This window comes from Streptomyces hilarionis (assembly GCF_024539675.1).
Classification (GTDB): domain Bacteria; phylum Actinomycetota; class Actinomycetes; order Streptomycetales; family Streptomycetaceae; genus Streptomyces; species Streptomyces hilarionis.
Genome location: NZ_JAHHIT010000009.1, coordinates 1 through 42,203, shown reverse-complemented (window position 1 = coordinate 42,203; position 42,203 = coordinate 1). Strand labels below are relative to the sequence as shown.

The following is a 42,203-nucleotide window of genomic DNA, read 5'->3' as shown; positions in this document are numbered from 1 at the left end:
GGGGAAGATCAGCCTGTTATCCCCGGGGTACCTTTTATCCGTTGAGCGACGGCGCTTCCACAAGCCACCGCCGGATCACTAGTCCCGACTTTCGTCCCTGCTCGACCCGTCGGTCTCACAGTCAAGCTCCCTTGTGCACTTACACTCAACACCTGATTGCCAACCAGGCTGAGGGAACCTTTGGGCGCCTCCGTTACTCTTTAGGAGGCAACCGCCCCAGTTAAACTACCCATCAGACACTGTCCCTGATCCGGATCACGGACCCAGGTTAGACATCCAGCACGACCAGAGTGGTATTTCAACGACGACTCCACAACCACTGGCGTGGCCGCTTCAAAGTCTCCCACCTATCCTACACAAGCCGAACCGAACACCAATATCAAACTGTAGTAAAGGTCCCGGGGTCTTTCCGTCCTGCTGCGCGAAACGAGCATCTTTACTCGTAGTGCAATTTCACCGGGCCTATGGTTGAGACAGTCGAGAAGTCGTTACGCCATTCGTGCAGGTCGGAACTTACCCGACAAGGAATTTCGCTACCTTAGGATGGTTATAGTTACCACCGCCGTTTACTGGCGCTTAAGTTCTCAGCTTCGCCACACCGAAATGTGACTAACCGGTCCCCTTAACGTTCCAGCACCGGGCAGGCGTCAGTCCGTATACATCGCCTTACGGCTTCGCACGGACCTGTGTTTTTAGTAAACAGTCGCTTCTCGCTGGTCTCTGCGGCCACACCCAGCTCGAGGAGCAAGTCCTCTCACCAAACGTGGCCCCCCTTCTCCCGAAGTTACGGGGGCATTTTGCCGAGTTCCTTAACCATAGTTCACCCGAACGCCTCGGTATTCTCTACCTGACCACCTGAGTCGGTTTAGGGTACGGGCCGCCATGAAACTCGCTAGAGGCTTTTCTCGACAGCATAGGATCATCCACTTCGCCACAATCGGCTCGGCATCAGGTCTCAGACTATGTGGTGTGCGGATTTGCCTACACACCGTCCTACACCCTTACCCCGGGACAACCACCGCCCGGGATGGACTACCTTCCTGCGTCACCCCATCACTCACCTACTACAAGTCTGGTCCGTCGGCTCCACCACTCCCCTTTGCCCGAAGGCTCCGGGACGGCTTCACGGACTTAGCATCGCCTGATTCAATGTTTGACGCTTCACAGCGGGTACCGGAATATCAACCGGTTATCCATCGACTACGCCTGTCGGCCTCGCCTTAGGTCCCGACTTACCCTGGGCAGATCAGCTTGACCCAGGAACCCTTAGTCAATCGGCGCACACGTTTCTCACGTGTGTATCGCTACTCATGCCTGCATTCTCACTCGTGAACCGTCCACAACTACCTTCCGGTGCTGCTTCACCCGGCACACGACGCTCCCCTACCCATCCACACAGGCGTTGGCCCTATTGTGTGAATGACACGACTTCGGCGGTACGCTTGAGCCCCGCTACATTGTCGGCGCGGAATCACTAGACCAGTGAGCTATTACGCACTCTTTCAAGGGTGGCTGCTTCTAAGCCAACCTCCTGGTTGTCTCTGCGACTCCACATCCTTTCCCACTTAGCGTACGCTTAGGGGCCTTAGTCGATGCTCTGGGCTGTTTCCCTCTCGACCATGGAGCTTATCCCCCACAGTCTCACTGCCGCGCTCTCACTTACCGGCATTCGGAGTTTGGCTAAGGTCAGTAACCCGGTAGGGCCCATCGCCTATCCAGTGCTCTACCTCCGGCAAGAAACACACGACGCTGCACCTAAATGCATTTCGGGGAGAACCAGCTATCACGGAGTTTGATTGGCCTTTCACCCCTAACCACAGGTCATCCCCCAGGTTTTCAACCCTGGTGGGTTCGGTCCTCCACGAAGTCTTACCTCCGCTTCAACCTGCCCATGGCTAGATCACTCCGCTTCGGGTCTTGAGCGTGCTACTGAAACGCCCTATTCGGACTCGCTTTCGCTACGGCTTCCCCACTCGGGTTAACCTCGCAACACACCGCAAACTCGCAGGCTCATTCTTCAAAAGGCACGCAGTCACGAGACACCAAGCAAGCTTGATGTCCGACGCTCCCACGGCTTGTAGGCACACGGTTTCAGGTACTATTTCACTCCGCTCCCGCGGTACTTTTCACCATTCCCTCACGGTACTATCCGCTATCGGTCACCAGGGAATATTTAGGCTTAGCGGGTGGTCCCGCCAGATTCACACGGGATTTCTCGGGCCCCGTGCTACTTGGGTGTCTCTCAAACGAGCCGTTGACGTTTCGACTACGGGGGTCTTACCCTCTACGCCGGACCTTTCGCATGTCCTTCGCCTACATCAACGGTTTCTGACTCGTCTCACGGCCGGCAGACCGTAAAAGAGAGATCCCACAACCCCGTATGCGCAACCCCTGCCGGGTCTCACACGCATACGGTTTGGCCTCATCCGGTTTCGCTCGCCACTACTCCCGGAATCACGGTTGTTTTCTCTTCCTGCGGGTACTGAGATGTTTCACTTCCCCGCGTTCCCTCCACACTGCCTATGTGTTCAGCAGCGGGTGACAGCCCATGACGACTGCCGGGTTTCCCCATTCGGAAACCCCCGGATCAAAGCCTGGTTGACGACTCCCCGGGGACTATCGTGGCCTCCCACGTCCTTCATCGGTTCCTGGTGCCAAGGCATCCACCGTGCGCCCTTAAAAACTTGGCCACAGATGCTCGCGTCCACTGTGCAGTTCTCAAACAACGACCAGCCACCCATCACCCCGGATCCTTACGATCCGAGTTCACTGGGGCCGGCATCAGAAGGACGACCTTGCGGCCGTGCCCTCAGACACCCAACAGCGTGCCCGACACCCTCGCCGCTTCCCTCATTCGTTCCACGCCCCGAAGGACAGTACTGGAAGGAGAAGACAGTCAAGAGTGCCGAATAATCAACGTTCCACCCATGAGCAACCAGCATCGGACGTTCGCCGATGAACTGGCCTCTGACCTCACCCCGAAGGGATCGGTAAGAAGTGCTCCTTAGAAAGGAGGTGATCCAGCCGCACCTTCCGGTACGGCTACCTTGTTACGACTTCGTCCCAATCGCCAGTCCCACCTTCGACAGCTCCCTCCCACAAGGGGTTGGGCCACCGGCTTCGGGTGTTACCGACTTTCGTGACGTGACGGGCGGTGTGTACAAGGCCCGGGAACGTATTCACCGCAGCAATGCTGATCTGCGATTACTAGCAACTCCGACTTCATGGGGTCGAGTTGCAGACCCCAATCCGAACTGAGACCGGCTTTTTGAGATTCGCTCCACCTCACGGTTTCGCAGCTCTTTGTACCGGCCATTGTAGCACGTGTGCAGCCCAAGACATAAGGGGCATGATGACTTGACGTCGTCCCCACCTTCCTCCGAGTTGACCCCGGCAGTCTCCTGTGAGTCCCCATCACCCCGAAGGGCATGCTGGCAACACAGAACAAGGGTTGCGCTCGTTGCGGGACTTAACCCAACATCTCACGACACGAGCTGACGACAGCCATGCACCACCTGTACACCGACCACAAGGGGGCGACCATCTCTGGCCGTTTCCGGTGTATGTCAAGCCTTGGTAAGGTTCTTCGCGTTGCGTCGAATTAAGCCACATGCTCCGCTGCTTGTGCGGGCCCCCGTCAATTCCTTTGAGTTTTAGCCTTGCGGCCGTACTCCCCAGGCGGGGAACTTAATGCGTTAGCTGCGGCACCGACGACGTGGAATGTCGCCAACACCTAGTTCCCACCGTTTACGGCGTGGACTACCAGGGTATCTAATCCTGTTCGCTCCCCACGCTTTCGCTCCTCAGCGTCAGTAATGGCCCAGAGATCCGCCTTCGCCACCGGTGTTCCTCCTGATATCTGCGCATTTCACCGCTACACCAGGAATTCCGATCTCCCCTACCACACTCTAGTCTGCCCGTATCGAATGCAGACCCGGGGTTAAGCCCCGGGCTTTCACATCCGACGTGACAGACCGCCTACGAGCTCTTTACGCCCAATAATTCCGGACAACGCTTGCGCCCTACGTATTACCGCGGCTGCTGGCACGTAGTTAGCCGGCGCTTCTTCTGCAGGTACCGTCACTTTCGCTTCTTCCCTGCTGAAAGAGGTTTACAACCCGAAGGCCGTCATCCCTCACGCGGCGTCGCTGCATCAGGCTTTCGCCCATTGTGCAATATTCCCCACTGCTGCCTCCCGTAGGAGTCTGGGCCGTGTCTCAGTCCCAGTGTGGCCGGTCGCCCTCTCAGGCCGGCTACCCGTCGTCGCCTTGGTGAGCCATTACCTCACCAACAAGCTGATAGGCCGCGGGCTCATCCTTCACCGCCGGAGCTTTCAACCCCCGCAGATGCCTGCGGAAGTGGTATCCGGTATTAGACCCCGTTTCCAGGGCTTGTCCCAGAGTGAAGGGCAGATTGCCCACGTGTTACTCACCCGTTCGCCACTAATCCCCACCGAAGTGGTTCATCGTTCGACTTGCATGTGTTAAGCACGCCGCCAGCGTTCGTCCTGAGCCAGGATCAAACTCTCCGTGAATGTTTACTCGGCCAGTAAATTAATACAGCCGGTGCACACATCACGAGAGCGGAACAGCCAGGCGGAATGAGCCCGGCCGTTCACAGCGTCCTCGCTGTGTTTATTTCAAAGGAACCTCATCCTCGGCTTTCACGGCCGGGGACGGGGTATCAACATATCTGGCGTTGATTTTTGGCACGCTGTTGAGTTCTCAAGGAACGGACGCTTCCTTTGTACTCACCCGAACTTCTCGGGCTTTCCTCCGGGCGCTTCCCTTCGGTCTTGCGTTTCAAACTCTATCAGGGTCTTTCCGGCCTCCTGACCACCGTTCCGCAGACATGCGAAAGATGATCCAGAGTTAGGATCTGACCAGTTTGGGTGCTGCTCGACGAGCGCGCTTGATCGCGTCGCTCCCCTTGAGCAGGAGTACGACTGTACACGCGGCCGCAGAGCCGCTGCAAATCGACTAGGGTAGTGGTCTAGACCACGGATCGGTTGTTCTCGTGCAGAACCGGTACTTCATGTGACATACCCTGCTGCACAGTGCGCCGTCCTGGACCAGCGGTAACGGCCCATATACATCTCCACCCCTGGGAGGCTTCCCATGACCACCGTGACGTCCCCGCTTGCCGGACGCGCCATCGGACTGGCAGCGGTGCCGGATCCCGTCTTCTCCGGAGCCATGGTCGGCCCGGGCACGGCGATCGACCCGGTGCGCGAACCCTCCGAAGCCATCGCGCCCGTGGACGGAGTCATCGTCTCCCTCCACCCCCACGCCTTCGTGGTCGTCGACTCCGAAGGTCACGGCGTGCTCACCCACCTCGGGATCGACACCGTCCAGCTCAACGGCGAGGGCTTCGAGCTTCTCGTGAACAAGGGGGACACCGTCACGCGCGGGCAGGGCATCGTGCGATGGGATCCGAGTGCGGTGGAAGCGGCCGGCAAGTCCCCGGTGTGCCCGATCGTCGCCCTGGAAGCCACGGCCGACGCGCTCGACGGTCTCCGTGAGGGCGGCGACGTGAAGGCCGGCGACGCTCTGTTCTCCTGGCAGTGAAGCCGACGCCGTCCCGGTCGACGGCACGCAGGACAACCACCGCGGCGGCAGGGGCCGCCGCACTATGGGAGACGGGTGAGATGGAGACAACGCTGCGAGGCGTCGGCGTGAGCCACGGTGTGGCGATCGGCGAGGTTCGGCACATGGGAACGGCGGTGCTCGAACCGCCTGCCAAGCAGAACCCGGCGCAGGACGCGGGGCGCGAACAGGGGCGCGCCCGCAAGGCCGTGGAGGCGGTGGCGGCCGACCTGACGGCGCGCGGCAACCTGGCGGGGGGCGAGGCGCAGGCGGTGCTCGAGGCGCAGGCCATGATGGCCCAGGACCCCGAGCTGATGGTCGACGTCGACCGGCGGATCGCCGTCGGCAGCACGGCCGAGCGGGCCGTGTACGACGCCTTCGCCGCCTACCGCGAACTGCTGGCCGGCGCCGGTGAGTACCTGGCGGGCCGGGTGGCCGACCTCGACGACGTGCGCAACCGTATCGTCGCCCGGCTGCTGGGCGTTCCGATGCCCGGTGTGCCCGACAGCGACGAGCCGTACGTGCTGGTGGCCCGGGACCTGGCCCCGGCCGACACGGCGCTGCTGGACCCGACGCTGGTCCTCGGCTTCGTGACCGAGGAGGGCGGGCCGACGAGTCACAGTGCGATCCTCGCCCGGGCGCTCGGGGTGCCGGCCGTCGTCGCTCTGCCGGGCGCGGGCGAGCTCGCGGAGGGCACGATGATCGCCGTCGACGGCAGCACGGGCGACGTCCACGTGAATCCGAGCGACGAGAAGAAGGCCCGGCTCGAGGCCGCTGCCGCCGAGCGCAAGGCGGCGCTGGCCGCCTCGACGGGGCCGGGGGCGACCGCCGACGGTCACAAGGTGCCGTTGCTGGCGAACGTCGGCGGACCGGCCGACGTGCCGGCCGCCCTCGACGCCGGGGCGGAGGGCGTCGGTCTGTTCCGCACCGAGTTCCTCTTCCTCGACGACAGCAAGAACGCGCCGTCCGAGGAGAAGCAGGTCGAGGCGTACCGGCAGGTGCTCGAGGCGTTCCCGGAGGGTCGGGTCGTCGTGCGGGTGCTGGACGCGGGGGCGGACAAGCCGCTGGACTTCCTGACTCCGGCCGACGAGCCCAACCCGGCGCTGGGTGTGCGGGGGCTGCGGACCCTGCTCGACCACCCCGACGTGCTGCGGACGCAGCTGACGGCGCTGGCGAAGGCTGCCGAGGGGCTGCCCGTCCACCTCGAGGTCATGGCGCCCATGGTGGCGGACCGCACCGACGCCAAGGCCTTCGCGGACGCCTGTCGCGACGCGGGGCTGCGGGCGAAGTTCGGCGCGATGGTCGAGATTCCGTCGGCTGCGCTGCGGGCTCGTTCGATCCTCCAGGAGGTGGAGTTCCTGTCCCTGGGGACGAACGACCTCGCGCAGTACACGTTCGCGGCGGACCGGCAGGTGGGGGCGGTGTCCCGGCTCCAGGATCCGTGGCAGCCCGCGCTGCTCGACCTCGTCGCCGCGTCCGCCGAGGCGGCCAGGGCCGAGGGCAAGAGCTGCGGGGTGTGCGGCGAGGCCGCGGCCGACCCGCTGCTCGCGTGTGTGCTGACGGGTCTGGGCGTCACCTCCCTTTCCATGGGGTCGGCGTCGATTCCGTACGTGCGCAGCGCTCTGGCGAAGTACACGCTGGCCCAGTGCGAGCGTGCCGCGGCCGCCGCGCGTGCGTGCGACAGCGCGCAGGAGGCACGCGACGCGGCACAGGCCGTGTTGTCCGGGGAGTAGCCGGAACGGGTCGGCTGTCCCGCGGTGAGCAGGGGCGCTCCGCCTTCGGGTGGAGCGCCCCTGTCGTGGGCGGGCGTCGCCGGTCGGTCAGTGGGTGTGGCCGGGGGGCCGCGCGCGGGGACCGAGGTCCGGTGGGAAGCAGTAGTCGACGCCGGACTCGGGTGAGATGAGTTCGCCGGACTCGGCGTCGGTGCAGTAGGCGTCGAAGACCTCGCCGGCGGTCAGGGGTTCGAGGCCTTCGCCGCGCAGGCGCCATCCGTAGACCTGGTCGCGCGCGCCCGGGGCGCTGGTGCGCATGACCAGTCCGCCGGGGCTCCGAGTGGCGAGCCCGAGGGCGAGGACGGTGGTGAACTCCAGGGCCTCGGCGTCGTCGAACGGTGGGCCGGTGTCGTCGCTCTCGTCGTCGGCCTGGAGGACGGCGAGGAGTGTTTCGGGTGTCCCGGTGACGCTGCAGACGAGATGCCGGTCGCCCGGCGGTGCGCTGTCGAGGATGCGGGCGAGGAGGTCGGAGGCGCGGGTGAAGGCGGCTCGGCCGATGTCCTCGCCGCAGGTGGCGCAGGGGCCGAGGCGGGCGAGCAGGGTGGCGGCGTATTCCCAGGTGGCCTGTCGGACGGCTTCGTCGACGAGGGCGGGCAGCAGGTCGGCGAGGGCTTGGCCGTCGTACGGGACGGTGGGGCCCGTGGTCGCGAGCTCGGCCGTGAAACGGGTGCGGTTGCCGGGGTCGTCGGCGTCGAGGCCCTTGGCCGCGCAGTACGCGGCGTAGTCCTGCGGGTCGAAGAGGGCCAGCGTGGTGTGGCTGCCCTGTAGGGCGCGTGTCCTCAGCAGGCCTTCGACCTGCTGGAGGTAGGTGGCGTGGTCGTCGAACGGGAAGGTGCGGTAGCGGCGCATGGCGCGGAAGTCGTGTTCGTCGGTGAGGACGCCGATGGTGCCGGCGATCTCCCGGCGCAGGACGCGCCGCATGGTCTGCTGGTCGGTGTCTGCCACGTTGTCCCCCTGGTGTGCACGTCGATCAATGCTCACTCACAGTAATCGACGGCACTGACAGTGAGGGTCGGGTGGATCGTCGGCTGCCCAGTGCGGCACGGAAAGTGCTGTTCACAGGCGTGAGTGCGGCCGGTCCGGGCCTCGCGGTCGTGCCGGCGAGGCCCGGACCGGCCGCGGTGTTCGGACGGCGGCCCGGCAGGGGTCAGGACCGCTTGCGGGCCAGGTCCTCGTAGAAGTGCAGCAGGTCGAGGTCGTCGATGGAGCCGGGGTTGACGGCCTTCTCCAGCGGGGTGCCCTGGAGGAGACGCTTGACCGGGACCTCGATGCGCTTGCCGGTCAGGGTGTGCGGCACGCCGGGCACTTCGATGACCTCGTCGGGGACGTGGCGTGGCGACAGCTGCTCGCGGATGGCCCGCTTGATGCGGTCCAGGAGCGCCTCGTCCAGGACCGCTCCCGGGGCGAGATGGACGAAGAGCGGCATCCAGTACCCGCCGTCGGCCTGCTCGATGCCGATGACCAGGGATTCCTTGATCTCGGGGATGCGCTCGACGACCTCGTAGATGTCCGCCGAGCCCATGCGCACGCCCTGGCGGTTGAGCGTGGAGTCGGAGCGGCCGTGGATGACGACGGAACCGCGTGAGGTGACGGTGATCCAGTCGCCGTGCCGCCACACGCCGGGATAGGTGTCGAAGTAGCTGTCGTGGTAGCGGCTGCCGTCCGGGTCGTTCCAGAAGCGGACCGGCATCGAGGGCATGGGGTTGGTGACGACCAGTTCGCCGACCTCGTCGGTCACGGGCCGGCCTTCGGGGTCCCAGGCCTGAAGGTCGGTGCCGAGGCCGGGGGCCTGGAGCTCGCCGGTGTAGACGGGGAGGGTGGGGACGGCTCCGGCGAAGCAGGAGCACACGTCCGTGCCCCCGCTGACGGAGGCGATCCACAGGTCGTCGCGGACCTCGTCGTGCAGCCAGCGGAATCCGTCGGGCGGGAGCGGAGACCCCGTGGTGGCCACGCAGCGGACCCTGGAGAGGTCGAAGTCGCGCGAGGGGTGCACCTCCGCCTTGCGACAGGCCATCACGTACGCCGCCGACGTGCCGTAGAGGGTGGCGCCGGTGCGTTCGGCCACGCGCCATTGCGCGCCGGTGTCGGGGTGGCCGGGGCTGCCGTCGTAGAGAACGATCGTGGTCCCGGTCAGCAGGCCGGAGACGAGGAAGTTCCACATCATCCAACCGGTCGAGGTGTACCAGAAGAAGCGGTCCGCGGGTCCGAGGTCGCAGTGCAGGCCGAGCTGCTTGAGGTGCTCGACGAGGATGCCCCCCTGGGACTGGACGATGGCCTTGGGCAGGCCGGTGGTGCCGGAGGAGTAGAGCACCCAGAGCGGGTGGTCGAAGGGGACCTGTTCGAAGACGGGTTCCTCGTCCGCGGCCGTCAGCGCCGACCAGTCCAGGGCGTCCTCGGGCGGCTCGGCGCCGAGGAGGGGGATGTGGACCACGGCGCGCAGGGTGGGGAGCTCGGCGCGGAGTTCGGCGACGACCGCGCGCCGGTCGTGTTCCTTGCCTCCGTAGCGGTAGCCGTCGACGGCGAACAGGACGACGGGTTCGACCTGCTGGAACCGGTCGAGGACGCTGCGGGCGCCGAAGTCGGGGGCGCAGGAGGTCCACACGCCGCCCACGGCGGCCGTGGCGAGGAGGGCGACGACCGCCTGGGGGATGTTCGGAAGGTATCCGCTGACCCGGTCGCCGGGGCGGACGCCGAGCGCGCGCAGTTCGCCGGCCAGCGCGCCGACCTGGCGGCGCAGCTCGGACCAGGTCACGGGGCTGGGTTCGTGGATCTCGTCGACGTACAGCAGGGCCGGTTCGTCCGGTCGGGTGGCGGCCGCTCGCAGCGCGTGCTCGGCGTAGTTCAGCGTCCCGCCGGGGAACCACTCGGCGCCGGGCATGGTGCGTGAGCCCAGCACGCGCGTGTACGGCGTCGAGAACCGTACGTCGAACCATTCCGTGACGGCCTTCCAGAACGTCTCCAGCTCGTCGACGGACCAGCGGTGCAGCGCCGGGTAGCCGCCTTCGGAGGGGGCTCCGTGGTGTTCGGCCGCCCAGGTCTGGAACTTGGTGACCTGGGCCTCGGCCGTTCGCTGCGGATCTGGCCGCCAGAGCGGCTCGGGGTTCGAGGTGGGCATGAGTCGGCTCCCGGACTGTGCGCGTCGTGTGCGTCGCCCGCGCACGAGCAGGGGTGGTGCGCGTGACGCGGCTGACACGGACGATGCCATGTGATCGACTTCTGCACCAGGGCGGGCGCACCACAGTCGGTGGGGTGACGATGTGCTCCCGCCACAGGTGAACGGCAGTTGAACGACCCGCGCGCGTGCCGCGGTCAGTGACAGGGTGAGCAGTATGAGCGGTCGTGACCTGGTGCGTTCGATGAAGGCGGTCGGTTCGGCGGGGGCTGCCAAAGGGTTGCGCACCGTGCGGGCGTCATGGCGCAGGAGGCGCGCCGACGCGGCGGGCCTGGCGGCGCGGGGGCCGGAGCGCGCGCGGGTGCCCGGTCCGCTCCAGGAGGCCCGGCCGGGGCCCGGTGGGGGGACGCTCCGGTTCAGCCGTTCGGAGCTGACGGTCCGCGTGACCGCGAGCGGGGCCGTGTTCTGGGGGTGGGACGGGGCGGAGCCGGAGCCGTCGTACGCGCTGGCCGGTCCCTGTCCCGGGCCGGACGCGCGCGTGGTGCTGGAGCCGGACAAGGACGGCGGCTGGCGGGTGGTGGCGGAGCGGGTGACGGTCGTGGTCTCCCGGCACGGGGCCGTCGAGGTGTGCACACCGGGAGGCGTCGTGCTGCGCCGTGATCTGCCGCCCCGGTGGTGGGAGCGGGAGGCGGGCGGCCCGGCGCGGTGGATGCAGCGCTCGGAGGTGGCGGCGGACGCGCGGTTCTTCGGCCTCGGCGGCCGTGCGTCGGGGCCGCGGCTGCGCGACGGCGCGTACCGGCTGTGGAACACCGATCCCGGGCGGGAGGTCGGCGCCGGACACGATCCGCTTCATCTGACGATGCCGGTGCAGCTGGTGGTGGCGGACGCGGGGTCGCACCTGGTGTTCCACGACACGTCGTGGGACGGCACGGTCGTGCTGCGGGAGGGCGAGGAGGGCGCGGGGTCCGGGCACGACCGGCCGGGGGCGTGCGAGGTGCGGATGGACGGCGGGCCGTTGCGGTGCTGGGTGATGGCGGGCACGCCCGCGCGTGTGCTTCTCACCTGGGCCTCGCTCACCGGGGGGCCGGCGGTGCCGCCTGCGTGGGCGTTCGGCCACCATCACCTGCGGCAGGGCTTCGCCGGTGAGCAGGAGGTCCGCCGGCTCGTCGAGGGTTACCGGGAGCACGGTCTGCCGTTGGACGCGGTCCACCTGGACGTCGACCACTACGACGAGCACCGGGTCTTCACTGTGGATCAGGACCGTTTCCCCAAGCTGTCGGTGCTGGCCGAGGAGCTGCGGCGGGAGGGGACGCAGCTGGTGTCGGTCATGGACCCGGCGGTCAAGGCCGTGCCGGGCACTGCCGTGTTCGACGGCGGGGTCGCGGAGGACGCCTTCGTGCGCGACGCGTCGGGGCGGCTCGTCGAGGGCGTGGGGCGGCCCGGGGAGACGGTGTTCCCGGATTTCACGCACGCGCGTGTGCGGCGGTGGTGGGGTGATCTGCACGCCGAGCGGATCGAGCAGGGCTTCACCGGCTTCTGGCACGACAGGGACGAGCCGACGACCTTCGCCGCCTTCGGGGAGTCGACCCTGCCCCGGTCATCCCGGCACTCCCTGGAGGGGCGGGGCGGGGATCACCGCGAGGCGCACAACGTGTACGGGCTGTGCATGGCCCGGGCGGCGTACGAGGGGCTGAGGAGGCTGGAACCGGAGCGGCGTCCGTTCGTGGTCTCCCGGTCCGGCTGGGCGGGGCTGCAACGGTACGGGGGCGCCTGGTGCGGAGACGTCGATTCCGGCTGGCCGGGGCTGCGGGCGTCGGTGTCCCTGGTGGTGGGCCTCGGTTTGTGCGGGGTGCCCTTCTCGGGGCCGGACGTGGCCGGGTTCGACGGCGGTCCCTCGCCCGAGCTGTATCTGCGCCGGCTTCAGCTGGGGGCCTATCTGCCGTTGTTGCGCACACGCGCGCGTGGACGCGGGGGCGCTCAGGAGCCGTGGGAGTTCGGCGCCGAGGTGCTGGAGCACGCGCGTGGGGCGCTCGTCGAGCGTCGCCGGCTGATGCCGTACTTCGTGACGCTGGCGCATCTGGCGAGCCGTACGGGCGCTCCGATGGTGCGTCCGGTGTGGTGGGGGTCGCCTCGCAACCGGACCCTGCGGGACTGTGAGGACGTCTTCCTGCTGGGCGAGCACCTGCTGGTGGCGCCCGTGCTGGAGCCGGGCGCCGACCGGCGTGCGGTGCGGCTTCCGCGGGGGCGCTGGTACGACACGGCTACGGGCCGGGCGTACGAGGGACCGGGCCGGGTGGTGGTGGAGGCCCCGTTGTCGCGTGTTCCGGTGCTCGCGCGGGCGGGCGCCGTCCTGCCGGTGCGGGGCGGCGGCGGGCTGGAACTGGAGGTATGGGCGCCGGTCCGGGGGCGGACGGGCGGGGGCCTGGTGGTGCGCGAGGCCGTCGACGGCGGGGAGGAGCCGGTGACCGAGCGGTACGTGTCCCGCTGGGAGGGCTCGCGGGTGGTCGTGGAGCGGGAGGGTGAGGACGGCCCGCGGACGCCGTCCCACCCGGTCCGCGTTCGCGGGCTCGGCGAGGGGTGACGTCAGATGTAGCGGCCCTCGAAGAACGCCCGCACCGCGACGGTGTGAAGCGGGAAGGCGAGTTCCTCCGGCCGGTGCAGCAGGAGCCAGCCCTCGGTCTCGTCGGTGGCGGCCGACGCCGGCAGCCGGTCGGCGGGGCGCTCGGGCAGGAGCCCGAACAGCAGGAGGTGGCCGTCGGGCGAGCTCATGGCGTCGGCGAGCCGCACGTCGCGGGACGCCGCTTCGATGCCGGTCTCCTCCATGAGTTCGCGGACGACGGCCTGCCGCCAGTCCTCGCGGTCGTCGATGAAGCCGCCGGGCAGGGCGATGCGCCCACGCGCGGGAGCGATGGTTCGGGTGATGACGACCAGGGCGGTGCCCTTGGAGTCGTACACGGGCTGGAGGGCGACGGCCACCGGCAGCGGGTTGCGGTAGACCACGGTGGAGCAGACCCGGCAGGTGCGGGGCCAGCCGGTGGCGCCCTCCCCGTAGGGCGCTCCGCAGCTCGAACAGTGGGAGCCGCACGCGGAGTTCGAAGTGGAGTGCAGAGTTTCGGACACGCGGCGGAGCGTATCCGATCTTGCGAAGGACGTCGTACGGCGGCGGCGCAGCGCGGTGCGGCGAAGGAGGGCGGTGAGGCGGCTTAGACGGTAGGCCGAAGGGGGCCGCCCCGCCCTTCGTCGCCCGACGGCGATCGACAGCAGGTCGGTCGAGCGCGGGAGTGACGCCGCGTGACGCCGCGGACGGTCGTGTCGTGTCCGCTCCCTGCCCATTCGCTCCGGGCCGTGCCACACTTCTGATGAGTCGTCAGATGACGAGTCCGGGGAGGGCCCTTGTCGCGTGCACGCATACCTGTCGTCGCCGGATGGTTCACCGGGGAGGGAGACGACTTCACGCTGCTCGGCACGCGTTGCTCGCACTGCCGCGCGGTCTTCTTCCCCCGCGAGGACGCCTACTGTCGCAATCCGGACTGCCAGAGCGGTGACCTCGAGGAGGTGCCGCTCTCCCGTCGCGGACGGGTGTGGTCGTACACGGACAGCCGGTACCGTCCTCCGTCACCCTATGTGACGGATCCGGAACTTCCGTGGGAGCCGTACGCGTTGATCGCTGTGGAGCTGGAGTCCGAGCGGATCGTGGTGCTGGGACAGGCGGTTCCCGGGATCACCGCCGCCGATCTGACGGTGGGCATGGAGATGGAGGTCGTCCCGGGCGTGCTCAACGAGGACGCGGAGACGACCTGGACCATCTGGCGATGGCGGCCGACAGGGGTGGCGGGATGACGACGGAGGTGGCGGTGCTCGGGGCGGGGATGCATCCGTGGGGCAAGTGGGGGCGCGGCTTCGTCGAGTACGGGGTGAAGGCCGCGCGCGCGGCTCTGGCGGACGCGCGCGTCGCCTGGCGGGACGTCGATGCGATCGTCGGCGCGGACACGGTGCGCGGCGGGTATCCGGGCCACGTGGCCGGGGCGACGTTCGCGAAGGCGCTGGGGTGGCAGGGTGCACGGGTGACGAGCGTGTACGCGGCGTGCGCCTCGGGGGCGCAGGCGATCGACGCGGCCCGGTCCCAGATCCTCGCGGGCCGGGCGGACGTGGTGCTGGTGGTGGGGGCCGACGCGGCGCCCAAGGGCTTCTTCCGGCCGGCGGGAGGCGACCGGCCGGACGATCCCGACTGGCTGCGGTTCCGCGCGCTCGGCGCGACCAACCCGGCGTACTTCGGGCTGTACGCGCGTCGGCGCATGGCGGTGCACGGGGACACCCTGGAGGACTTCGCGCAGGTCAAGGTGAAGAACGCGGCCATGGGCGCACTGAACCCGTACGCGCGTTACCGCAGGCGGGTGACCCCGGAGGAGGTCGCCGCCTCCGCCGTCGTGGCCGATCCGCTGCGGCTGCTGGACATCTGCGCCACCTCCGACGGCGGTGCGGCCCTGGTGCTGTCCAGCATGGAGTTCGCCCGTAGGCACGGTGCGGCGGATCCGGTGCGGATCAGGGCGGTGTCCACCGTGACCCCCCGCTACCCCTGCACCGTCCTCGACCTGCCGGACATCGCGACCGATTCCGCCTCGGGGGCCGAACCGGAGGCCGAGCCGTTCCGGGCGTCGATCGCCCGGGCGGCGTACGAGGAGGCGGGCCTCGGCCCCGAGGACCTGTCGCTCGCCGAGGTCTACGACCTGTCCACGGCTCTGGAACTGCAGTGGTACGAGGACCTGGGCCTGTGCGGCGAGGGCGAGGCCGTCAAACTGCTGCGGGAGGGCGTGACCGCGCCGGGCGGTCGCATACCGGTGAACACGAGCGGTGGCCTCGCCTCCTTCGGGGAGGCGGTTCCCGCCCAGGCCATCGCTCAGGTCTGCGAGGTCACCCGGCAGTTGCGGGGGCAGGCGGGCGATCGTCAGGTCCCGGACGCGCGCGTGGCCGTCACGGCCAACCAGGGCCTGTTCGGCCATGGTTCGGCGGTGGTGGCGGTGCGGTGAGACCTCGACCGCGGCCCGGGGCCCGTCCTGTCGTCGGCGGGCCCCGGGCCGCGTCGGCTCCGTCCGTCCGGGCGGGGCGGGCTCGTCGGGACGCGGCTAGGTGGTGACGGGCTCTCGGCGTTCGGTCCCGTAGTCCATCGCATGCTGGACGACGCCCACGAGGACGTCCCGGACCGATCTCCGGTCGCGGGCGTCGCACAGGACGACCGGTACGTCGTCGTCGAGGTCGAGCGCCCCGCGCACGTCCTCCTCGGGGTAGTGCACCGCCCCCTCGAAGCAGTTGACGGCGATGAGGAACGGTATGGAGCGCCGCTCGAAGTAGTCGACGGCGGCGAAGCAGTCTTCCAGTCGGCGGGTGTCGGCGAGCACGACGGCGCCGAGCGCACCCTCGGAGAGCTCGTCCCACATGAACCAGAACCGTTCCTGGCCGGGCGTCCCGAACAGGTACAGCACCAGGTCCTCACGCAGGGTGATGCGCCCGAAGTCCATGGCGACGGTGGTGGTGTGCTTGCCCTCGACGCCGGTGGTGTCGTCCACGGGACGACCGGCCTCGGTGAGGTACTCCTCGGTACGCAGCGGCTTGATCTCGCTGACGGCGCCGACGAGGGTCGTCTTGCCCACGCCGAAGCCGCCGGCCACCAGGATCTTGAGCGTGACGGGCTCGACCGGGGGCTTGCCGCGCTCAGAACGCCCGAAGATCATCGATCTCTCTCCTGCTCGATGGCTTGATGGCTTGATTGCTGAATGGTTCGGTGACTTGGTGGATCGGTGGCTGGGCGGCCGGCTCGGGCGTTTCGCGGAGACGGCGCCGCGGGGCCGGAGTCCCCGGCCGCCGCCCGTCGGGAGCCCCTCTCGGGTTCCCGCGGCGGGTGGCCCCGCGGCCTGCCGTCCCGAACGGCGGACGACGGCGAGGCCCCGGGAGCGGGCCCTCGCCTCGTCCGCGGTGCTCACAGGGCCCGGAGGCCGCTGATCACGTCACGCAGAATGCTCTCGTCCGGGAGTTCGGCCGGCGGGACCGGCCTGTTCACATGGACGAACTGCGCGTCCACGAGGTCGCCGACCAGGACCCGCACCACCCCGATGGGCAGGTTGAGTTCGGCGGCGAGCTCGGCGACGGACTGCGGCGCGTCCCGGCACAGTGCCGCGATGTCCACGTGCTCGGGCGACAGCGAGGAGTCGGCTTCCGCGTCGTCCGCGTGCGGCTCCGCGACGACGACCGCGATCAGGTCGAGACGATGCTGGACCGCACTGGTGGTACGGCCGCGCGTCATGGCGTACGGACGGACGACCGGCCCGGCCTCGTCGTCGAACCAGTGACTGCTTCCCTGACCGACTGTGCTCATGCCATCCCACTACCCGCCGGAGGGCAGATCGGTGCGCGGGGCGGTGCCCAGATGTACGCCGACCCGCTTGACCAGCAGCGTCATCTCGTACGCCACGAGACCCACGTCCGAGTCGGCGTCCGAGAGCACGGCGAGGCAGCTGCCGTCACCGGCGGCGGTGACGAACAGGAACGCGTCGTCGAGCTCGACGACGGTCTGGCGGACGCTGCCGGCCTCGAAGTGGCGGCCGACGCCCTTGGCGAGGCTGTGGAACCCCGACGCGACGGCGGCGAGATGCTCGCCGTCCTCGCGGGTCAGGTCCCTCGACACGCCTGTCGGCAGACCGTCGCCGGAGAGGACGACGGCCTTGCGGATGCTGGCGACGCGTTCGACGAGTTCGTCGAGGAGCCAGTTCAGCTCGCCGTTGATGCTGCTGTGGCCGGTCGTCTTCGGTGCGGTCATCGACCGTCCCCCTTTGTCGTTCCTTGTGGTGCTGTGCCGCTGTGGGCGTCGTCGCCCGCGGCGTTCTCGACGCGGCCGCGCTGCCAGCCTCGCTGGAGCGAGGCCATGCGGCTGCGTACCTCGTCGGCGTCCCGGTCCGGCGGGTCGGCGCGGTCCTCCGCGCGCGGGGCCGGGCCCTGCCGCAGCTGCGGGGCCAGGTTCGCCTGACGCACGCGCCGCGGCAGCGCTCCCGTGTCGGAGCCGGAATCCCGGCCCGCGTCCCCGCGCCGACCGGTCTCGCCGTCCGGGCCCTCGGACAGGGCGGCGGTCTGCCGTGCGCGTCGGGGAAGGGCGGTGCGCGCGGACGAATCCTGCGTGCCGCGGCCGGCGTGTTCCTGCCCGGGGAGGCCCTCGTCGGGGCCGCCGTGCGGAATCCGGGCGGCCGTTCCGCGCCGCCGGGACGGCAGAGGCGCGGGCTTGCCGTCGTCGACGCGGCGCGGGCCGGGCCTGCCCGGGAGCTCCGGATCCGTCTCCGCGCGCGCGGGCCGCTGGTCGGCGACCGGGCGCCCGTGCGAGCTGACCAGCTTGGGCGTACGGCGCCCGGGGAGCAGCGGCACGGGTGCGCCGGGGCCGTCGGCGACGGGCCCGGCGGGTTCGACCGGTCCGACGGGCGGCCTGCGGTGCGGGTCGACCGCGTCGCCGCCCGCCGCGTCGGGGTCGGTGAGGGAACGGCGGGGGCGGAACAGGACACCCTGGTCGTCGTCGTCCTCGGCGAGGGGAACCTGGAACTCGCCGAGGGCGCCCAGGCCGACGGGGGCCTCGAGTTCGACCGGTCCGTCGAGCAGCGAGGCGGTCACTCCCGGCAGCGGCGCGGAGGCCGAGGCCGGCGCGGACCTGCGGTTCTCCGCCGGCTCGGTCTCCTTCGGCGGCCGGGGGCGGTCGAGGCGGAAGCCGATGCCGTTGGTGTCGGGGACGTCGTCGGTCAGCAGGGCGTCGGGGATGAAGACGACGGCGGTCGTGCCGCCGTACGGCGAGGGCTGGAGGGAGACGCGGACGTTCTGCCGCTGGGCGAGCCGGCTCACCACGAACAGCCCGAGGCGGTCGGTGTCGGACAGCTCGAACTCCGGCGTCTCGGCGAGCCGGAGATTGGCCTCCAGGAGGGCTTCGGGCGCCATGCCGAGGCCGCGGTCGTGGATCTCGAGGGTGAAGCCGTTGGCCACACGGTCGCCGTACACCTGGACCGCGGTGTGCGGCGGGGAGAACACCGTTGCGTTCTCCAGGAGTTCGGCCACCAGGTGGGTGAGGTCGGCGACGGCCGGGCCGGTGGCGGCCAGGCGGGGCAGCCGACGGACCTCGATGCGTTCGTAGTCCTCGACCTCGGCGACGGCGGCGCGCACGATGTCCATGAGCTGCACGGGCTTGCGCCACTGCCGGGAGGGCGCGGCGCCCGACAGGATCACCAGCCCCTCGGCGTGGCGTCGCATGCGGGTCGTGAGGTGGTCGAGGCGGAAGAGGTCGGCGAGCTCTTCGGTGTCCTCGGTGCGGCGTTCCATGGTGTCGAGCAGGGTGAGCTGCTTGTGCAGCAGCACCTGGCTGCGCCGGGCGAGGTTGACGAAGACCTCGGAGACGCCGGAGCGCAGTTCGGCCTGTTTGACGGCCGCTTCGACGGCGGCGCGCTGAAGGGTGTTGAGGGCCTGGCCCACCTCGCCCATCTCGTTCTTGTCGTACTCCAGGCGCGGCACCTCGGTCTCGACGTCGACCTGTTCGCCCGCGGACAGCCTGCGCATCACGCTGGGCAGCCGCACCCCGGACGCCTCGTGGGCCTCCACCCTGAGCTGGCGCAGGTCGCGGATGAGACCCCGGCCGATGCGCACGGACAGCACGAGGGAGACGAGCAGGGCGACCAGCCCGAAGACGCCGGCGACGACGGCCTTGACGATGACCTCGGTCGCCACCGGGCGGACCCGGTCCTGGTAGCGGTCGTTGGCCTGCTCGTCCAGCGCGCCGAGCTCGTCCAGGACGCTGCCTGCCGCGGTGTCCCAGTTCTTGGCGCTGACTCCGCGGGGCGGGTCGCCGGGCGTGGCGCGGACCACGGCCTGTTCGACCGTGCGCAGCGGGGCGGTGGTCGCGTTCTTCCAGAAGCTCTCGTAGCGTTCGCGCTCCCCGGTGGGCAGCTGGACGAGGCTGATGTCGTAGACCACCTCCCGCTGGGCCTGGAGGTCGGAGACCTCGCGGATCTCCTGGCGGGTGAGCCGGCCCACGACCAGGGCGGAGCCGAGAAGGGCGTCCTCCTGGGAGAGGAGTTCCCGCGCGTGGGCGACGCTGACGAGCGCCCGGTACTGCTTGTCCATCTCGACGCTGTCGACCACGTCCAGCTTGACCAGCAGGGAGTAACAGGGGTCGATCAGCTGGGTGTAGAGGCCGAGGGCCTGGGCCCGGGTGACGGTGCGCTCCTCGACGCTGCGGCGCAGGTCGTCGATGCCGGCGAAGGCGTCGAGCACGGCGGTGAGGCCCTCGCTGTCGTCCTGGTCCAGGACCTCGCGCACGTCGGGGTCGCGGGCGTTGCCGCGGATCTCGGCCAGGGCGTCGTCGGTGGCGGTCCGGGTGCGGCGCAGGGCGGACAGCGCGTCGGCGGCGCGCGGGTCGGCGAGGAAGACGAGGGCCTGGCGTCGTTCCTGCTGAACGACGCGGACCGTGTCCTCGATGGGGTAGCCGACCTTTTCGACGAGGGACGACACGGTGAACAGGCGGCTCGCCTCACGCCCCGTGAGTACCGTGGCGAAACCCCAGATCGCCGTCAGGGAAACCAGCGGCACGAGAAGCAGCGCCACGATCTTCCGGCGGATCGACTTCCCGCGAAAGCGCATGGCCTCCCCCTGCTCGGACCCCCACCGGCAGGGGGTACACATGTGCGTCAACAAACGGCGCGAGCCTACTACCGACGCGCAGATATCTCGAAGAGCCGTCCGGAAGGCGAACTTCCCGACCGAGGGCGAGACATGGCGTGTTGTCCGGCCATTGTGGGAGATTGCCTCCTCGAATCCGGTCCACCGGGTTCGGCTGGATCCGACCGGCCGCGCCCACGAGTTGGCCAGAATTTTTCGCAACGCGGGAATCTTCAGGGCTGGTCACGCGTCCTACTGATCGGGAATCGGGGGCGGAACCGGCCACACGAGCCGCATGCCGCACCTGGGCGGCGTAAATCAGCGCAAGCCGGGCAGCCACTGGGGAGCGGGGTCTTCGACCCGGAGGCGAGCGGTCTGCTGGCGGTGGGGAGTGACACGGTGATGGGCACGGCGGAGCGGCGCGAGGCGCCCGAGAACGGCACAGTGGCGGGCGGCACGGCACTGCGAGAACCCGAGGCGCCGGATCGCGGCCGAGCCGCGGACGGGGCCATGACGGCGGCCGGGCAGGTCCGTGCCGCGCCGAGGCCCGCGCCCGCGGAACGCGGCCCCCGGCCGGCGCGTGCGGCCTACCGGCCGCTGTGGGTCGAGGAACCCGCGCGCCGTCGCCGGATGCCCGATCCGGTGCGCACGGCGGCCGTACGCGCGGTGCTGGTCATCGCCGTGACGCTGATTCAGGCCATGGTCGCCTTCCTGTGCACGATGGCCGGGTCCTGGCTGGCCTTCCCCATGGTGATCAGCAGTGTGGTGAGCACGGTGCTGGCCACCTGGGGCGCGTTGGACGTGTGGGTGACCCGGCAGGTGTGGAACCAGCGCAACGGTGTGGTGTCGACGCCGAGCAGCACGGCGCGTTCGCTGCGGCGCGAGCGGCGCCGGGTCCGTCGGCAGGCACGGATCGCCGCGCGCGGGCAGGAGCGGATACGCCGGCAGGCCGGCGCCGGGCGGCTCTCCCACTCCTGACGTCGACGCGGCTCGTCCCGGGCCGCGGTGTCCGGGACGGGCCGTGATCAGCCGGCGTTCGGCACGGGGCGCTTGTACATCCGCGTCGCCGTGATCTCGCTGTGCACCTGCGCCGCGTCGCCCTCCGCGGCCGGAGCCTGCTGCGGCAGGCCGGGGCGCAGGTGCTCCTCGACGCTGATGTACTTCAGGCCCGCCCTGAGGTCGGCGTCGTTGCGCAGGCGGATCACCAGCGGGAACTCCGCCAGTGCCGTCGTGTCGAACAGGCCGGTGGTGTAGAGCAGTTGGACGCCGAGGGCGTTCGACACGGCACGCTGGAGTTCCAGCAGGTACGTCGCGTTGGCGCGTCCGATGGGGTTGTCGAGGAACAGCGTGCCGGCGTGGCGGTGCTTGTCCCGGCCCCGGTCGTTGCTCCTCAGGGCTGCCATCGTGCAGTACAGGGCGATGGCGGCGGTGAGCAGCTGACCGCCGGAGAACACGTCGCCCATCTGACCGACGGGGACGCGCTCGGCGCGCAGCACGGCGTCCGGCTTGAGGATCTCGACGGCGACGCCCTTGGGCTGGAGCGCCGCGCCGACCCCGCGCAGCAGCAGCGACATTCCGTCACGTCGCAGGTCGGAGTTCTTCTTGACGGCCGCCCGGGTCGCCTCGTCGATGACCTCGCCGAGCCGTTCGATGAGGGTGGCCTGGTCGGGCTCCTCGAAGCGGATGCGCAGGAACTCCTGGCCGGACCACTCGCCGAGCCCCTCGGGCAGCCGGGAGAGCCGCTGGGCCGAGCGCAGGGTGGCGAGGGCGGACTCCACGAGCCCGCGCAGCCGGTCCACGATCGAGTCCCTGTTGCGCTCCAGTTGCTCCAACTCGTCCGTGAGGACGCGCAGCCGGGGCGCGAAGGCGTCCGCCCACCTCTTGGCGTGCTCGGGCAGCGCGGCGGCGGGCAGCTCACGGATCTGCTGGCGGGCGGGGGTGCGCACCTGCTCGTAGCGGGTGGAGTTGGCGTGCCGGACGAGGACGTCGCTCGCCTCGCGGACGGCGGAGTCGGCGGCGGACAGGTCGGCGGCGCAGCCGCGCAGGGAGCGACGGGCCTCGGCGGCCGCATGGCGCGCCTCCTCCAGGGAGCCGGGGTAGGGCTCGGTCTCCTCCTGCTCCTCGTCCGGGGTGTGTTCGCGCAGCAGGTCGCGCAGCATGGCGGCGATCTCGTCGAACCCGCCGCCCGCGTCCTCGGCGGCGCGGTGGGCGGCCAGGAGTTCGGCGTGCGCCGCGCGGGCGCTGTCCAGAGCCTCGGTGCGGGAGGCGAGTTCGGAGGTCGCGGTGCGCAGCAGCGCCTGTGCGTGCTCGGCGTCGCGCGGCTGGAGCTCCTCGGCGAGGTCGGTGTGCGCCGCGCCGTCCTCGGGCGCGTGCCGCTCCGCCTCGCCGCGCAGGCGACCGAGCTGCTCGCTCGCGGTGGACACGCGCGTCTCCAGGAGCTGCACCAGCTCCTCCGCGCGCGCGGAGGCGGCCTGGCGGGACGGCCCGTCGGAGCCGTCCGGCGACTGGAGCAGCTGCTCGGCGCGGGTGCGGACCTTGTTGCTGAGCCGGTCCAGTTCGGCGCGGGCCGCGCTCTCGTCGCTCTCCGCGCGGGCCTGCTCGGCCCGCAGGTCGGCGCCGACGCCCACCTTCTCGTACAGCTGGGAGGCGGCCCGGTAGGCCTCGCGCAGGGCCGGCAGGGAAGCGCCCGGGGCGTTCGCGTCGTCGGCGGGCACGTCGTCGGGGGCGCCGGCGATCTCGGCGCGCTCGGCGCGCAGCGCCCGCGCGGTGCGACGGGCGTCGTCGGCGGCCCGCTGGGCGCCGCGCCGGTCCTCGTCGGCGGCACGGGCGCGCTCCAGGCAGGCCTGGGCGCGGGCCTCCGACTCCGCCGCCTCGTCGGCGAGTTCGCGTACCTTGACCTGCCATCCGGCGCGCTCGCGCAGCCGGAAGGCGAGCCCGGCGAGCGCGTCGGCGGCGCGCCGGGCCCTCTGTGCGGCCTCCTGGCGTTCGTCGCGGGCCTGGGCCGCCTCGGCGGCGGTCTCGTCGGCCTCCGCGCGCACGGTCCGCGCCTCGGCCAGCTCGGCCTCGGACTCCTCGGCGAACGCGCGGGCCTCCCCCGCGGTCCGTGACAGCTCGGTGAGCCGCCCGGCCGGACAGCCGGTGCGCCAGGACGCGAGCCGTGCCGCCAGTTCCCGGTCCTTGCCGAGCCGGGCCGCGAGCCGGCGGATGTCCTCGTCGCGCTCGGTCGCCCGCGCCCGCAGCGTCCGGCGCTCCTCGTCGGCGGCGTGCTCGTCGTGCATGGCCGGGTTCGGGGGGACGAGGAAGACGTCGCCGCTGTCCGAGCCGGTCGGCGGCGTGGGCGCGAGCAGGGCGGCCGCGGTGCCGACGGCGACGGCCGAGCGCGGCAGCAGCGCGGCCTCGCCGAGTGCCTCCCGCGCGCGGGCGTGGGAGCCGGGGTCGGTGATGATCACGCCGTCGACCAGTTCGGGGCGGGCGGCGAGGACGCGCGCGTGGTCGGCCGGCGCGACGGCCTGGGCGAGGTAGCGCCAGCCGGGCAGCGCGGGGATGCCGTGCTCGCCGAGGAACTCGACGGTGGCCAGCACGTCCGGACCGGGCGGCAGCAGTCCCCCGTCGCCCAGCGCGCCGAGGATGCGGGCGTCGTCGGCCGCGGCCGTGCGCAGCTCGAACAGCTGCCGCTCGGCGGAGGAGACCGCGTCGTCGAGGAGTTCGCGCAGTTCGTCCGCGCAGCGGTCCAGGTCCTCGGGGCTCAGCAGGGAGCCGTCGGGGGACTCGCCGTCCTGCCGGGGCTGCGGGATCTGGCGGCGCACCCGGTTGCCCGTGAGCCCCAGCAGTTCGGCGAGCCGCTCCTCGCCGGCCAGGGAGTCGGCGAGCCGTCGCTCGGCGTCGTAGGAGCGCTGGGCGGCGGTGGCGGCGTCGGCGGCGCGGGCCGCGGTGAGTTCGGCGCGGGACTCGGCCGAGGCGGCCTCGCGCGCGTGCTCGCCAGCTCGGCGGGAGGCTTCCCTCGCGGTGTCCCAGGCGGCGACGGCCGTCTTCTCGGCGTCGCTGGCGGCGAGCGCGGCACGGGCGGGGTCGGCGTCGGGCGCGCTGTCGTCGAGCCAGCCCGCGCGGACGGCTTCGGCGGTCTCCTGCTCGACCTCGGCGAGACGCTGGCGCAGATGGCCGACCTCGCTGCGGGCGCGCTGGGCGTCGGTGGCGGCGGACGTGGCGTCCCGGTGGGCCGCTTCGCCGACCTCCTGGAGGGCGGCCGAGCGCTCCTCCTCCTCGTTGGCCAGGCTCTCGGCGCTCTCGGCGGCCGCGTGCAGGGCGCGTACCAGGTCGACGGCGGCCCTGGCGCGAGCGGCGAGGGCCGGGGCGGCGTCGCGTTCGGCCTCCTGGATGGCGGCGGACACGCGCGCGGTGCGGTCGGCGGCGGTGCGGTGGCGCAGCACGGCTTCGGCGGCCAGCCAGGCGGCGTGCAGGGTGCGGGCGTCGGCGAGTTCCCGCTTCTGCGCGGCGGCCGACTTCTCGGCGGCCGACAGCGCCAACGAGGCGTTCCGGTAGGCCAGTTCGGCCGCGATCAGGGCGCTGCGTCCGCGTGCGCCCTCGGAGTGGGTGACGGCGTAGGCGGCCGCCGTGACCCGCTGGGCGAGGTCGCCGGCCCGCTGCTTCTCCTGAAGCCCCCGCGCGGAGAGCCGGCGGGCCAGTGCGCGGGTGCGTCGTTCGGCCCCGGCGTGGACGTCCCGCGCGCGGGACCGCGTCTCGGCGGCTTCGACGATGCGGCCCAGCAGGTCCACGGACCCGGCGGTGAAGTCCCGTTCGGCGATGAGTTCGGCGCGCCGGCCGAGCTTGTTGCCGAATCCGCTGACCAGGTCGGCGAGCCCGTCGGTGTCACGGGTGTCGGTGACGGCGCGCAGCAGCAGGTCGGTGAAGTCGGAGTCCTTCTTGACCGCGAAGAGGCCGGCGGCCTCGCCCTCGTCGGCGTTCATCTCGCGCTGGTAGCGGAAGAGTTCGGGGTCGAGCCCGAGGTCGCCGAGGTGCTCGATCCAGCGGTCGTGGATCTCCTCCCAGTGCACCTCCAGGTGCGGGTACGCCTTGCCCGCCTCGGTGATGGCGTCCCGGAAGCCCTTCATGGTGCGCCGGCGCCCGCGCGCGCCGGAGGCGCCCTCGACGGGCGGGCGCACGGCCGTGGACTCGGCGACGGGCAGGTTGTCCAGGCTCAGCCCTGGCCCCGGCCGGAAGGAGTACCAGGCTTCGGCGAACTTGCGCGGGTCGTTGGAGACCTGACGGCCGCGCCACTCGCTGGCCTTGCCGACCACCACGCACTCGCCGGTGAGCACGTGCTGCCATTCCAGCGCCACGTGTCCGCAGTCGTCGGCGAGCAGGAACTTGCGCAGCACGCCGGAGCTGGCCCCGCCGAGGGTGTTGCGGTGACCCGGGAGCATGACCGAGAAGATCAGCTTGAGCAGGACGGACTTGCCGCCGCCGTTCTCCAGGAAGAGCACGCCGGCGGGCGCGGGCCGGCGCGGCGGGCCGACGGGCTCGTCCGCGAAGAACTCCGCCTGGGTGGGTGCGGGGTCGGGCACGACGTCGCCGACGCCCCGCAGGTCAAGCACGGTGTCGGCGTAGCGCGCACCGGCGGGACCGATGGAGTAGAGGCGGACCCGGGACAGCTCGTACATGGCGGACTCTCGTAAGTCTTGGCAGATCGGCGGATCAGTGGGGGGGGGTGCGCCGGGGCGCGGCAGGAGGGCTAGGAGTGGAACGGGAGGCCCGCGTCGGCCACCAGCTCCAGGTCGTCGCTCTCCTCGGCGGGCAGCAGGGTCGGTGTTCCGTCGGTGACGGGGACGACGCCCAGCTCGAGCAGTTCGGCCATGGCGGCGCCGGCGGCCATGTCGCGCACCTGGAGCTGGTAGCGGGCCGTGGTGCGGTAGGTGCCGCCGTTGTCGTCGCCGGTCCGCTGGAGGAAGCCGGAGTCGGTGAGGAAGGCGACGGCCTTGGCGACGATGCCGGTCGTCGACCCGGCGAGCCGGCGGGCGTCCTTGGTGGCGCCGGTGGAGCTGCGTCTGGCCCAGATCCGCCAGGCGGCCTCCAGTCCGGGCGCGTCGCTCGCGGGGTCGGTGTTCTCGCCCTGCTCCTGTGCGCGCTGCTCGAGGCGGTGACAGGCCTGACGCACGAAGGAGTCGACCCCGTTGACGCTGACCCGGCCGATGTAGCCGTCGTCCGCGAGGTCCTCGGGGCGGGGGAAGGCCATCGCGGCGACGCAGAGGTGGGCGAGGCCGTGCAGGAAGCGGTCGCCGCCGTCGGCGGAGGCACGGCGGGCGTAGTCGCCCATGCGCACGGCGAACACCGAGTCCTCGGCGGCGGTGACGGCCATGCCCGCGCGGGGGGACACCTCCAGCACGATCAGCCCCAGGCCGGCGGCGACGGCGTCGGCGAGGCGCGCGAAGGCGGGGTCCTCGCGGTGGCGCCGCAGCAGGTCGGCGTACTCCTGGTCGCGCGCGGGCTGCAGTCTGGGCTGCAGCCCGAAGGCGACGAGCCGCGCCGCGTCGGCGGCGTCGGCCGGGGTGACGGCGGCGGAGGCCGGTGCGGCGGCGGTCTCGGGCTCGCTCCGCTCGACGTGCTCGGTCACGGCCTCGGCTCCTTGCTGGTCCGGCACGCGTGCGCGTGCCCGTGCGTGTGCTCGTGTTCGGTCATTCGGTCCCCCGCCCGGCTCATGCCGCCTCCGTGCGGTCCGCCGCCATGCCGGCGGAGTCCAGCAGGGCGGTGCCGACGATGAGGTCGGCGCCGCCGAACTCCGGGTCGTCCAGCTCCGTCCCGTCGTCCACGGCGAACAGCAGCTTCTCCTCGCCCTGCCGGTATGCGGTGCCGACGGCGGGACTGGCCGCGTGCACCGCCAGCAGGGCCACCAGGTAGGGCAGGTCCGGGTCCGTGCGGCGGGCCTGGGCCAGCAGTCCGGACAGCCTTCGCGGCGCGTCCGCGGGCAGGTCGAGCAGTGCCGTCGCCGCGGCGAGCTGTTCCTCGCTGAAGCGGCTGTCGTCCGGTGTGGCGATGAGGTCGGGCTCCGGCATCTCCGCCCCCAGGTGCTCCCGCTCGAGCGGCGGGGTCAGCAGGAGGTCGACGAGGTCGCCCATGCGCACGGACACCGGGGTGCGCAGCCCGGTGCCGTGCGCGAAGAACGCGTCGGTGACCCGGACGGCCTGTTCCACCGGCAGCGGCAGCACGGGGGCGACGAGGTGTCCGTAGAGGTCCGTCCCCGACGACGTCATGGGGGCGGCGAACGCCTGCCGGTCCTGCTCCGCGCGGAACAGCGGGCCGGCCTCCAGCAGCCGGGACTGGAGCTGGGTGTGGCGGCGGATGCAGTCCTTGACGATGTCGACGAGCTCGGCGGCCCGGCGCTTGTTCTCCGCGTCCTCGATCTCGTCGCGTGCCTTGCGGATGTTGGTGAGGATGGCGTTCTCGTGGCGGTAGCGGTCGGCCACGTGGTCCAGGGCCTCGGCGATCATGTCGGGGACCGCGTTGAGCCAGTCCACCGCCCGCACGTTGCGGCGGGTGGCCTCCAGGGCCCGGCGGAGCGTCTCGGAGTACTGCACCGTGCGGTAACGGGCCTGTTCGGCGGCGAGCTGGGCGTCGGCGAGGCGACCGCGGCGGATGAGCACCTCCAGCTTCACCTCGGCGGCGATCTGGGCGCTGGTGACGTCCGTGTCGAGGGCGCCGACGAGCACGTTGACGGCTTCGTCGGTGGTGCGCAGGTAGACCGCTCCCCCGTAGCCGGGGACCTCCTCGATCAGCTTGAAGTCGTAGTCGCGGCGCACATAGGTGCCGTCCGGCGCGAACATGCCGTAGGCGGCGCGGAAGCCGCGGTCGACGCTGCCGACGTTGATCAGGTTCTCCAGGACCCAGCGGGCCACGCGTTCGTGCTCGGCGACGGGGCGTCGCGGGGCCTGCGCGGCGATGCGGGGCAGCAGCCGGGCCACTATCTGGTCGTGGTCGGCGCCGGTGTCGAAGTCCATGTTGAGCGTGACGAGGTCGATGGCGGCCAGGGCGATCTCCGCCATGCCGTAGACCGAGTACTCACCGGCCAGGTTGGCCTTGCGCGCGTCGAGGTCGTGGATCGGCGCCGTGCAGGCGAGCGCGCGCAGCCGCCGCGCCAGCCCCTCGTCGGCGGCCGGGCCCTGGGCGGGGCGCGGCCCCGCGCTGAGCTGGGGCGGAACACGGTCCGTCGAAGCAGGCGAAGTCACGGTGCACAGACTAGGTCCTCGGTCTGACATCGACCCAAACGGCGCGGATCGCCTCCGGCGGCCGGACGGGAGGACCGGGCGGACCGGGGCGTGACGTCCGCCGCCGGGAGCCTGCCCCGCGCTCCATCGTGCCCTACGGGGCGGGGTCCTCCCCCACCCTTCGCCGGTAGGCGTCGACCACCCTTTCCAGGGAGTCCTCGAGGTAGACGGTGAGCAGCCGCTCGGCGCCCGCCTTGTCGCCGGATTCGAGGGCCTGGAGGATCTGCCGGTTGCGCTGGAGGTACGGCTCGTGCAGTCGGCGCGGCTCGTCGACGAGATGGAAGGCCAGACGCAGTTCGGCGAAGACGCTGCGCATGAGCTCGTCGGTGCGCGCGCTCGCGGCCAGGGCGACCAGTTCGCGGTGGAAGTGGATGTTCGCGGTGCCCAGCGCCTTCCAGTCGTTGCCGGCGGCGGCCAGCTGCCCTTCGGTGACGCTCGCCCGCAGGGCCTCCAGCGCGTGGGGCGGCTCCCCGAGCCCCCGCACGACGGCGCACTCGACGAGGGCGCGGGTGCGGTAGATGTCCTCGACGTCCTCCACCGTCAGGACCCGCACGAACACGCCCCGGTTCAGCTCGTGGACGAGCAGACGCTCGTGGGTGAGCAGCCGGAACGCCTCGCGCAGGGTGTTGCGGGAGACGCCGAGCGCTCCGCCGATGCTGTCCTCGGCCAGCCGCGTCCCGGGCGGGAAGTAGCCCTCGGCGATTCGGCTCCTGAGGATGTCCGACACCCGTTCGGCCGTGCTCGTGCGACCCAGGAGGGCGCGGTCGTCGGCCAGTCCCGCCAGCTGCTCTGCCATGCCCGGAATTCAATCGCAGACCTGAGAACGAGACAACGGGGGTATTGAAGAATCGTTCAACGATCCTCTACCTTCGGCTCCACGGCACCGCCCCGTCCTCGGCGGGGCGACCGGCTCCTGCACGGCACGGCTCAGTCCAGGCACCCTCCGTCCTCCTTCAGCGAGGTGCACATGAGCACACCCACTCCACCGCGGGCCCCGAGCGCCGAAGACCGGCGCGCGACGACCGGACACACCCCCGACGACGGGGCTCTGACCTGGCTGCGCGCCCTCGGACCGCGCGGCCGGCGCGCCTTCGCCGGCGCGTTCGGCGGCTACGCCCTCGACTCCTACGACTACTTCACGCTGCCCCTGAGCATGGTCGCGCTGGCCGCCTACTTCGGCCTGGACAGCGGCCAGACCGGCCTGTTCACCACCGTCACCCTGGTCGCGTCGGCGATCGGCGGGGCGGTGGCGGGCGTCCTGGCCGACCGGATCGGCCGGGTCAGGGCCCTGATGATCACCGTGATCACCTACGCGGTGTTCACCGTCGCCTGCGGCTTCGCGCCCAGCTACGAGACGCTGCTGGTCCTGCGGTCACTCCAGGGGCTCGGCTTCGGCGGCGAGTGGGCGGTCGGCGCGATCCTGGTGGCCGAGTACGCGAGCGCGAGGCACCGGGGTCGCACCCTGGGCGCGATCCAGAGCTCGTGGGCCGTCGGCTGGGGTCTCGCGGCCGTCGCCTACACGCTGGTGTTCTCGTTCTTCGGCGACGACATGGCCTGGCGGATCATGTTCTGGACGGGCGCGCTGCCCGCCCTGCTCGTCGTGTGGATGCGCCGCCGGGTGCAGGACGCGCCGCAGGCCGCTGCGGCCCGGGAACAGAGCGTCGAGAAGGGTTCGTTCCCGGCGATCTTCAAGGGCCCGCTGCTGCGGACGACGCTCTTCGCGGGCCTGCTCTCCACCGGTGTGCAGGGCGGCTACTACACCCTCGCCACCTGGGTGCCGACGTATCTGAAGTCGGAACGCGGGCTGTCGGTGGTCGGCACCGGCGGCTATCTGACCTTCCTGATCTCGGGTGCCTTCCTCGGCTACCTCACCGGCGGCTACCTCACCGACCGGCTGGGCCGGCGCCGCAACATCTGGCTGTTCGCCCTGCTCTCGGCGGTGTGCATCCTCGCGTACGCCAACATCCCGAGCGGCGCGGACACCCTGCTGCTCGTGCTCGGCTTCCCGCTCGGTTTCTGCATGTCGGCCATCTTCAGCGGCTTCGGCTCCTTCCTGAGCGAGCTGTATCCGACGGCCCTGCGCGGTACCGGGCAGGGCTTCACGTACAACACGGGTCGCGCCGTGGGCGCGGTCTTCCCCACCACGGTCGGCTACCTGGCCGACAGCTGGGGCGTCGGCGGCGCGCTGACCTTCGGCGCGATCGGCTACGCGATCGCCGCCCTGGCGCTGCTGGGCCTTCCCGAGACGCGCGGCAAGGAGCTCGAGTGAACCGTCCCCTCCTCACGCAGGACCCGCGTTCGCCCCTGGACGAGGACCGCCCGGTGACCCTCGTCGAGCAGCACGCGCACGCGTGGAGCCCCGAAACCGCCCGGGCCCGCTTCCGGGCGGGCCTGGCGGGCCCCACGGCCGGGGTCTCGGCGGGGCACACGCAGGCCAACATGATCTCGGTGCCCGCGGACTGGGCGTACGACATGCTGCTGTTCTGTCAGCGCAACCCGAAGCCGTGCCCCGTCCTCGACGTCACGGACGCCGGCTCCTGGAGCACGGTCCTGGCCGAGGGGGCCGACCTGCGCACCGACCTGCCCCGCTACCGCGTGTGGGCGGACGGCGAGCTGGTGGACGAGCCGACGGACGTGCGCGCGTACTGGCGCGAGGACCTGGTGACCTTCCTGATCGGGTGCAGCTTCACGTTCGAGTGGGCGCTGTCCGGGGCGGGCGTGCCCCTGCGCCATCTCGAACAGGGACGCAACGTCCCGATGTACGTGACCGACCGTCAGTGCCGGCCGGCGGGACGGCTGCACGGACCGATGGTGGTGTCGATGCGTCCGGTGCCGCCGCGGCGCCTGGCGGCCGCCATCCGGGAGAGCGGCCTGCTCCCGGCGGTGCACGGCAGCCCGGTGCACTGCGGCGACCCGTCGGGGCTCGGCATCGCCGACCTCGGGCGGCCCGACTTCGGCGAGCCGGTGGACGCCGAGCCGGACGACATCCCGGTGTTCTGGGCCTGCGGGGTGACCCCGCAGGCCGCCGTGATGGCCTCGCGTCCGCCGTTCGCCCTCACCCACGCACCGGGACAGATGTTCCTCACCGACGCCCGCGACGAGCAGTACCGCGTGGCCTGAGAAGGAGGTACGAAGGAACCATGAGCGCCACGCCCGCGACGACCGCCGCGTCCGAGACGACCGCCGCGTCCGAGACGACCGCCATCGACCTGAACGCCGACCTCGGCGAGGGGTTCGGCCGGTGGCGGCTGACGGACGACGAGCACCTGCTGTCCGTAGTGACCAGCGCCAACGTGGCCTGTGGCTTCCACGCGGGGGACGCGGTCACCATGCGGCGGGTGTGCGCGCTGGCGGCCGAGCGCGGGGTGACGATCGGCGCGCAGGTCTCCTACCGCGACCTGGCGGGATTCGGCCGGCGCGCGATGGACGTGCCGCCCGACGAACTCGCGGCCGAGGTGGCCTACCAGATCGGCGCCCTGGAGGTGTTCGCCCGGGCTGCGGGCGCGCGCGTGGCGTACGTGAAACCGCACGGCGCGCTCTACAACCGGGTCGTGCACGACGAGGAGCAGGCCGGCGCGGTGATCGCCGGGGTGCTCCTCGCCGACGCCGCGCTGCCCGTCCTGGGCCTGCCGGGCTCGCGCCTGCTCGAGCGGGCCGGGGAGGCGGGACTGCCGGCGGTGCCGGAGGCGTTCGCGGACCGCGCGTACACCGACCGGGGCACGCTGGTGCCGCGCGGGCGACCCGGAGCCGTGATCAGCGACCCGGACGCCGTCGTGGAGCGGTCCGTGAGCCTGGCACGCCGGGGCCGGGTCGACTCCGAGGCGGGGTCCTCCATCGAGGTGCGCGCGCGTTCCCTGTGCCTGCACGGCGACACACCGGGCGCGGTGGAGCTGGCGCGCCGGGTGCGTCACCGGCTGGAGGCGTCGCACGTCCGGGTGGAGGCCTTCGCGTGAGCATGCGTGTGCTTCCCGTCGGCGAGGACGCCCTGCTCGTCGAGGTCGCGTCGGGCGAACAGGCCGAGGCGCTGCACGCGGAGCTGGTGCGTCGCCGCGCGGCGGGCCTGCTCAGGGTGCGCGAGATCGTCCCGGCGGCCCGCACGGTCCTCCTGGACGGTCTGGCCGACCCCGGCCGGGTGGCGTCCGAACTGGCGGTCGCGGACGTGCCGCCGGCTCCCCCGCGCGAGGGCGACGTCGTGGAGATCCCGACCCGCTACGACGGCCCCGACCTGGCCGAGGTCGCCGCCCACTGGGGGGTGCGCGAGCAGGACGTGGCCCGCATCCACGCGGCCGCCGAGTTCCGGGTCGCCTTCTGCGGGTTCGCGCCCGGCTTCGGCTACCTGACGGGGCTCGCGGCCCGCTACGACGTCCCCCGGCGGGCGACCCCGCGCACCGCCGTGCCGGCCGGCTCGGTGGCGCTGGCGGGGCCGTACACCGGCGTGTACCCGCGTTCGTCGCCGGGCGGCTGGCAGTTGATCGGGCGCACGGACGCGGTGCTGTTCGACCCCGCGCGCGAGCCGGCCGCCCTGCTGTCGCCGGGCACGCGCGTGCGGTTCGTCCCGGCGGGAACGGCGGGAACGGCATGACCGACCGCGCGCTGGTCGTCGTCCGCGCCGGGGCGCTCACCACGGTGCAGGACCGGGGGCGTCCCGGACACGCGCATCTGGGGGTGCCCCGTTCCGGTGCGCTCGACGGGCCCGCGGCGGCCCTCGTCAACCGGCTGGTGGGCAACTCGGCGGACGCCGCGGTCCTGGAGACGACGCTCGACGGCTGCGCCCTCGCAGCGCGCTCGGACGTGACCGTCGCGGTGGGAGGCGCGCCGTGCCGGGTCACCGTGGACGGGCGGCCGGTCGCCTGGTGCGCACCCGTGCGGGTGCCCGCGGGAGCGGTGCTGGACGTGGGACCGGCTCTGAGCGGGGTGCGCGGATACGTCGCCGCGGCCGGCGGCATCGCCGTCGAACCCGTCCTCGGCAGCCGCTCCACCGACCTGCTCTCCGGCCTCGGCCCCGCGCCGCTCACGAACGGAACGGTCGTGCACCTGGGGCGCGAACTCGCCCCGTACGCGCGCGTGGACGTCGGTCCCCAGCCGGCGCCCCCGGCCGAGCTGGTCCTGCGGGTGACGCCCGGCCCGCGCGCGGACTGGTTCACCCCCGAGGCGTTGCGGGCCCTGACGACCCGGACGTTCCGCGTCTCCTCGGCGAGCAACCGGATCGGGCTGCGCACGGAGGGGCCCGCGCTGGAGCGTGCCGTGGAGGGCGAACTGGCGAGCGAGGGGATGGTCCTGGGCGCCGTGCAGGTGCCGCCCGCCGGCCGCCCGGTGGTCTTCCTCGCCGACCACCCGACCACCGGCGGCTACCCGGTGATCGCGGTCGTCCGCGCCACGGATCTGCCGGCCGCCGCGCAGGCCCGGCCCGGGACGCCGGTCCGCTTCGTGACCGTACGCGGACGGTGACGCCGGGCCGCGCCTAGGCGGCGTCCGGTCGTGGGTCGGGGGACGACAGTGCGGCCAGGGCGGCCGACACCGCCGCGGACGTGCGCAGGTCGAGCCGGGCGCTCGTGCCCCGCGCGCGGTGACGCAGTTCGTCGGCCGCCAGGGTGAGGAGCTGCGGGAGGAGGTCGGTGCACCGGCGTGCCATCCAGCCGGTGCCCGCGGTCGCCAGCCACCACAGGCTCGCCGACATCGTGGGCGCCGGACGCTGTGGCTCGGGCGAGGGCGCGGGGCCGTCGGCGAGTCCGGCCTCGGCCAGCAACGCGTGGAAGCGCAGCGCCAGTTGACGGTGGCCGCGTTCGCCGGGGTGGAGCCGGTCCGCGCTCCACATCGCCCGGTCCGCCGTCCAGGCGGCCTGCGAGGCGTGCAGGTGGACGGCGCCGTACCGCTCGGAGAGCGCGTGGACGACGGCGTTGACCGCGTGCTGCCGTCGGGCCAGCGGCCGGGCGAGGGCCCCCGGCAGCCCGAGCGTCGCGCCCGGATCGGGCAGACAGGCGGTGAGCAGGACCGCCCCCTGACCGGCGAAGGCGGCGTACACCGTGTCGAGCCGCGCGGCCACGGCATGGATGTCGAAGGTGCAGCGCAGGGTGTCGTTGACGCCCACGACGACGGAGACGAGGTCCGGCCGCAGCGCCAGCCCCGCCGGGAGCTGATGCTCCAGCACGTCCTTCGTCTGCGCCCCGCTGACCGCGAGGTTGGTGAACTCGACGCCGGTCACGGCGCTTGCGGTCACCGGGCTCCCGGTCCCCGCGGCCGCCTCGGCCCGCCCGTCACGGGTCTGGGCGGTTCCGGCGTCCTCGCCGGTCAGGCCGTCGGCCAGCAGCGCGGCCCAGCCGCGCCGGCCCCCGCCCATGGGGTCCCCCACGCCCTCGGTGAGCGAGTCGCCGAGGGCCACGAAGCGTAGGCGTCTCATCCGAGGGCCCCGGGCGCGAGAGGGCGTACGGCAGCGGTGGGGGCGGCCGTCGCGGTGGCCGCCACCACCGCCGGGGCCGCGCGCACGGGCGCCGGCGCGACGGTCGTGGGGGCCTGCCCCTGGACTCGGGGCGAGACGGCCTGTTCGTGGCCGCCGGGACGGAGGGGCGCCGCCGCGTCGTGGGCCGCGAGGAACGCGTCGACCGACGTCGTCCAGCCGAAGCACTCGGCACGCGCGCGTGCCGCCTCGCGTCGTCCCGCGACAGGACGGTCCAACAGGCCCTCCACCGCGTCCGCGAAGGCCTCACCCCGGTCCGCGGCGGTGGCCCCCGCGGTCGCGATCACCTCGGGGAGCGCCGACGACGCGCTCGCGACCACCGGGGTCCCGCAGGCCATGGCCTCCAGCGCGGCGAGCCCGAAGGTCTCCGCCGGCCCCGGCGCCAGGCACACGTCGGCGGTGGCCTGGAGCGCGCCCAGCGCGCACCGGTCGAAGACGTGCCCGAGGAACGTCACGGGCAGCCCGCGCTCGCGGGCCCGCTGTTCCAGCCGGGGCCGCAGCGGGCCGTCCCCGGCGACGACGAGCACCGCCCGCACGCCGCGTCGCCGCAGCGCCTCCAGCGCGTCCAGCGCCGTGCCCGGCCGCTTCTCCACGGACAGGCGGGTGCACATCACCAGCAGCGTCTCGTCCCCCCGCGCGTGGACGGCCCGCAGACCGGCGTCGCGCAGGGCCGGACGCCGTTCGACGAGGTCGACGCCCAGCGGGGCGCGCACCACGTTGCGGGCCCCGATCCGCACGAACTCCCGCTCGGCGAACTCGGTGGTGCACACCACGCGCGCGTAGGTGTGCGCCGTGCGCACGTTCAGCGAGTCGGCGGCCCGCCGCGCCGCGCCCTCCGGCACGCCCCAGGTGCGCAGGACGCCGTCGGCGGTCTCGTGCGACACCATCACGGCGGGCACCCGCGCCCGACGCGCCCACTTGCCGGTCCAGCGCAGCGTCGTACGGTCGCTGACCTCCAGGCGGTCGGGGGCGAGGCTCCCCAGCAGTCGGGACACGCGCCGCCGGTCGGTGAGGACGCGGTAGCCGCCGGTGCCGGGCAGCAGCGGCCCGGGCAGGGTGATCACCCTGCCCTGCTCGGTCTCGTGGTCGGACGTCCGCTCGCCGGGGACGATCAGGACCGGCCGGTGGCCGGCCTCGCGATAGCCCTTGCCGAGTTCGCGCAGCGCGGTGCGCAGTCCGCCCGAGGCCGGAGCCACGAAGTTGGCGAGGCGCACGATCCGCAAGGACGGGCCGCCGGCGCCACCGCCGGACGCGTCCGTGCCGCCGCCTGCGGACACGTGCGTGCCGTCCTCCGCGGGCGCGTTCGTGCCGCCGCCTTCCCACGGGTTCATGCCGCCACCGCCGGCCGGCGTGCCGCGAGCACGTCCTGGTAGTGGCCGATGAGGCGGTCGCCGACGGCGGCCCAGGTGCGGCCCTCGACGGTGTCCCGCCCGGCGGCGCCGAACGCGGCCCGCAGCGCGGGGTTGCCGCCCAGCGAGGCGACGGCGTCCCGTACGGCCGCGGCGTCGCGCGGCGGGACGAGCAGGCCGGTGCGTCCGTGGGCGACCAGGTCCAGCGGGCCGCCCGCGGCGGGCGCGACCACGGGGACGCCGCTGGCCATGGCCTCCTGCACGGTCTGGCAGAACGTCTCGAACGGGCCCGTGTGGACGAACACGTCGAGCGAGGCGAAGATCCGGGCGAGGTCGTCGCCGGTGCGTCTGCCCAGGAACACCGCGCCCGGCAGGGCCTCCTCCAGGCCGGGCCGGCTCGGCCCGTCGCCCACCACCACGACCCGTACGCCCGGCAGCCCGCAGGCCCCGGCGAGGAGGTCGACCTGCTTCTCCGGGGCGAGCCGGCCGACGTAGCCGACGATCAGTTCACCGTTCGGGGCGAGTGCGCGGCGCAGGGTCTCGTCGCGCCGGTCGGGACGAAAACGTGCGGTGTCCACCCCGCGCGGCCACAGCTTGACCCGGGGCACGCCGTGCGTGTCCAGGTCGTGCAGGGCCGCACTGGAGGGGGCGAGGGTGAGGTCGGCGGCGGCGTGGACGGACCGTATCCGGCGCCAGGCGGCGGCCTCGCCGGCGCCCATGTAGGTGCGGGCGTAGCCGCCCAGGTCGGTCTGGTAGACGGCCACGGCGGGGATGCCGAGCCGGGCGGCGGCCGACATGCCGCGGACGCCGAGGATGAACGGGCTGGCCAGGTGGACCAGGTCGGCGCCGTGTACGGCGATGGCCGCTGCGACGCGTCGGGTGGGGAGGGCGACGCGGACCTGGGGGTAGCCGGGGAGCGGGAGGGAGGGGACGCGCACGACGGGGCAGGGCGCCTCGGCGTCCGGCCCGGGCCCCGCGGCGGTGGCGGGGGCGACGACGACGGGGGCGTGACCGCGATCGACGAGGTGTCGGGCGGTCTGGAAGGCGCAATGGGCCACGCCGTTCACGTCGGGGGGAAAGGATTCGGTCACGATGACGACACGCATACCCGTGTTGTCGCCGTCCTGGACGTGGCCGCGTCAAAGTGGATCTGTCCGCACGACTAACGTCCCATGAGCGTTGCGGTGTGCGCCCGCCGCCCGTCTTCCGCGCACCACGCGCAGGTCGGACGGTGTCCATGGGCGGCGGCCCCGCCGGTCACGCGCCGTTCACCCACGGGGCGGCCGCCGCCGGACTGTCCGGGCGGCGGCCGGGCCCGGTGTCACATGGCGGACGCCGCGTCGGGCCCGATCCGGCTGCGGACGGCCGTCTGGACCTCGGCCTCCTCGGCGGGGTCGGCGGCGAGCCGGCGCAGCCGCTCCACGACCCGGGCGTCCCCGGTCTCGGCGTGCCGGGCGGCGATCTCGCGGGTGCCCTCCTCGCAGTCCCAGAGGCATTCGACGGCGAAGCCGGTGGCGTAGGACGGGTCGGTGGCGGCGAGTGCGCGGGCGCAGCGCCCGCGCAGGTGGGACGAGGCCGTCTCGCGGTAGATGTGGCGCAGCACGGGCGAGGCGCAGGCGATGCCGAGCCGTCCCGCGCCGTCGACGAGGGTCCACAGGGTCGGGGCGTCGCAGCCCTCGCCGCGCACGGCCTCGCGCAGGGCGCCGAGGACCAGGTCCTTGTCCCTCGCGCCGCCCCGGCAGGCGAGCATGCGGCCGGCGGCGGCGCCCAGGGCGTCGGGCCGGTGGGCCCAGCTGCGGGCCCGGTCGACGGCGGCGACGCTGCGCATGCGTTCGAAGGCGTCGACGGCGGCCTCGACGACGGTCGCCGAGCCTGCGGCGACGGCCTGTTCGACCAGGAGGAGGGCGTCGGGATCGTTGCAGTCGGCGAGGTAGCGCAGGGCGGTGCACCGGGCGCCGTCACCGCCGTCCTTGGCGGCCTGCACGATCTCGGGGCGGTCCTCGGGGCCCGCCACGGCGGACAGGCAGCGGGCGGCCGGGACGTGGAGCGCGGCTCCGCGCTCGACGCCCTGTTGCGCCCATTCGAACACCGCCCGCACGCTCCAGCCGGGCCGGGGCCCGCTGGGACTCATCTGGCGTTGCCAGCGGTCGAAACAGCCGGCCTCGTGCGCGGCGCGCACGCGGGAGGAGACGTACTCGCGGGGGTCCTCCGCCCACAGCCGCCAGGGCCGTGGCTCGAAGGCGTCGCGCACGGCGGCGGCGAGTTCGGCCTCGCCCTCGGCGTCCGTGGAGAACCTGGCGAGCACGGGTACGGCGAGGGCGCGCAGGCCGGCGTCGTCGTCGCGCAGGGCGAGTTCGTCGAGGGCCCAGGCCCAGTTGGCTCCCGTGGCGGCGTAGCGGCGCAGCAGTTCGAGCGCGTCGCGCCTGCCGTAGGAGGCGAGGTGGCCGAGGACCGCCAGGGCGAGCCCCGTGCGTGACTCCTCGGTGTCGAAGACGTCCTCGACGTCGAAGAGGTGCGCCTCGATCTCGTCCAGCTCGCCGTTGAGGTCGAGGAAGAGACGGGCGTAGTAGAGGGAGCGGTTCTCCACCTGCCAGTCGTGGCGGGGATCCCGCTGCACACAGTGGTTCAGCGCCGCGAGCGCCTCGGCGCGCGGTGCCGTGAGCGCGTGCAGCGTGCCGTCGCCGCGGCCCCTCTGGAGCAGGCCGAGCAGCGTGCCGCTGGGCGCTATGACCGGATCGAACATGGGAAACAGCCTCACATCAAGCGTCGACGCAACCGGGGACGTGCATTACCTGGCCGCGTGACAACACGTCGGGGCGCCCGCCGTTTCCTGCTTGCTGTAGACCATCTTCCTCTGCCTCTCGTCGGTGGCCCATACGGGCCGCGTCACGGCCCGCGCGGTGCGGCAACACCTGCCCAGCCATCGCGTCCGTGAATCACGACGTCATGATGACCCGGCTGTTCTGCCTGCCGCGACCGAAATATCCGGCGGCCTTGTACCGCCTCCCCCGTGGTCGTCGATCTATCTGGTCGAAAACTGCTGCCGGACCGCTCAGGTCCCGTCGGCCGGGCGCGCGCCGAACAGGTCCAGCAGCTCCGTCCTGTCGAACATCCGGGCCGTGTCGACGGCCGACGGCGTGCCCTGGGAGGGGTCGGCGCCGGCCTCGACCAGGGCCTTGACGACGTTCGTCTCGCCCTTGAAGACGGCTCCGGCGAGCGGTGTCTGACCGCGGTCGTTGATCCGGTCCGCCTCGGCGCCCCGGGCCAGCAGGGCCCGGACCGCGTCGGCGTGGCCGTGGTACGCGGCGAGCATCACGAGCGAGTCGCCGCGGTCGTTGGTGAGGTTGGCCGGGACGCCCGCGTCGACGTACGCCACGAGCTCCTCGGTCTGTCCCCCGCGGGCCAGATCGAAGATCTTGGTCGCCAGCTCCACGACCTCGGGGTCGGGGGCTTCGGTCATCGGCCGGACCGCCTCTCACTACAACCGTTCAGGTGAATTGCCAGCGTACTGGCTCGTCGGTCACCTGGCCGGTGCGGTGCGCGGCAAAGATCACGGAAGTCCCTTTCGGCCCCGCTTCTCCTGCTCGGGCAGCCCATCGAACCTGCCGCCACCTGAGGGAAATCAGCCGTTTTTCACTCAGTTGCACCTTTTATCGTATGGATACATCCTGTGAGCCTGGAAGTACTCATGGTGACTGTCCCCGCGAACCAGGAGAAACCAAAATGATCCTGTCCATGTCAGGCGTGGTCCTGCTCGGCATCGTCGTCTTCCTCTTCTTCCGCAAGGACGGCCTGAAGGGGTCGCACGCCATCGTCTCGGCCCTGTTCGGGTTCTACATGGCCAGCACGGCCATCGCCCCGAGCATCAAGGCCGGCGGCGAGAGCCTGGCCAGCCTCCTCGGCGGCATCAAGTTCTGACGCCGCACGTCCCGTCCGCACGCACCTCCAGGAGACAGCAGTGGCCCGGCGCCCCCTCCCCCGCATCCTGAGCACAGGCAGCGCACAGATCGCCCGAAGCCGGGAGCTGGCCCGGACGGCAGCCGACAGCGCCACCGATGTCCTCCATCCGCTGATCACGACGACCCGCGGACTGCGCCGGCTGGCCTCGGCCGGACGGCGCAGATGGACCGAGACCCCCAGGGACAGGCGCGGCCCGCTGCTGTTCCTGGCGGCCTCGGTGATCCTGGTCGTGGTGCTCGTGCCGTACGGCCCGCTGCTCGCCGTCGTCACCTTGATGTCGGCGGCGGCCTGGCAGGGCAGGGACCGCACCCCACCGGCTCCCGAAGGCCCTGACGAAGCGCAGATCGAACGACTCCAGGTGCTGTACGAGGCCCTCGTGCCGCACTTCTCGACGGCCGAGGACCCCTCTCCCCTCTACGTCCACGGCGGTGACTGGGAGACGGCCTTCCCCACCCAGGAGTTCGACGACTCGGGCCGGGTGGCCCATCTGGTGATCCGCTATCCGGCGTACTTCCCGGACGGCGAGGCCGCGTCACGCGCGCGGATCGAGCAGTTGCTCGCCGCGAAGTCGGGCCGCGGCCGCGAGTACCTCTTCGTCTGGGACGAGGAGGGCAACGAGCTCACGGTCAGCGTCCTCTCCCCCCTGCCCACCGACATCGCGGCCCAGCGCTTCGTCACCGCCCCGGGCGAGGCCGTCCTGGGCTTCACGGACCCCTCCCGGGTGCAGCGCACCCTCCCGCTCGCCTTCGGCGCGGACCGGCGCGACGTCCCCCCGGTCGTGTGGCGCACCGGCATCCGCTCCACCGAGCCGCACCTGCTGGCGGTCGGCCGGCCGGGCAGCGGCACCTCGACCCTGCTGCGCTCCCTGGCCCTCCAGGCGCTCCAGCACGGCGACGTGCTGATCGTCGAGGGCGGCGGGACGGGCGAGTACGCCTGCCTGGCCGGCCGGGAGGGCGTGCTGGGCGTCGAGATCGCCCTGGACGGCGCGCTGGCCGCGCTGGAATGGGCGGCCGCCGAGACCGAGCGCCGGCTCGTCGCGGCCAACGAGGCCCGCCAGGCGGGACACCCGGCGCCGGAGGACACCAAGCGCCCCCTGTGGATCCTCCTGGACCGGCCCACCGCCTTCACCCACCTGGCTCAGGCCGACGGCCGCAAGGATCCGCTGTCCTTCCTCCAGGTCCCGCTGCGGCACGGACGCGCCGCCGCCGTCACGGTGGTCGTCGCCGAGCAGTACGACGCCCTGGACTCCCTCAGCGAGGCGGTGTGCCTGCACACCCGCGCGCGGGTCGCGCTCGGCCCGGCGTCGGCGGAACAGCTGACGGCGGTGCTCGGCACGCCCCCGCACACCACCCCGGTCGACGACGTCCCGGCGGGGCGCGGATACGCCCGGCTGGGCTCGGCGCCCGTCCACCGTCTCCAGGTGCCGGCCACACCGGACCCGTACGACGACGCGACGAGCGACGCGCACCGGCAGGCCGTGCTGGACCTGCTCCCGCCGCGCTCCGCTCCGTCCGACGCCCGGACGGAGGCCCACCCGGAGACACCGGTCGAACAGGTCCCCCCGGCCGACGTCACGGGAGACGCCCCGACCGCCGCCGAGAGCCGGACCACCGTCGAGACTGCGGACGGCACGCGGACCGGGGCGGACGACAGGGGAAGCACGGCCGACGACGCGGAGGCCCCGGACAACCCCGACACGCCCGGCGACGGGTGGAGCGGGGAGACGGATCAGGCCCCGACGCCGGCCGGAACCGCCGTCCCGAAGATCATCGTCACGAAGACGCCGCCACCGCCCAGCACCCCGCCGGCCACGCCGCCGGCCCCCGCTCCGCCGGTCGCGTCGCCGCAGAACGTGACCGCGCAGACGGCCGGGACCGCGCGAACGACCGCCCCGGAGACGGCGCTTCTGGAGCGGCCCGTCCGGGAACCGGCGGTATCGGAAGCGGCCGTGGCCGAATCGGCCGTCGCGGAGTAAAGGGGACGCCGGACGGGGCGGACGACGGCTCCGCCCCGCCCGGCCCGTTCCCCCACTCCCCTTCCC

The 42,203-nt window shown here is 72.1% G+C and carries 29 protein-coding genes and 2 rRNA genes (1 of these 31 running past the window's edge); 13 read left to right on the top strand and 18 right to left on the bottom strand.

What is annotated here, in order from left to right; all coding sequences use genetic code 11:
• Both KMS84_RS03405 and KMS84_RS03400 read right to left on the bottom strand, forming a co-directional pair.
• Positions 1 to 2,690: ribosomal RNA gene (locus KMS84_RS03405) — 23S ribosomal RNA — on the bottom strand; it reaches 329 nt to the left of the window's first position.
• Between the two features lie 318 nt (positions 2,691 to 3,008).
• Positions 3,009 to 4,534 (bottom strand): 16S ribosomal RNA (locus KMS84_RS03400).
• The 16S and 23S rRNA genes sit together here, the layout of an rRNA operon.
• Before the next feature lie 583 nt (positions 4,535 to 5,117).
• Between KMS84_RS03400 and KMS84_RS03395 the strand changes: the two genes are divergently transcribed.
• Together KMS84_RS03395 and ptsP are read left to right on the top strand one after the other, a co-directional pair.
• Positions 5,118 to 5,567, top strand: coding sequence for a PTS sugar transporter subunit IIA (locus KMS84_RS03395; protein ID WP_256914498.1), 450 nt, complete (start codon positions 5,118 to 5,120; stop codon positions 5,565 to 5,567).
• 80 nt (positions 5,568 to 5,647) lie between these two features.
• A complete protein-coding gene (ptsP, locus tag KMS84_RS03390; protein WP_256914497.1) occupies positions 5,648 to 7,318 on the top strand; it encodes a phosphoenolpyruvate--protein phosphotransferase in 1,671 nt (556 codons plus the stop codon).
• 87 nt (positions 7,319 to 7,405) lie between these two features.
• Here ptsP and KMS84_RS03385 read toward each other — a convergent pair whose 3' ends face one another.
• Both KMS84_RS03385 and KMS84_RS03380 read right to left on the bottom strand, forming a co-directional pair.
• The gene (locus KMS84_RS03385) at positions 7,406 to 8,302 is read right to left on the bottom strand and encodes a DUF8829 domain-containing protein (RefSeq protein WP_256914496.1); all 897 of its coding nucleotides are present in this window, start codon (positions 8,300 to 8,302) and stop codon (positions 7,406 to 7,408) included.
• Between the two features lie 202 nt (positions 8,303 to 8,504).
• Positions 8,505 to 10,472 (bottom strand): acetoacetate--CoA ligase, encoded by a 1,968-nt coding sequence (locus KMS84_RS03380; protein WP_256914495.1) that lies wholly within the window; start codon positions 10,470 to 10,472, stop codon positions 8,505 to 8,507.
• A gap of 214 nt (positions 10,473 to 10,686) precedes the next feature.
• Between KMS84_RS03380 and KMS84_RS03375 the strand changes: the two genes are divergently transcribed.
• Positions 10,687 to 13,050, top strand: coding sequence for a glycoside hydrolase family 31 protein (locus KMS84_RS03375; protein WP_256914494.1), 2,364 nt, complete (start codon positions 10,687 to 10,689; stop codon positions 13,048 to 13,050).
• Between the two features lie 2 nt (positions 13,051 to 13,052).
• Here the strand turns inward: KMS84_RS03375 and KMS84_RS03370 are convergent, their stop codons facing one another.
• Positions 13,053 to 13,589, bottom strand: coding sequence for an NUDIX domain-containing protein (locus KMS84_RS03370; protein WP_256914493.1), 537 nt, complete (start codon positions 13,587 to 13,589; stop codon positions 13,053 to 13,055).
• A gap of 273 nt (positions 13,590 to 13,862) precedes the next feature.
• On the opposite strand from KMS84_RS03370, the gene KMS84_RS03365 reads away from it, so the two are divergent.
• Together KMS84_RS03365 and KMS84_RS03360 are read left to right on the top strand one after the other, a co-directional pair.
• A complete protein-coding gene (locus tag KMS84_RS03365; RefSeq protein ID WP_256914492.1) occupies positions 13,863 to 14,309 on the top strand; it encodes a Zn-ribbon domain-containing OB-fold protein in 447 nt (148 codons plus the stop codon).
• Entirely contained in the window at positions 14,306 to 15,496 is a 1,191-nt protein-coding gene (locus KMS84_RS03360; protein ID WP_256914580.1) for a lipid-transfer protein, read from the top strand. Before KMS84_RS03365 ends, KMS84_RS03360 begins: the two co-directional genes overlap by 4 nt.
• A gap of 96 nt (positions 15,497 to 15,592) precedes the next feature.
• Here the strand turns inward: KMS84_RS03360 and KMS84_RS03355 are convergent, their stop codons facing one another.
• From KMS84_RS03355 to KMS84_RS03340, 4 genes are all read right to left on the bottom strand, one after another.
• The gene (locus KMS84_RS03355; RefSeq protein WP_256914491.1) at positions 15,593 to 16,198 is read right to left on the bottom strand and encodes a GTP-binding protein; all 606 of its coding nucleotides are present in this window, start codon (positions 16,196 to 16,198) and stop codon (positions 15,593 to 15,595) included.
• Between the two features lie 245 nt (positions 16,199 to 16,443).
• Positions 16,444 to 16,839 (bottom strand): DUF742 domain-containing protein, encoded by a 396-nt coding sequence (locus KMS84_RS03350; protein WP_256914490.1) that lies wholly within the window; start codon positions 16,837 to 16,839, stop codon positions 16,444 to 16,446.
• Positions 16,840 to 16,848: 9 nt separating this feature from the next.
• Complete coding sequence (locus tag KMS84_RS03345; protein ID WP_256914489.1) at positions 16,849 to 17,280, bottom strand: roadblock/LC7 domain-containing protein; 432 nt, start codon at positions 17,278 to 17,280, stop codon at positions 16,849 to 16,851.
• Positions 17,277 to 20,126 (bottom strand): nitrate- and nitrite sensing domain-containing protein, encoded by a 2,850-nt coding sequence (locus KMS84_RS03340; RefSeq protein ID WP_256914488.1) that lies wholly within the window; start codon positions 20,124 to 20,126, stop codon positions 17,277 to 17,279. Before KMS84_RS03340 ends, KMS84_RS03345 begins: the two co-directional genes overlap by 4 nt.
• A gap of 420 nt (positions 20,127 to 20,546) precedes the next feature.
• On the opposite strand from KMS84_RS03340, the gene KMS84_RS03335 reads away from it, so the two are divergent.
• Complete coding sequence (locus KMS84_RS03335; RefSeq protein WP_256914579.1) at positions 20,547 to 21,122, top strand: hypothetical protein; 576 nt, start codon at positions 20,547 to 20,549, stop codon at positions 21,120 to 21,122.
• A 47-nt stretch (positions 21,123 to 21,169) separates the two neighbouring features.
• Here KMS84_RS03335 and KMS84_RS03330 read toward each other — a convergent pair whose 3' ends face one another.
• The 4 genes from KMS84_RS03330 to KMS84_RS03315 form a co-directional block, all read right to left on the bottom strand.
• Positions 21,170 to 25,801, bottom strand: a complete 4,632-nt coding sequence (locus KMS84_RS03330; RefSeq protein ID WP_256914487.1) for a hypothetical protein — start codon at positions 25,799 to 25,801, stop codon at positions 21,170 to 21,172.
• Positions 25,802 to 25,872: 71 nt separating this feature from the next.
• Positions 25,873 to 26,751, bottom strand: coding sequence for a hypothetical protein (locus KMS84_RS03325; protein WP_256914486.1), 879 nt, complete (start codon positions 26,749 to 26,751; stop codon positions 25,873 to 25,875).
• A gap of 82 nt (positions 26,752 to 26,833) precedes the next feature.
• Positions 26,834 to 28,360: a hypothetical protein gene (locus KMS84_RS03320; RefSeq protein WP_256914485.1), complete on the bottom strand. Its 1,527-nt coding sequence runs from the start codon at positions 28,358 to 28,360 to the stop codon at positions 26,834 to 26,836.
• 133 nt (positions 28,361 to 28,493) lie between these two features.
• Positions 28,494 to 29,195 carry a GntR family transcriptional regulator gene (locus KMS84_RS03315; protein ID WP_256914484.1) on the bottom strand — a complete coding sequence of 234 codons (702 nt, stop codon included), beginning with the start codon at positions 29,193 to 29,195 and terminating at the stop codon, positions 28,494 to 28,496.
• A gap of 171 nt (positions 29,196 to 29,366) precedes the next feature.
• On the opposite strand from KMS84_RS03315, the gene KMS84_RS03310 reads away from it, so the two are divergent.
• From KMS84_RS03310 to KMS84_RS03290, 5 genes are read left to right on the top strand one after another with little or no spacing between them, the layout of a single operon-like run.
• A complete protein-coding gene (locus tag KMS84_RS03310) occupies positions 29,367 to 30,668 on the top strand; it encodes an MFS transporter (RefSeq protein WP_256914483.1) in 1,302 nt (433 codons plus the stop codon).
• Positions 30,665 to 31,519 (top strand): putative hydro-lyase, encoded by an 855-nt coding sequence (locus KMS84_RS03305; RefSeq protein WP_256914482.1) that lies wholly within the window; start codon positions 30,665 to 30,667, stop codon positions 31,517 to 31,519. Before KMS84_RS03310 ends, KMS84_RS03305 begins: the two co-directional genes overlap by 4 nt.
• A gap of 20 nt (positions 31,520 to 31,539) precedes the next feature.
• Positions 31,540 to 32,352, top strand: a complete 813-nt coding sequence (locus tag KMS84_RS03300) for a LamB/YcsF family protein (RefSeq protein WP_256914481.1) — start codon at positions 31,540 to 31,542, stop codon at positions 32,350 to 32,352.
• A 2-nt stretch (positions 32,353 to 32,354) separates the two neighbouring features.
• Positions 32,355 to 32,981: a 5-oxoprolinase subunit PxpB gene (gene pxpB, locus KMS84_RS03295; protein ID WP_256914578.1), complete on the top strand. Its 627-nt coding sequence runs from the start codon at positions 32,355 to 32,357 to the stop codon at positions 32,979 to 32,981.
• Complete coding sequence (locus KMS84_RS03290) at positions 32,978 to 33,847, top strand: 5-oxoprolinase subunit C family protein (RefSeq protein WP_256914480.1); 870 nt, start codon at positions 32,978 to 32,980, stop codon at positions 33,845 to 33,847. Before pxpB ends, KMS84_RS03290 begins: the two co-directional genes overlap by 4 nt.
• A 13-nt stretch (positions 33,848 to 33,860) precedes the next feature.
• Here the strand turns inward: KMS84_RS03290 and KMS84_RS03285 are convergent, their stop codons facing one another.
• The 5 genes from KMS84_RS03285 to KMS84_RS03265 form a co-directional block, all read right to left on the bottom strand.
• Positions 33,861 to 34,796, bottom strand: coding sequence for an SGNH/GDSL hydrolase family protein (locus KMS84_RS03285; protein ID WP_256914479.1), 936 nt, complete (start codon positions 34,794 to 34,796; stop codon positions 33,861 to 33,863).
• Entirely contained in the window at positions 34,793 to 36,184 is a 1,392-nt protein-coding gene (locus KMS84_RS03280; RefSeq protein WP_256914478.1) for a glycosyltransferase, read from the bottom strand. The genes KMS84_RS03285 and KMS84_RS03280 overlap by 4 nt, the downstream gene beginning before the upstream one ends.
• Positions 36,181 to 37,308 carry a glycosyltransferase family 4 protein gene (locus KMS84_RS03275; protein WP_256914477.1) on the bottom strand — a complete coding sequence of 376 codons (1,128 nt, stop codon included), beginning with the start codon at positions 37,306 to 37,308 and terminating at the stop codon, positions 36,181 to 36,183. Before KMS84_RS03275 ends, KMS84_RS03280 begins: the two co-directional genes overlap by 4 nt.
• A 215-nt stretch (positions 37,309 to 37,523) precedes the next feature.
• Positions 37,524 to 38,945, bottom strand: coding sequence for a HEAT repeat domain-containing protein (locus KMS84_RS03270; protein ID WP_256914476.1), 1,422 nt, complete (start codon positions 38,943 to 38,945; stop codon positions 37,524 to 37,526).
• Positions 38,946 to 39,254: 309 nt separating this feature from the next.
• The gene (locus KMS84_RS03265; protein ID WP_256914475.1) at positions 39,255 to 39,662 is read right to left on the bottom strand and encodes an ankyrin repeat domain-containing protein; all 408 of its coding nucleotides are present in this window, start codon (positions 39,660 to 39,662) and stop codon (positions 39,255 to 39,257) included.
• 263 nt (positions 39,663 to 39,925) lie between these two features.
• On the opposite strand from KMS84_RS03265, the gene KMS84_RS03260 reads away from it, so the two are divergent.
• Positions 39,926 to 40,120 (top strand): hypothetical protein, encoded by a 195-nt coding sequence (locus KMS84_RS03260; protein WP_069772012.1) that lies wholly within the window; start codon positions 39,926 to 39,928, stop codon positions 40,118 to 40,120.
• Positions 40,121 to 40,160: 40 nt separating this feature from the next.
• Positions 40,161 to 42,137 (top strand): hypothetical protein, encoded by a 1,977-nt coding sequence (locus KMS84_RS03255; protein WP_256914474.1) that lies wholly within the window; start codon positions 40,161 to 40,163, stop codon positions 42,135 to 42,137.
• Positions 42,138 to 42,203 lie beyond the last annotated feature (66 nt).

Excerpts from the sequence above, each read along its gene's own strand:
- KMS84_RS03355 (WP_256914491.1), bottom strand. The coding sequence starts at position 16,198 with ATGATCTTCGGGCGTTCTGAGCGCGGCAAGCCCCCGGTCGAGCCCGTC.
- KMS84_RS03275 (WP_256914477.1), bottom strand. The coding sequence starts at position 37,308 with ATGCGTGTCGTCATCGTGACCGAATCCTTTCCCCCCGACGTGAACGGC.
- KMS84_RS03260 (WP_069772012.1), top strand. The coding sequence starts at position 39,926 with ATGATCCTGTCCATGTCAGGCGTGGTCCTGCTCGGCATCGTCGTCTTC.
- KMS84_RS03375 (WP_256914494.1), top strand. The coding sequence starts at position 10,687 with ATGAGCGGTCGTGACCTGGTGCGTTCGATGAAGGCGGTCGGTTCGGCG.
- KMS84_RS03395 (WP_256914498.1), top strand. The coding sequence starts at position 5,118 with ATGACCACCGTGACGTCCCCGCTTGCCGGACGCGCCATCGGACTGGCA.
- KMS84_RS03310 (WP_256914483.1), top strand. The coding sequence starts at position 29,367 with ATGAGCACACCCACTCCACCGCGGGCCCCGAGCGCCGAAGACCGGCGC.
- KMS84_RS03330 (WP_256914487.1), bottom strand. The coding sequence starts at position 25,801 with ATGTACGAGCTGTCCCGGGTCCGCCTCTACTCCATCGGTCCCGCCGGT.
- KMS84_RS03350 (WP_256914490.1), bottom strand. The coding sequence starts at position 16,839 with ATGAGCACAGTCGGTCAGGGAAGCAGTCACTGGTTCGACGACGAGGCC.
- KMS84_RS03270 (WP_256914476.1), bottom strand. The coding sequence starts at position 38,945 with ATGTTCGATCCGGTCATAGCGCCCAGCGGCACGCTGCTCGGCCTGCTC.
- KMS84_RS03265 (WP_256914475.1), bottom strand. The coding sequence starts at position 39,662 with ATGACCGAAGCCCCCGACCCCGAGGTCGTGGAGCTGGCGACCAAGATC.
- pxpB (WP_256914578.1), top strand. The coding sequence starts at position 32,355 with ATGCGTGTGCTTCCCGTCGGCGAGGACGCCCTGCTCGTCGAGGTCGCG.
- KMS84_RS03340 (WP_256914488.1), bottom strand. The coding sequence starts at position 20,126 with ATGCGCTTTCGCGGGAAGTCGATCCGCCGGAAGATCGTGGCGCTGCTT.
- KMS84_RS03380 (WP_256914495.1), bottom strand. The coding sequence starts at position 10,472 with ATGCCCACCTCGAACCCCGAGCCGCTCTGGCGGCCAGATCCGCAGCGA.
- KMS84_RS03315 (WP_256914484.1), bottom strand. The coding sequence starts at position 29,195 with ATGGCAGAGCAGCTGGCGGGACTGGCCGACGACCGCGCCCTCCTGGGT.
- KMS84_RS03300 (WP_256914481.1), top strand. The coding sequence starts at position 31,540 with ATGAGCGCCACGCCCGCGACGACCGCCGCGTCCGAGACGACCGCCGCG.
- KMS84_RS03285 (WP_256914479.1), bottom strand. The coding sequence starts at position 34,796 with ATGAGACGCCTACGCTTCGTGGCCCTCGGCGACTCGCTCACCGAGGGC.
- KMS84_RS03335 (WP_256914579.1), top strand. The coding sequence starts at position 20,547 with ATGGGCACGGCGGAGCGGCGCGAGGCGCCCGAGAACGGCACAGTGGCG.
- KMS84_RS03345 (WP_256914489.1), bottom strand. The coding sequence starts at position 17,280 with ATGACCGCACCGAAGACGACCGGCCACAGCAGCATCAACGGCGAGCTG.
- KMS84_RS03360 (WP_256914580.1), top strand. The coding sequence starts at position 14,306 with ATGACGACGGAGGTGGCGGTGCTCGGGGCGGGGATGCATCCGTGGGGC.
- ptsP (WP_256914497.1), top strand. The coding sequence starts at position 5,648 with ATGGAGACAACGCTGCGAGGCGTCGGCGTGAGCCACGGTGTGGCGATC.
- KMS84_RS03280 (WP_256914478.1), bottom strand. The coding sequence starts at position 36,184 with ATGAACCCGTGGGAAGGCGGCGGCACGAACGCGCCCGCGGAGGACGGC.
- KMS84_RS03290 (WP_256914480.1), top strand. The coding sequence starts at position 32,978 with ATGACCGACCGCGCGCTGGTCGTCGTCCGCGCCGGGGCGCTCACCACG.